The following is a 57,671-nucleotide window of genomic DNA, read 5'->3' as shown; positions in this document are numbered from 1 at the left end:
ACGTGCACCGCTTCACGCACCACGACCAGGTCGACCGGGTGGGTCTCGCGGCCACGGTGGGCGGTGAGTTCATCGCCACCGTGCGCTACGACCGCATCGACGAGCGCGGCATGGCCGCCAGCGCGCCCGCCGACGAGGCCGAGGTCGCCTTCCTCGTGCAGGACGCCCACCAGGGCCGGGGCGTGGCCTCCACACTCCTCGAACACATCGCGGCGGTCGCCAGGGAGCGCGGCATCCGGCGCTTCGCCGCCGAGGTGCTGCCCGCCAACACCAAGATGATCAAGGTGTTCACGGACGCGGGCTACCAGCAGAAGCGCAGCTTCGAAGACGGCGTCGTCCGCCTTGAGTTCGACCTGGAGCCGACCGACCGCTCGCTCGCCGTGCAGCGCGCCCGCGAGCAGCGCGCCGAGGGGCGCTCGGTACAGCGGCTCCTGACGCCGGGTTCGGTCGCGGTGATCGGCGTGGGCCGCACCTCCGGCGGCGTGGGCCGCAGCGTGCTGCGCAACCTCCAGGAGGCGGGCTTCACCGGCCGCCTGTACGCGGTGAACAGCGCGTACGACGAAGGCGCCGAGGTCGACGGGGTGCCCGCGCACCGCTCCGTGGCGGCCATCGAGGAGCCCGTGGACCTCGCGGTGATCGCCGTACCCGCCGACCGGGTGCCCCAGGTCGTCGCCGAGTGCGGTGAGCGCGGGGTGCAGGGCCTTGTGGTGCTCTCCGCCGGGTACGGCGAGAGCGGCGCGGAGGGCCGCGAGCGACAGCGCGAACTGGTGCGCCGGGCGCGGTCGTACGGCATGCGCATCATCGGACCGAACGCCTTCGGTGTCATCAACACATCCCCCCGTACGCGGCTCAACGCCTCGCTCGCTCCCGAGCCTCCCGCGCGCGGGCGCATCGGTCTGTTCACCCAGTCCGGCGCCATCGGCATCGCGCTGCTGTCCGGTCTGCACCGACGGGGCGCGGGCCTGTCCACGTTCGTCGGCTCCGGAAACCGCGCCGACGTCTCCGGGAACGACCTCCTTCAGTACTGGTACGAGGACCCGGACACCGACATCGCCCTGATGTACCTGGAGACCATCGGCAATCCCCGCAAGTTCACCCGCCTCGCGCGCCGGGCCGCGACCGCCAAGCCGCTCGTCGTGGTGCAGGGCGCCCGGCACAGCGGAATCGCGCCCACGGGCCACGCGGTCCAGGCCACGCGCCTGCCGCACGCCACGGTGTCGGCGCTGCTGCGCCAGGCGGGCGTCATCCGTGTGGACACCGTCACCGAGATGGTCGACGCGGGGCTGCTGCTCGCGGGGCAGCCGCTGCCGTCCGGCCCCCGGGTGGGCATCCTCGGCAACTCCGAGTCGCTGGGGCTCCTCACGTACGACGCGTGTGTCGCCGACGGGCTGCGTCCGCTGCCGCCCCGCGACCTCACGACCGGGGCCACGCCGGCCGGCTTCCGGGCCGCGCTCGCCGAGGCGCTGTCCGACGACGGCTGCGACGCGGTGATCGTCAACGCCATCCCCTGGGTGCGCGAGGACGGGGTCGCCGCCGCCCCCGAGACGCTGGCCACGGAGCTGCGGGCCGCCGCGGCGGGGTGCCCGGCGAAGCCGGTGGCCGTCGTCCACGTCGAGCTGGGCGGGCTCGCCGAGGCCCTGTCCGCCGCGACCAGCACCCGGCCCGGCGCCCCCCCGAAGGAGCCCGACCGCGCCGACCCCGTCGCCCCCGCGCGGCCCGTGCCCACGGCCGAAGGGGAGACGCCGCCGAGCGCCGCACCGGGAGCAGCCGAGCCCCCTGCGGAGCAGTACCGCATCCCCGCCTACCCCGCCGCCGAGCGCGCCGTCCGTGCTCTCTCCGAAGCCGTCAAGTACGCGCAGTGGCGCCGCGAGGCCGCCGAGCCCGGCAAGGTGCACGAGTACGACGACATCGACGAGAGCGGGGCCGCCGAGCGCATCACGGAGCTGCTGGCCCAGGAGGACGACCCGCGCGGCGCCACCCTCGCCCAGGCTGACGCCCACGAACTGCTCCGGCGGTACGGCATCCGCGTACGACGTGCCCTCCCCGCCCCCGACCCGGACGCGGCCGCGCACGCCGCGCGCACGCTCGGCTACCCCGTGGCCCTGAAGACCACCGCCCCGCATCTGCGCCACCGTGCCGACCTCGGCGGGGTCCGGCTCGACCTCGCCGACGAGGAGCAACTGCGACGGGCGTATCAAGAGTTGATCAACGCGTTCGGCAAACCCGCCGAGCTGCGGCCCGTCGTCCAGGGCATGGCGCCGCGCGGCGTCGACACCGTCGTGCGCGCCGTCATCGACCCGGCGGCCGGAGCGGTGCTCTCCTTCGGGCTCGCGGGCGCGGCCTCCGAACTGCTCGGTGACACCGCCCACCGCCTCATCCCGGTCACCGACCGGGAGGCCGCCTCGCTGATCAGATCCATCCGGACCGCGCCGCTCCTGTTCGGCTGGCGCGGCTCGGCGCCCGTCGACACCCCGGCTCTCGAAGAGCTGCTCCAGCGGGTCTCCCGGCTCGTCGACGACCACCCCGAAGTGGTCGGCGTCTCCCTGGAGCCCGTGGTCGTCGCCCAGCGCGGCCTCTCCGTGCTCGGCGCCTCCCTCCGGCTCGCGCCCCCGCCCGCCCGCGACGATCTCGGCCCGCGTACGCTCCCGGGATACTGAAGCGCGCGTTCCGGGCACAGGGGCGGCCATGGGGGCACCGTGCGCCCCGCGCCGGGCCGTAGGATGGACGGCATGGCAAAGACCGGTACGACGACCCAGGGGCTGCGCGCGGCGATCGAGCGCAGCGGCTACTACCCGGCCCTCGTGGCCGAGGCGGTGGAGGCCGCGATCGGCGGCGAGGCCATCGGGTCGTACCTGGTCCACCAGGAGACGACGTTCGACGCCAACGAAGTGCGCCGGCACGTCACGGTCCTCGTCCTGACCGGCACGCGGTTCATCGTCAGCCACACCGACGAGCAGGCGGCGGACAGCACGTCCCCGACGCCATACGCGACAACCTCCACGGAGTCGGTCAAGATCGACCGGATCTCCTCGGTCGTCCTCAGCCGTGTCGTCGCCAACCCGGAGAAGTATGTTCCGGGCACGCCGCCCCGCGAGGTCGTCCTGACCATCGGCTGGGGCGCCGTCTCCCGCATCGACCTGGAGCCCGCGGCCTGCGGCGACCCCAACTGCGAGGCGGACCACGGCTACACCGGCAGCTCGACCGCCGACGACCTGAGCCTGCGCGTCAGCGAGGCCGGAGACGGCCCCGACGCCGTCCGGCAGACCCTCGCCTTCGCCCAGGCCCTGTCCGAGGCGACCGCGGAGACCGCTCGCTGATGTCGCTGCCCGCCTGGGACGACGTGGAACCGATCGCCCTCGACACGGCCCCCGTGCCCGCGTACGGCTCCGGCTCCCTCGCCGACCTGCTGCCCACGCTCGTCGCCCACCAGGGCGTGCCGGGATACGAAGCACCGGCCATCGCGGAACTCGCCCCCGCCGACCGGAACTGCGTCTTCCTGATCGACGGCCTGGGCTGGGAACAGCTCAAGGCACATCCGGCCGAAGCCCCCTTCCTGACCTCGCTCCTGCACAGCTCGCGGGGCGGCACCGGGCAGCCCATCACCGCGGGCTTCCCCGCCACCACCGCGACCTCGCTCGCCTCGGTCGGCACGGGCCTGCCGCCAGGCGCCCACGGCCTGCCCGGCTACACCGTGCGCAACCCCGCCACCGGCGAGCTGATGAACCAGCTCCGCTGGAACCCGTGGACCGACCCGCGCAAGTGGCAGCCCTACCCGACGGTCTTCCAGCAGGCCCACGACGCGGGCGTGCACACCGCCCAGGTGTCGTCCCCGACCTTCGAGAACACCCCGCTCACCAAGATCGCCCTGAGCGGCGGCTCCTTCCGGGGCAAGCTCTCCGGAGAGGACCGCATGGACCTCGCCGCCAAGCAACTGGCAGCGGGCGACCGGTCCTTGGTCTACACGTACTACGCGGAAGTGGACGGCAAGGGCCACCGCTTCGGCGTCGACTCCGACGCCTGGCGCGGCCAGCTCATGTACGTCGACCGGCTCGCCCAGCGTCTCGCCGAGCAGCTGCCGCCGCGCAGCGCCCTGTACGTCACCGCCGACCACGGCATGCTCGACATCCCCTTCGACGACGCCTCCCGCATCGACTTCGACGAGGACTGGGAGCTGCGCGCCGGCGTCGCCCACCTCGGCGGCGAGGGCCGCGCCCGCCACGTCTACGCGGTGCCCGGCGCCGTGAACGACGTCCTGACCGTGTGGCGCGAGGTGCTCGGCGAACAGTTCTGGGTCGCCTCCCGCGACGAGGCGATCGCCGCGGGGTGGTTCGGTCCACACATTGATCAACGTGTGTACGAGCGCCTCGGTGACGTCATCGCCGCCGCGCACGACGACGTCGCGATCATCGCCTCGGAGCGCGAGCCCAAGGAGTCCTCGCTGGTCGGCATGCACGGCTCCATGACCCCTGTGGAGCAGCTCGTCCCCCTCCTCGAAGTACGCTCCTAGCCGTACGCCCCTCTGCCGGCGCCCCCGACTCCGCACGCCCCCCGAAAGGTCCGCGACCCCCCATGCCCGAGCTGGTGTTCTTCTCCGGAACGATGGACTGCGGAAAGAGCACGCTGGCTCTGCAGATCGAGCACAACCGCTCCGCCCGCGGACTCCAGGGGATCATCTTCACGCGGGACGACCGGGCGGGCGAGGGCAAGCTCTCCTCGCGGCTGGGCCTCGTCACCGACGCCATCGAGGCCGCGGACGACTTCGACTTCTACGCCCATCTCGTCGACCACCTCTCCCAGGGCGGCCGCGCGGACTACGTGATCGCGGACGAGGCGCAGTTCCTGGCTCCGGAGCAGATCGACCAGCTCGCGCGGGTCGTCGACGACCTCGGCCTCGACGTCTTCGCCTTCGGCATCACCACGGACTTCCGCTCCAAGCTCTTCCCGGGCTCGCAGCGCCTGGTCGAGCTCGCCGACCGCGTCGAGGTGCTCCAGGTCGAGGCCCTGTGCTGGTGCGGCGCCCGCGCCACGCACAACGCCCGCACCATAGGCGGCGAGATGGTCGTCGAGGGCGCCCAGGTCGTCGTCGGCGACGTCAACCAGTCGGCGGACGAGGTGGGGTACGAGGTCCTGTGCCGCCGCCACCACCGGCGCAGGACGACGGCGGCGACCGCACGCGCGGGCGCACTCTCGCCGGACGTCCTGCCGGTGGACGCGGCCACCGCCCGCGCCTGACTCAGGCGCGGGCGTGTGAGCGTACGACGGTGAAGACCGCGCCCTCCGGGTCGGCGACCGTCGCCTCCCGGCCGTGGGAGCCGTCACGGGCCGGTTTGACGAGCTGGCCGCCGAGTTCGACGACCCGGTCCACCGCCTCGTCCACGTCGGCGACCTCGAAGTACGTCATCCAGTGCGGGCCCCGGTCGCGCGGCAGCGCCTCGCCCACGCCGTGCATGGACGCCACCGGACGCCCCTCGACGTGCAGGGTCAGATAGTCGAAGTCGGCCGAGACGACGGCCTCTTCGGTGTAGCCGAACACGGCTTCGTAGAACGTGGCGACGCTCGCGGTCTCCTGCGTCACCAGTTCGTTCCAGGCCGGTGCGCCCGGCTCCCCGATCACCGCGCTGCCCAGGTGCCGCGCGGCCTGCCAGAGCCCGAACACGGCACCCGTGGGGTCCGAAGCGATGGCCATCCGCCCCGCCTTGCCCGCGGTGATCGGGCCCACGCCGACCGTGCCGCCGCAGTGCCGCACCGCCTCGGCCGTCGCGTCCGCGTCGTCCGTCGCCAGATAGGGCGTCCAGGCGATGGGCAGATGCCGGTCGGGCGGCAGTTGGCCGATGCCGGCCACCTCCCGGCCGTCCAGGAGCGCCCGCACATAGGGGCCGAGCTGCTCGGGACCCGGCCGGAACTCCCAGCCGAAGAGCGCTCCGTAGAACTCCTGGGTCGCTGTCAGGCCATGCGCCATCAGGCTCACCCAGCAGGGTGTGCCAGGGGCGTTTCGACCGGCTCCCGTGCCGTCGCGCTGCCCTGCGGACGCCTGTGCCTCGGTCATCGTCACCCTCTCCTCGGCCTTCGTGGTGGCCGCTTCACTTCCGCTCCCGAACGCGCGCACCCTCGCCGCCGCGTATGCGCCCCTGCAGATGCTCGCACCACCTGATCCGCCGCGCGTCCCGGCCGCGCCGCACTGCCGGGCTTCTCGCGGAGGATGCCCGTTTTACGGTGTCTCATCCATCGGGCGCGGTCCGGCGGAGCAGGGTAACCGGACCTTGGCCGAACGGCCACCCCATGCGCAAGGATGGGACCCATGAACGCCATCATCTCCGCATCCGAACTCGCGAGCGACCTGGCGGGCGAGAATCCGCCGGTCGTGCTCGACGTCCGCTGGCAGCACCAGGGCTCGATGCGCACCGCGTACGAAGAGGGGCACATCCCGTCGGCGGTCTTCGTCGACCTGGACGCCGACCTGGCAGGACCCGCGGGGGCCGGTGGCCGGCACCCGCTTCCCGACGTGGACCGCTTCGGTGCCGTGATGCGGGCGGCGGGGGTCTCGCCGGACCGGGACGTCGTGGTGTACGACGGTGGCCAGAACTGGGCGGCCGCGCGCCTGTGGTGGATGCTCCGCTGGACGGGGCACGCGTCGGTACGCGTCCTTGACGGAGGCCTCGCCCTGTGGACCGGCCCGCTGGAGCAGGGCGACGGGGCGGCCCCGGCGCCGGGGTCCTTCGAGCCGGCCCCCAACAGCACGGACTTCCTCGACGCGGACTCGGCCGCCGCCCTGGCCCGCTCGGGTCTGCTCCTGGACGCCCGCGCGGGCGAGCGCTACCGCGGTGAGGTCGAGCCGATCGACCGGGTGGCCGGGCACATCCCGGGCGCGGTGTCGGCCCCGACCACCGAGAACGTCGAGGCGGACGGCCGCTTCAAGCCGGCCGCCGAACTGGCGGACCGCTTCAAGGCGCTGGGCGCCTCCGGCACCTCGGAGGTCGGCGTCTACTGCGGCTCGGGCGTCTCGGGCGCCCACGAGGTGCTTGCCCTGGCGGTGGCGGGGATTCCGGCCGCGCTGTACGTCGGCTCGTGGTCGGAGTGGTCGGCCGACGGCTCCCGTCCCGTCGCGACCGGCCCGGACCCGCAGTAGGCCGCAGGCACACGCGTGAGGGCCCCGCACCAGCGGGTGCGGGGCCCTCACGCCGTACGTATGACCAGTCCTGGTCCGTACGACTACTCCTGCTTCTTGCGGCGCGTGCCGAAGACGATCTCGTCCCAGCTGGGCACCGCGGCGCGGCGTCCGGGGCGCACTCCGTCGGCCTCGGCCTGGCGGTCCGTGGAGCCGACGAGGCGGTCCCGGTGGCTGGCCACCGAGCGCGGCATGAGCACGTCCGCGTACGCCGAACCGGCGCCGGCCGATGCCGCGGGGGCCTCCTCGGCCTCCGGCTCCTGCTCGGACTCCTCCGGGGCGGGCGGCGGCAGTTCCGTGGTGGTCGTAACCGCGGGGCGCTCCGGTACGACCATGTCACCGCGGAAGCTGGGCACCGCCTCCAGGAGGCTGGTCAGCGAGTCGCGCTCCTGCTCTGCGACCGCGGGCCCCGCATCGTCGCCCTCCTCCGCCGGATCGCCGGGGGAGGGGATGCTCTGGCGGTCGAGCTGCCGGTCCAGGGCGCGGTCGAGCGGCCGGTCCAGGGGACGGTCCCGGGGGAGCCGGGCGATGCGCGGCACGAACGGGAAGCTGGGCTCGGGCGCCGCGATGTCGTCCGTCTCGCCGATCAGCGAGCGCGCCTCGTCGTCCACGGCCTGTACGAGCCGCCGGGGCGGGTCGTACGTCCAGCTCGCGGAGTGCGGCTCGGTCGCGACGCGGTAGACGAGCAGGACCTCCCAGGTGCCGTCGTCACGGCGCCAGGAGTCCCACTGGACGGATTCCTTGTCGGCGCCGCGCAGCAGCAGCCGCTCCTGGACCGCCTCGCCGAGCTGGGGCCCCGTGTTCTCACCGGGACGGCGCACGGGGGTCTTTCTGGCCCGCTCCGCCATGAAGGCCCGCTCGGCCAGCACCGGTCCTTCGAAGCGGCGGACACGATCGACGGGGATTCCGGCGAGCTGCGCCACTTCTTCCGCGCTGGCACCGGCACGTATCCGCGCCTGGATGTCGCGCGGGCGGAGGTGGCTCTCCACCTCGATCTCGATCTGTCCGAGTCGGGGCCGGTCGCCGCGGACGGCCGCACGCAGCCGTTCGTCGATCGGAAGCGTGTACTCCGTGCTGTCCGCAGCCTTCAGCACCAGCCGTGTGCCGTCGTTGCTGACGGCCACGACACGCAGTTCGGGCATGGGGACCTCCCGGGTGGTGCCTGCCGACGTCACGTGCGTCGCTGCTTCCGCTAGTCGAGTGTGGCCTGCCCGGGTGCAGCCTGCCACAACCTTGCCGAGTTGCCCGGCGTGTCGGGCGGGGGCCCTGGATCGCCGTTATGGCACGGTTACCATTTTGCAACGCTAAGTGACGACGTTCGTCACCCTGTGCGGCCAGCCCCCCACCCGGCGGTTCTGGAAGGCCCCGGGCACCCTGGCGGGAGACCGGACCCAGGGCTCGCAACAGTACTCCATTCGGGCCACGCGGGTGGACCGCCGCGCCGCCGAACTTCTCATGGGGGAAGGGAGTTGGTGGCCTTTTTCGGTGCGGTGACCGGCGCATGGGTGGCGCACTTCACGGAAACACCAGAAACGGAACTAATCGATTCGCCCATACGTCCCCCTCTCGTGTGGTCAGTCGAAAAGGTCAGAAAGGCAGGCAAGGGTCGGAGATGCGAATAAAGCCGGATTCCGGCAAGGAGTCGGAGGACCAGGAGGAGCCGGAGGAGAAGCGGCGCCTCGATCTCAGCGTGCCGCAGGTGGCGGGGAGCGCCATCGCCGCGGTCGTGGCGGCGAAGCTGGCCTCGAACCTCGGCGTCTACGGGACCATCCTCGGCGCCGGCGTCGTGAGCGGCATCGCGACCTGCGGCGGCACGATCTTCCAGCACTTCTTCAAGCGTACGGGTGAACAGATACGCGTCGTGGCGGTGCAGGCCAAGCCGAAGGCGCACCAGGTTCCCGTGACCACCTCCACATCGGTGCCCGAGACGTTCAGGACCTCCGCCTCCGCCTACCCGGGGGCCGCGTCCCCCACCGGGCCGGTGACCACGACGTGGGGCAGACCAGGACCACGGGACGCCGACGCCGGGTCGGATGCGGCCGGAACGGACGCGACCACAGTGCTGCCGTCCGCGGCGGACGCCGACCCGACGACCGTCCTGCCGTCGGTGGCCGCCGACCTCGACGCCGACAAGACGCAGTTGCTCGGCTCGGTCGACGCCACCCGGCTGCTGCCCCGCGACGACGCCACGCGCGTGCCCCTCCCGTCGGACGAGTTCACCGACGGCACCACGCACCGCGCGCGGATCCGTAGCTGGAAGCGGCCGTTGATCGCGGCGGCTGTCGTCTTCGGTGTCGCCATGGCGGGGATCACCACGTACGAACTGGTCTCCGGGGAGGACTTCAGCGGCGGCAAGGGCACCACGATCAGCAACCTCACGGGGAACGACACCTCTCCGAAGAAGCCGTCCACGCCGTCCGGGGAACCGACAGGGCAGCCCTCGGACAACGGCACTTCGGGGACGGGCGACGGTTCCCAGAAGGGTGACGGCACCGCGACGCAGGACCCGAACGGGACCGGCGGCCAGACTCCGGATCAGGGCACCGGCACGGACACCGACGGCTCCAAGAACGACCCTGACAAGGGCTCCGGCACGGACTCGGACAAGGACAAGGGCACCGACTCCGGGGACGACGGTTCCAAGACGGACCCCACGCCGACGCCGCCCCCGACCCCCACGCCGTCGAGCGGCACCGGGACCGGCAGCGGCAACGACAACGGCACGGGCACCGGCGGCGACGCGCAGCAGGGCGAGACCACCAGCCCGTAGGCGGGCGTCAGTCGCCCAGGACCCGCCGCAGGTAGGCGTTGCCGAACAGGCGGTCGGGGTCGAGGCGGTCGCGCAGGGCCGTGAACTCGCCGAAGCGGGGGTACGCCTTGGCGAAGTACTCCGCGTCGCGCGTGTGCAGCTTGCCCCAGTGCGGCCGCCCCTCGTGCGCGGTGAAGATCCGCTCGGCCGCCGCGAAGTACGCCTGGTAGGGCGTGCCTTTGTACATGTGGACGGCGATGTACGCGCTCTCCCGGCCCGAGGCCGTGGAGAGCGCGATGTCGTCCGCGGGCGCCGTGCGGACCTCCACGGGGAAGCTGATCCGCAGCCGCGAGCGGTCCACCATCGTCTTCAGCTCGCGCAGTGTCTCCACGAGGGCCTCGCGCGGAACGGCGTACTCCATCTCCATGAAGCGCACCCGGCGCGGGCTGGTGAAGACCTTGTAGGGGATGTCCGTGTACGTACGGGCCGAGAGCGCCTTGCTGGAGATCTTGGCGATGCCCGGGATGGTCGCGGGGACGGCCCGGCCAAGGGAGTTGACCGCCTGGAAGAGGCCGTTGGAGAGCAACTCGTCCTCTACGAAGGCGCTGATCCTGCCGGGCGGGGCGGCGGGGCCCAGGCTGCGGTTGTTGCGCTTGGTGGTGCAGTTGCCGGTATGCGGGAACCAGTAGAACTCGAAGTGCTCGTTCTCCGTGAAGAGCGCGTCGAAGTCGGCGGTGACCTTGTCGAAGGTCATCGGTTCCTCGCGGGCGGTCAGGAAGAAGACCGGCTCCACGGCGAAGGTGATCGCGGTGATGACGCCGAGCGCGCCGAGCCCGATGCGGGCGGCGGCGAAGACGTCGGGGTTCTCGTCGGCGGAGCAGGTCAGGACCGTGCCGTCCGCGGTGACCAGCTCAAGGCCCTTGATCTGCGCGGCGACCGAGGCCGAGTCGCGGCCCGTGCCGTGCGTGCCGGTGCTGACGGCTCCGGAGACGGTCTGCTCCATGATGTCGCCCATGTTCGTGAGCGACAGGCCCTCGCGGGCGAGTGCCGTGTTCAGGCGCTTCAGCGGGGTGCCGGCCTCCACGGTGACCGTGCCCGCCGCACGGTCGACGGCACGGATGCCGGTGAGGAGGCCGGGGCGTATGAGGAGGCCGTCGGTCGCGGCGGCCGCCGTGAAGGAGTGGCCCGTGCCGACGGGCTTCGCCTTGAGGCCGTCGGCCTTGGCCTGGCGCAGGGCCTCGGCGAGCTCGTCCACCGAGGCGGGGGTGGTTTCCCTGGCGGGCCGCGAGGTGACGTTGCCGGCCCAGTTACGCCACGTCGCTGTGCTCTTCCCGCTGCCCGTGCCCGTTGCCGTGCCCATGGGTCCCTCCCCGTTGCGGAACCGGCCGCTTCAGCCGGCGATACCCCAGGAACCCGACCACGACCGCGGCGGCTCCGGAGATCCCCGGAACCGCGTACCCGGCCTCCGGTCCCGCGGCGTCGATGACCCAGCCGGCCGCGGAGGAGCCGAGCGCGACGCCGACCGCGAGCCCGGTGCTCACCCAGGTCATGCCCTCGGTCAGTTTCGCGCGTGGTACGTGCTGCTCGACGAGGGCCATCGTCGTGATCATCGTCGGTGCGATGGACAGGCCCGCGACGAACAGCGCCACGGCCAGAAACGGCAGGTTCCCGACCAGTTGAAGCGGGATCATACTCACGGCCATCGCACAGACACCCAGCAGCCACCTCGGGGCCGGTGCCCCCTTGAAGTGCAGCAGCCCGAAGACGGCTCCGGCGAGGCAGGAGCCGAGCGCGTAGACCGCGAGGACCAGGCTCGCCGCCGCCTTGTGACCCTGGTCCTCCGCGTACGCCACGGTGACCACGTCGATCGACCCGAAGATCGCGCCGGTCGCGACGAAGGTGGCGACGAGCACTTGGAGGCCGCCCGAGCGCAACGCCGAGCCCTCGGTGTGGTGTTCGCGCGGATGCGGCACCGGCTCGGTGGCCCGTTGGGCCGTCAGCCAGAAGACGCCCACGGCGAGGAAGGCGCCGGCGAGGAGCGGCCCGGCCTCGGGGAACCACGCCGTGGAGAGCCCGATCGAGATGATCGGCCCGAAGATGAAGCAGACCTCGTCCACCACGGACTCGAAGGAGTACGCGGTGTGCAGCCGCGGGGTGCCGCGGTAGAGGACCGCCCAGCGGGCCCTGATCATCGAGCCGACGCTCGGCACACAGCCGACCAGGGCGGCGAAGAGGAACAGCGTCCAGTCGGGCGTCTCGAACTTCGCGCAGAGCAGCAGTCCCGCGACCGCCGCCAGCGACACCAGCGTCGCGGGCCGGAGCACCCGGCGCTGGCCGTGCCGGTCCACGAGCCGCGAGATCTGCGGCCCGATCGCGGCGGCGGACAGCGCGACGGTCGCCGACAGCGCGCCCGCGAGGCCGTACCGCCCGGTCAGCTGGGACACCATCGTCACGATGCCGATGCCCATCATCGACAGCGGCATACGGCCGAGGAACCCGGCGGTGGAGAACGCCTTGGTGCCGGGGGCGTCGAACAGGGCGCGGTAGGGGCTGGGCACGTGGACTCCGCTGAAGCGCCGGAGCTTCGCGGTGAAGGCGGCTCCGGTAAGGCGTAAAGATGGCCCATACAGCTTACGGCTCCCCGGGCGCGGAACGCACCGTGATTTTCCGGCTGTCAGTGGCGAGTGGCAGGATCGGTTGCATGTCCGATGCGCTCGATCCCACTCCCTACGACGCCCTGCTGCTGCTCTCGTTCGGCGGCCCCGAGGGCCCCGACGACGTCGTCCCGTTCCTGGAGAACGTGACGCGTGGGCGCGGCATCCCCAAGGAGCGGCTCAAGGAGGTGGGGCAGCACTACTTCCTGTTCGGCGGCGTGAGCCCGATCAACGACCAGAACCGCGCCCTGCTCGACGCCCTGCGCAAGGACTTCGCGGAGCACGGCCTGGACCTGCCGGTCTACTGGGGCAATCGCAACTGGGCGCCCTACCTCACCGACACTCTGCGCGAGATGGTCACCGACGGTCACCGCCGCATCCTGACCCTGGCCACCAGCGCGTATGCCTCGTACTCGGGCTGCCGTCAGTACCGCGAGAACCTCGCCGATTCCCTCGCCGCTCTGGAGGCCGAGGGCCTGGAGCTGCCGAGGGTCGACAAGCTCCGGCACTACTTCAACCATCCCGGCTTCGTGCGCCCCATGATCGACGGTGTCCTGAAGTCCCTCTCCGAGCTCCCCGAGGGCGTACGGGACGGCGCGCACCTGGCCTTCACGACGCACTCGATCCCGGACGCCGCGGCCGACACCTCCGGACCGGTCGAGGCCCACGGAGACGGCGGTGCGTACGTCAAGGAGCACCTCGACGTGGCCCGTCTCATCGCCGACGCGGTGCGCGAGGAGACCGGTGTCGCGCACCCCTGGCAGCTCGTCTACCAGTCGCGCAGCGGCGCCCCGCACATCCCGTGGCTGGAGCCCGACATCTGCGACCACCTGGAGGAGCGGCACGGCTCCGGGGCGCCCGCGGTGGTCATGGTCCCCATCGGCTTCGTCTCGGACCACATGGAGGTCCTGTACGACCTCGACACCGAGGCCGAGGCCAAGGCCGCGGAGCTGGGCCTCCCGGTCCGCCGCTCGGCGACGGTCGGCGCCGACCCGCGGTTCGCCGCGGCGATCAGGGAGCTGGTCCTGGAGCGCGCCGCCAGGGAGAGCGGCACGGCCGTCACCCCCTGCGCCCTGGGAGCGCTGGGCCCGAGCCACGACCTGTGTCCGGTGGGCTGCTGCCCGGCCCGCACCCCCAAGCCCGCGGCCGCAGGCGCCGACAGCCCGTACGCGTAACCGCCGAGACCGCGCAGAGCACGAGGAGCACAGCACCATGACGGACCCGCTGAAGGCGCTCAAGGCCGAGCTGCTCGACGTCGCCCTGGAGGCCGCGCACCGCGCCGGGGCCTTCCTGCGCGACGGCCGCCCCGACGACCTGGGCGTGGCGGCCACCAAGTCCAGCGCCGTGGACGTCGTCACCGAGATGGACATCGCCTCCGAGAAGCTCATCACCGACTTCCTCGCCGAGCGCAGGCCGGCCGACGGCGTGCTCGGCGAGGAGGGCGCGAGCTCCGAGGGCACCAGCGGTGTGCAGTGGGTCGTCGACCCGATCGACGGCACGGTCAACTACCTGTACGGACGCCCGGAGTGGTCCGTGTCCATCGCCGCCCGCAAGGACGGCGAGACCCTCGTCGGCGTGGTGCACGCGCCGATGCGCGGCGAGACGTACCGCGCGGTCCTCGGCGAGGGCGCCTTCGTCGGCGACAAGCCCGCCCGCGTCCGCCCGGCGCCCCCGTTCGAGCAGGCCCTGGTGGGTACCGGCTTCGGATATCTCGCCGAGCGCCGTGCCCGGCAGGCCGAGGTCGCCCGGCACCTCGTCCCGAAGGTGCGGGACATACGCCGCGGCGGGTCGGCCGCGATCGACCTCTGCGATGTCGCGGTGGGTCGGCTGGACGCGTACTACGAGCGCGGGCTCAACCCCTGGGACTTCGCGGCCGGGGACCTCGTCGCCCGGGAGGCGGGCGCGCTGACCGGTGGCCGCCCCGGAGAGGCGCTCTCGGGGGAGCTGGCCATCGCGGCCCCGCCCGGTCTCTTCGAGACGCTCCAGGGCCTCCTGGAGGACCTCGGCGCCTGGCACGACTGACGCAGCCCGCGGCAAGCAGTACGCAGCACACGGAAGCTCCCGCAGGCACACGGAAGGGCCCCGGCATCTCGTCCAGACGCCGGGGCCCCTCGTGCCTACGTGCTCAGACCTGCAGAGCGCCTACCTCGACTCCGTGCTCGGCGGCCAGGCGGTGGAGGTCCTCCAGCTCCGCCTGCTCGACCTCGGCGAGGAAGTCGTCTCCCGTCTCACGGGCCTTCGTGAGGTCGGACTCCGTGGCCTTTATGCGCTGCAGAAGACCTGCGGTGAATGCGTCCATGGTTGCGCCCCCTCGGCTGGGTCGTGGGTCGATGGCACGGGGGTGTGCCCTCAAGAAGGGACGATCACGACTTACGCCGCCCTGGAGAAAGCGGTTCGTGGTACGCCACATACGAAGCGTGATCGTGGGTGTAAGGCCGTCCTCCCCTGACTGCCTTCCGCAGAAACCTCGGCGGGCGGAGAAAATCCCGCCTCCCGGGGGCCTCGGACCGCCTTACAGCCGGTTTATGGCCGAAAGGGGCAGGATGGAGGTCTACCCCAAGACAAACCTGCCCGCAGGGGCACAGCGGAAGGACAGCGACGTGCGCGTACTCGTCGTCGAGGACGAGCAGCTGCTCGCCGATGCGGTGGCCACCGGACTGCGCCGGGAGGCCATGGCCGTCGACGTCGTGTACGACGGGGCGGCCGCCCTGGAGCGCATCGGCGTCAACGACTACGACGTGGTGGTGCTCGACCGGGATCTCCCGCTCGTGCATGGCGACGACGTCTGCCGCAAGATCGTCGAGCTCGGCATGCCGACCCGCGTCCTGATGCTCACCGCGTCGGGCGATGTCAGCGACCGCGTCGAGGGCCTGGAGATCGGCGCCGACGACTACCTCCCCAAGCCCTTCGCGTTCAGCGAGCTCACGGCACGCGTGCGTGCCCTCGGACGGCGTACGAGCGTGCCGCTGCCGCCCGTCCTTGAGCGGGCCGGGATCAAGCTCGACCCCAACCGCCGCGAGGTCTTCCGCGACGGCAAGGAGATCCAGCTGGCCCCCAAGGAGTTCGCCGTACTCGAAGTGCTGCTGCGCAGCGAGGGTGCGGTCGTCTCCGCCGAGCAGCTCCTGGAGAAGGCCTGGGACGAGAACACGGACCCGTTCACGAACGTCGTCCGGGTGACCGTCATGACCCTGCGCCGCAAGCTCGGTGAGCCCGCCGTCATCGTGACGGTGCCGGGCTCCGGCTACCGGATCTGACCCCCGGTGGCCGCGACCCCGGCGCCACCGGCGGCGCCTCCGAAGCCGACGTGGGACCCGAGGAAGGTCGAAACGCCCTTCCCCTGGCTGCGTCCCACCATCCGCATACGGCTCACGCTGCTCTACGGCGGCATGTTCCTGATCGCGGGCATCCTGCTGCTGTCGATCATCTATCTGCTCGCCGCGCAGGCGCTGAACGTGGGCAGTGACCTGCCGTTCACCATCGAGGGCGGCTCCAAGGTCAGCAGCGACACGTGCCACAACCTGCCGACGGGCACCCGGGTCCCCGCCGACCAGGTCAACGCCGCGCTGAACGAGTGCGTCAACAGGATGCGCCAGAACGCCCTGGACAACCTCCTCAGCCGCTCACTTCTCGCCCTCCTCGGACTCGCCGTGATCGCCTTCGCCTTCGGGTACGCGATGGCGGGCCGCGTGCTCTCACCGCTGGGCCGCATCACCCGTACCGCCCGCAGGGTGGCCGGCACGGACCTGACGCGGCGTATCGAACTGGACGGCCCGGACGACGAGCTGAAGGAGCTCTCGGACACCTTCGACGAGATGCTGGACCGCCTGGAGCGGGCCTTCACCGCCCAGCAGCGGTTCGTCGGCAACGCCTCGCACGAGCTGCGCACGCCGCTGGCGATCAACCGCACGCTCCTTGAGGTGCACCTCTCCGACCCCGGGGCGCCCCCCGAGCTGCACCAGCTCGGCAAGACGCTCCTGGCCACCAACGAACGCAGCGAGCAGCTCGTGGAGGGCCTGCTGCTGCTCGCCCGCAGCGACAACCAGATCGTGGAGCGCAAGCCCGTCGACCTGGCGGAGGTCGCGGACCGCGCCGTCGACCAGGTGCGGACCGAGGCCGAGGCGAAGGGCGTGGAGATCCGCGGGGAGCGGGGCCCGGCCGTCGTGCAGGGCAACGGCGTCCTCCTGGAGCGGATCGCCCTGAACCTCGTCCAGAACGCTGTCAGGTACAACGTGGCGGACGAGGGCTGGGTGGAGGTCACCACGGAGGCTCAGCACGGTCAGGCGGTCCTGGTGGTGTCGAACACGGGCCCGGTGGTGCCCGCGTACGAGATCGACAACCTCTTCGAGCCTTTCCGGAGGCTGCGGACCGAGCGGACGGGCAGCGACAAGGGTGTCGGGCTCGGCCTGTCGATCGCCCGGTCGGTCGCGCGGGCCCACGGTGGCCGTATCATCGCGGAGCCGCGCGAGGGGGGTGGCCTCGTGATGCGAGTCACGCTACCCATCTGAGATGCTGCCGCGAACGCGCCAGTGTGTTCGCTTTGCGCGGAATTTTCGGGACTCGATCCCGGGAAGTTCATGTGCGATCCATCACAATGGCGATTTTTCGGCCCTCTACTCTCCGTGATCACGAAAGTCGTCGGAAAGCCGGGAAAATGCGGGTTTTCGAGGGTCTTGATCACGGGAAGTACACGGGGTGGCGCCCGTGAGTGCGACATTCGGACCGTGTACGGTCCCCATCGCCATCCAAGCCGTCCGCCTCTTCAGGGGTGCGGTTGGGTGTCGATTGAGTAACAGACCTTGATGTGAGGCAAAATCTCCGCCTCGGGTCGGGCACAAGTCCGGCTCCTCACGCGTTACGTGCGCTGAGACACCGCAGACACCCAGAGGGGGAGAGCGACATGGCAACGGACTACGACACCCCACGCAAGACCGACGATGACGTCAATGAGGACAGCATCGAGGAGCTGAAGGCCCGGCGGAACGACAAGTCGACCTCAGCAGTAGACGTCGACGAGTTCGAGGCCGCCGAGGGCCTCGAACTGCCCGGCGCGGACCTTTCCAACGAGGAGCTCGCCGTCCGGGTGCTCCCGAAGCAGCAGGACGAGTTCACCTGCATGAGCTGCTTCCTGGTGCACCACCGCAGCCAGCTGGCCCGGGAGAAGAACGGCCAGCCGATCTGCCGCGACTGCGACTGAGGCGGGGTCGGCCGTGACTGGCTCGACCCCGTCCAGGAAGCGCCGTTTCCGCAAGCGCGGAGCGGACGAAGCCGGCGCCTCGGGCGACGGCGTGCGTGACGACGAGCGGGGCTCTTCCCTCAACGGAGAAGCCTCGCTCGAACCGGCGAACGCCCTCGAGGTGGCGCCGGACGAGACGGCGGCCGACAAGGCCTCCAGGACCACTCGGACAGCCGGGTCCCGGGGCCGCGTTGCCGCCGTCGCGGGCGGAATCAAAGAAGGCGTGCGCAAGGGCGGGCGCGGCGCCAGGGCCGGCATCGGCTACCTCGCCGACCGGCTCATCGAGAACGCCCCGCGGATCCCGGTCCGCGATCTGGCGACCCTACGCAAGCAGTTCCCGGGCCTCGGCCCCGAGCAGCTCGCGGACAAGCTCGTCTCCGGTGCGGCCAACGCCTCGTCCACGGTGGGCGCGGGTGTGGGCGCCGCGGCGATGATGCCCATGCCGCCCGCCATGCCCGCGGAGCTCGCGGCCGAGATCACCGGCGTCGCCGCCATCGAACTGAAGCTGATCGCCGAGCTGCACGAGGTCTACGGACAGCGGCCCGGCGGCAATCTCAAGCAGCGCAGCACCGCTTATCTGACCTCGTGGACGCAGGAGCGCGGCGTCGACGTGACGAAGCCCACGACCCTCAACGCCGCCCTGGGCGGCCAGATGAAGCGGGAGCTGCGCCAGCAGATCATGAAGCGGATGGTCCGGAACCTTCCGAACCTGATGCCCTTCATGGTCGGCGCCGCCGTCGGCGCGGTGATGAACCGCCGGGACACCAAGAAGCTCGCCGCGAAGATCCGGGTGGATCTGCGGAAGCGGCAGGTGCCGTGGGACGCGTTGCCGGAGCTTCCGCCTCTGGAGGCGCCGGACGATCCGCTGCGGTTGGGCGGCCTTCCCAAGGAGCTGGGGCGCTGACCGCGCCCCTCAGGGGGCGCTCTGCCGTACGGAGTCCAGCGCCTCCGCCAGCGCCTCCGGGTGCCTCGTCGAGATGTACGCGTACGGCGTCGGGTCGTCCGGGTCGGTGATCCTGACGCGCAGCGCCGTGGGGATGTAGGCGCGCAGCAGCATGAAGGCGCGCGGGTCGGCCTTGTAGGAGCGCCAGGCGCGGGTCTCCTCGCCCGCCAGGACCTCCGCCTCGCCCAGGGCGGACACCGGGATCTTCGCGTCGCCCGCGACCAGCGAGCCGCCCACCACGCGGATCCGTACAGAGCCGTACGCGCTCGTGACGACCGCCGCCACCGCCGTGCCGCCGACCAGGCCGCCGAGGAGCGGCAGCGTGCCGAACGGCAGCATGATCAGGGCCATCGCGACACCCACCAGGACCGAGGCGAACCACCACGAACGGGGTGCGGTCAGGCGTTCTTCGTAAGGCTGCATGGAACCAAGCTTGGCACGGGGAGCTGTGAGCGCTGACGCGGAGGTAAGGTCTGCGCCTGTGAGTGGTACATCTGCAGCTCTGACGCCCCCGGCCGACGCGATAGCGCCCGTCCGCCACCCCGACGCGCCCGCCCCCGGCGAGCTGATCGGCGCCCACTACGAACACTGTTTCGGCTGTGGCGAAGGACAGGCGCATGGACTGCACCTCGCGGCGCGTGCCGGGGAGGGTGTGACCGTCACCGCCGAGTTCACCGTGCGGGAGGCGCACCAGGGGGCCCCGGGCCTCGCCCACGGCGGTGTCCTCGCCACCGCGCTCGACGAGACACTGGGCTCGCTGAACTGGCTGCTGCGGGTGATCGCGGTGACCGGCCGCCTGGAGACCGACTTCGTACGGCCCGTGCCGCTGGGCACCGTGCTGTTCCTGGAGGCCGAGGTCACCGCCGTCGCCGGACGGAAGATCTACTCGACCGCCACCGGCCGGATCGGCGGCCCCCAGGGGCCCGTCGCGGTCCGTGCCGACGCCCTCTTCGTCGAGGTGAAGGTCGACCACTTCATCGACAACGGCCGCCCGGAGGAGATCCGGGCCGCCATGAACAACCCGGACCAGATCCGGCGCGCCCGCGCCTTCGAGGTGAACCCGTGACGTCCCGTACCCCCTACGACGACCTGACCGAGCTGGACGTGCTGATCAGGCGCGTCGACCCCGACGTACCGCTGCCGTCGTACGCGCAGCCGGGCGACGCCGGTGCCGATCTGCGGACGACGGAACCGTGCGAGCTGGCGCCCGGCGAGCGGGCCGTGCTGCCCACCGGGGTGTCCATCGCGCTCCCGGCGGGGTACGCGGCCTTCGTACACCCCCGTTCGGGGCTCGCCGCCCGCTGCGGTGTCGCTCTGGTGAATGCCCCGGGGACGGTGGATGCCGGGTACCGTGGAGAGATCAAGGTGATCGTGGTGAATCTCGATCCGCGCGAGGCCGTGCGGTTCGAGCGCTTCGACCGGATTGCCCAACTGGTCGTCCAGCGGGTCGAGAAGGTGCGCTTCCAGGAGGTGGCGGAGCTTCCCGCATCGGCGCGGGCCGAGGGGGGCTTCGGGTCCACCGGTGGCCATGCCGCCGTGGGCGTCGGCTCGGGCGTCGGTTCGGGCGAACAAACGGGTGGGAATCGATACGCATCGGTCGTATCCGACCGGGAAGGACAGTGACGTGTTCGGACGTCGCAAGAAGGACAGTGCCGCCGAGGACGCGGCGGGCGCGGACGAGCAGGTCGTCGACGGCGTGGACAGCAATGAGCCGGCCGACGTCACGCGCTCGCGCGTGAGGCTGGAGCCGGAGCCCCGTCCCGACGGTCCCTGGGACATCTCCGAGGTCCGCGAGCCCGGCGAGGGCCGGGTGGACCTCGGCGGACTCTTCGTGCCGGGGGTCGAGGGCATGGAGCTGCGGGTGGAGGTCGCGGGCGACGCGATCGTCGCGGCCACCGTCGTGCTCCAGGACAGCGCCATCCAGCTGCAGGGCTTCGCCGCCCCCAAGAAGGAGGGCATCTGGGGCGAGGTCCGTGAGGAGATCGCCACCGGCATCACGCAGCAGGGCGGTGTCATCGACGAGGTCGAAGGCTCCCTCGGCTGGGAGCTGCGCGCGCAGGTCCCGGTGCAGCTGCCGGACGGCACGGGGGGCGTGCAGGTCGTGCGCTTCATCGGTGTCGACGGCCCGCGCTGGTTCCTGCGCGGGGTGATCTCCGGGCAGGGCGCGGTGCAGCCGCAGACCGCCGGGCTGCTGGAGCAGATCTTCCGGGACACCGTCGTCGTGCGCGGCGACGGCCCGATGGCGCCGCGCGACCCGATCGTCCTGAAGCTGCCGGACGACGCGCAGATGGTCGCCGAGGGCGCCGTCCAGCAGGAGCAGCAGGAAGGCTCGCGCTTCTCGGGCGGCATGGGGCAGCTTCAGCGCGGCCCCGAGATCACCGAGGTGCGCTGACGCCGTCCGTGTCCTGAGGGCCTGACGGCATCTCAACTGCCTTGTGGCCCGCGGTGGTCCGGTTCGTCCGGGCCATTGCGGGCCACTTTCGCGTACGCCCATACTGTGCCGGTCACTCGGGGGGAGACCGGTGCGGTGAGGGGACGGCGGGTGCCCGCCGCGGTGCGGGGGAGTCGGCATCACGGGTTGGTCCTGGGGGCCGCCGGGCTCGCCGTGCTGCTCGCGGCCACCGTTCTCGCCGCGCTCGCCGCGCTCTCCGAAAGGGCCGTGGAAGGCGGGGTGCAGCGGAGGCTCGCCGCGGACCGGGAGGCCGTCGTCGAGGTCGCCGGGCCCCACCGGGCGCTGGGCGGACGGGAGTTGGACGGGGACGTCCGCGCCGCCATCGGCCGCGCCTACGGCGACGTACCCCATCACACCTGGTCGGCGCTGCGGGCGCCCGCGGCCCGCAACGACGAACTCTCCGTCACCGAGGCCGCGGGCCACCCGCGCCAGGACGCCACCGTCACCGTCGCCGCCGTGGAGGGCGCCGGGCGGCACGCCGCTCTGCGAGCGGGGCGGTGGCCGCACTCCGGTACCGGAGTGGTAGAGGTCGCGCTGACAGAAGTTGCCGCCGCCGAGCTGGCCGTGCGACCCGGGGACGGAATCAGGGTGCGGGGCGCGGACGAGCGGCTCGTGGCGATGAAGGTCGTAGGGCTGTACGCCGCCGAGGAGCGCGCGCCGGCCGTGTGGGCCTCGCTGAGCAGCACGTTCGGGACGCCCGACTCGATCGCTCTCGTACCGCGCGAGACGTTCGCGGACACCCCCGCGCTCGCCCGCGACGGGGCGCGGCTGTGGCTCGGCGTGCCCGACGCGGGCGGGCTGCGGCTGGGGGACATCGGGGCGCTCCGGGAGCGTGTGAAGCGGTTCGCGGGCAGCGATGCCTCGCTCTCGGTCCTGCGGGGTGGCGGCTCGGGGGATGGCATCGCCGTGTCGGCGGGGCTGCGTCGCGCGCTGGGACGGCTTGCCACGCCGATCGCCGTGGCCCGCGCCGGGCTCTACGTCCCCGCGACGCTCCTCGCCGCGCTCGCCGTGGCGGCCCTCGTGCTCACCGCGCGGCAGCTCGCGGAGCACCGGCGTCCGGAGCTGGCGTTGCTGGCCGCGCGCGGGGCGGGTACCCGGCGGCTCGTCCTGTCGACGGCCGGGCAGTGGGCCTGTGTCGCCGTGCCCGCGGGGGTGGCCGCGCCGTTCCTCGCGGGCCCGCTGCTGCGCGGGCTCGCGGCGGCCGGGCTCGTCGAGGGCGAGGTGCCCGGCTCGGCGGCGACGGGCGCGGCGTGGACCGCCGCTCTGGCCGCCGTCGCCACGCACGGCGCCGCGGTGCTGCTGCCCACCGCACGGACCGTGCGGGACCGGCGGGCGGTGGCCCGGCTCCGGTCGCGGGTCGCGCGGTTCGCGGGCGCCCAGCGCCTCGGCGCGGATCTGGCGCTGGCGGCGGTCGCCGTCCTCGGCTGGCTGCAGCTGCGGCAGTACCGCTCGCCCGTGACCGGCGGCAATGGCGTCGACCCGGTGCTGGTCCTCGCGCCCGTCGCGATGACCGTGGCGGCCGCGCTGCTCGCCCTGCGGTTCCTGCCGCTGCTCGCCCGCGTGATCGACCCGCTCGCCCGTCGCGGCAGGGGACTCGTCCTGCCGCTCGGCGGCTGGCAGATCGGGCGGCGCGCGGCACGGCACGCCGGGCCCGCCCTGGTGGTGACCCTCGCTCTCGCGGTCGCCGCGCTCAGCAGTACGGCGCTGGCCGTCCTCGACCGCGGCGACCGCGACCAGGCCGCGTTCCAGGTCGGCGCCGACCTGCGCGTCGTACCGGGTGACGGCGTGGCGCCGGCGGAGCGGCGCGCCGCGTACGAGGCGCTGCCGGGCGCCGAGGCCGTCACGCCCGTGATCACCTCGGAGGGGTTCGTCGGGCAGGACGCGGTGGCCGTCACCGCCGTCAACACGGAGCGGGGACCGCTGCCTTCCCTGCGAGGCGATCTCGCGGACTCGCCTGTACGTGAGCTGATGGCGCCGCTCGACGAGGGCATTCCGGAGCATGGGCTTCCGGTGCGGGGCGCGGGCGCGACGGCCGGTTCGCGGGCGCGGGAACTGCCGCTCCGGGTGCGGATGTCCGCCGGCGGGCGCGGTGAGGTCGTACCGGTGCGGCTCACCGTCTACTTCGAGGACGGGGACGGGCTCACGCGTTCCAGTTCCGTGGTGATCAGGGAAGGGCGTACGCGGACCGTGCCGCTGAAGGTGCCGGTGCGCGGAAGGGACGTACGCGTCCTGCAGATCGACCTGAGCATGGTCGGCGAGCGGGTCCGGCGGACGTACCGGCTGACCGTCGACCAGGTGCCGGGGCTCGCGCGGCAGGCGCGGTGGCGTGATCTGCGGGCCGACGCGCCGGATCGGCGTGCGGCCGGATGCCCTGGGGCCGCGCGGGAACGGCAGCTGGGGGTGGCTTCGGGGGAGGCGCCCGGGCCCGTGCTGTGCCGCGACCGGCCCGGCCGGGGCACGCTCATCGACGCGGTGCTGCGCGGCCCCGACGGGCGGCTGAAGCACCCCACGTGGGGCGTGCGGCTCGGCACGGACCGGGCAAAGGGGCGGCCGGCGGCGCCCGCCCTCGCCGATGACGCGCTGCTCCGCTCCGGGGCGGTCAGCGTCGGGGACACCGTGACGGTCCGGCGGAGCACGGGCGGGAGCGCGCGGGTCGAGATCGTGGGGCGGATCGCGGCGGTGCCGGGCGTGCCGCGCGACCGGCCGCGGCTGCTCGCCGACTCCCGTGCGATGGCCGCCCAGTGGGCCTTGGGCGGGGAACTGCCCGAGGCGGAGGGCATGTGGTGGGTGGGCGTGCGGGGGACGGACGCGGGCGGCGCGCCGGCCGCGGTGCGCGAGGATCCGCGGCTGGGGAAGGCCGTGGACGTGCCGCACGTCCGGGCGGAGTTGGCGGCCGATCCGCTGCGGCGGGGGGCGCGGGGCGCGCTCACGCTGTGCCTGGTGCTCGCACCCGCCTTCGCCGTGATCGCGTTCGCCCTGCATACGGCGGTTTCGGCGCGGGCCAGGGAGGGGGAGTTCGCGCTGCTGCGGGCGCTCGGGGTGCGGCGGGGGCAGCTGGCGGCGTACCTGTGGACGGAGCAGTTGGCGCTGGCCGCGGTGGCGGCGGTACTGGGTACGGCCCTGGGGGCAGCGCTCGCTTCGGTGATCATGCCGGTGGTGACGGTGGACGCCTTGGGGCAGCCGGTCTTTCCGTCGCTGGTCACCCAGGTGCCGTGGGTGCGGGTGGGGGTGACGGCCGGGGCGACCGCGGGGGTGATCTGTGGGGTGGTGACGGGGGCCGCGCGCGTCTTGGGGCGGGTGGATCTGGCGCGGGTGCTTCGGGTGGGGGAGGGCGGGTGAGGGGGCCCGGTGGCGCGCCCACGAGGGGTGGCTCCGTGACGCGTGCGTGGTCGCGGGTGGGGCTTGCTCTGTTGGTCGGTGTGGTGGTTGCGGTCGCCAGTGCCGGGCCCGGGGTGCTGGAGCGGCTCGGCGGGGAGGCATTCCGGGCTCGGCTGGAGCAGGCGCAGCAAGCCGCGCCCGGGGTCGTGCACAGTGCGCGTTTCGACCCCGAGGAGGTGCGGCTCGGGGCGGAGAGCGATCTCCGGGGTGATCTCGACCGGTACGCGCGGGTCATCGGGAATGCCACGCCCCGGTCGCTGCGGGGCGCGGTCGTGCACGACTCGACCCGGGTCCGGCTCCCCACCGTGCGGGCGGCGGGCGCCGCGTTGTCGCTGGTGTACGCCTCCGACGCGCCGGGGCGGGAGTCGTACGTCGCCGGGCGGGCGCCTCGTGAGCGGGGAGAGGTCCTCGAGCTCGCCGTGTCCGCCCGTACGCGCGACGCGCTGAAGCTGCGGGTCGGTCAGCGGGTGCGGCTGGAGGCCGGGGCGTTGCAGAACGTGAACGCCATGGGGCGCGTGGCCGGGGTCTTCCGCGCCGAGGGTGAGCGGCGGCTCTGGACCGAGCAGCCCTTGCTGGTACGCCCGTTGCCCGGTGCGGCCGGAAGCGGCCCGGATGCCGGTGCGCTGATCGCGCCTCGCGGTGTCGAGATCCTGCAGAACCAGGCCGAAGCCGAGCTGACCGTCCACTGGAACATGCGCCTGGAGCCGGGCGGCGCGGCGGCCACCCGCTTCGTGGGAGAGCCGCGGGACTTTCGGCGCGCCATGGCCCGCTATCCGCTCGCCGCGCGGGAGGCCTACTGCCGATTCGGCGTGTACGGCGGGAAATTGTGCGTCATCGGGGTCCATCCCGCCACGGAACTGGGGACCGCCACCGAACTCCCCGACACTTTCGAGGAGTTCCAGCGGCGGTGGCGGCAGGCCACGGTCGTGATCTCCTTCGCCTCGGCCTCGCTGCTCGGGGTCGGGATCGCCGCTGTCGTCGTGACGTCGTTGCTGGTGGTGCGCCGACGGCTCGACGCGGACCGGCTGCTGCGGGCGCGGGGCGCATCGGCGTCGGGGGTCGCCCTGGGGCGCGCCGTGTGGAGCGCGCCTGCCGTGGTGCTCGGGTTCGGTGGCGGCTGCGCGGTCGCCGGGGCGGTGCCGGGGAGTTCACCCGCGTACAGCCATGGGCTGGTTGTCGCGGTGCTCTGCTGGCTGCTGCTGCCCGCTCTCACGTGGGGTGCGGTGCGGGACCGGACGGTGCTGCGCGGCCGGGCGCCGCGGCGGGCCGGGCGGCGGCTGGTCGCCGAGGCGGTCGTGCTGCTGCTCGCGGCGGCCGGTGTGTTCGCGCTGCGGGCGCGGGGCACGGAGGGGGCCGCGGGCCCCGATCCGCTGCTCGCCGCCGTGCCCGTGCTGCTCGGGCTCGCCGCGGTCGCCGTGCTGGTGCGGTGCTACCCCTGGCCGGTGCGGCTGGTGGCGCGCTGGTCGGCCCGGGGGCGCGGGATCGTGGTGCTCGTCGCGCTCTCCCGTGCCGCAAAGGAGGCTCCCGCGCGCGGGCTCGCGCTGCTCGTCCTCGTGGTGACGCTCTCCGGTGCCGTCTTCGGAGGTCTTGTCTCCGGGACGCTGGCGGAGGGGCGGCGCTCCGCGGCGGCCTGGCAGGTGGGTGCAGACGCCTCCTTCCTGGGGGCGGGGCGCGACCCGGGCATGGCCGAGCGGCTGGCACGCGCGCGTGGGGTGCGGGAAACGGTGGCGGTGCGGCAGCTGCGGGTCGATCCCGTGAGCGGTACGGACGGGGGGCGGTACGGGATCTCCAGTCTGATCGGGGTGGACGCGGTGAAGCTACGCCAAGCGGCGAGGGGCTCGGCCGCCGCCCGGGCGCTGGACGGGGCCGGGCTCACGCGCGGCGGCGGGGGCAAGGACATCCGGGTGCTCGCCTCCGAGGGGCACACCGGGGACGACCTGCTCACCTTCACGCGGCACGGCCAGGAGGTGCGGCTGCGGGTCGTGGGGCCGCTGCCCGAAGACGTGGGGCGCGACCCGGCGCTGGGGCCCGTACGCGGCGCCACCGAGGCACGGCAGCGGCTGCTCCTCGCCGACAACAGGGACCTCAAGACCTTCGCCGTCTCGGAGTACGAGGAGTCGGCGCTGCTGCTGTACGGCGAGCGCCTGGACGCCGAGGCGCTGCGTTCCCTCGTGCCGCGCGCCGCCCCCGGGGCCGCCACCGGCGAACTCCGCATCCGTGCCGAGGAGCAGGCCGAGGCCGAGGACGACGGGCTGATCGGCGCGGTGTCCACGGCGTACACCGCCTGCACCGCCCTCGCCGTGCTCCTCGCGCTGACCACCCTCGTCCTCGAACTGCTGCTGTCCGCTCCCGCGCGCGGGCGCACCGCCGCCTACCTGCGCACCCTCGGCCTCGGCGGGCGCGCCACATCCGCGCTGCATCTGCTGCAACTGCTGCCCATGGTGCTCGCGGCCGTCGCGGGCGGTGTCGTGCTCGGCCTCGCGCTGCCCTCGCTGCTCGGTCCCGCCCTTGACCTGCGGGAGTTCACCGGCGGCCCCGCCGCGCCCGACCGGCGCGTCGACGCGCTGTTCACCGCGGTCCTGGGGGCGGGACTCTGTCTTCTGGTCGTCGCCGCGGTGGCCGTGGAGACCTGGCTCGGGCGCCGCCGGGGGCTCGGGGCCGTCCTGCGACTGGGGAGAACCGATGACTGAAGCGTCCCGTCGGACAGCCGTGAGCGAACTGGCCGGTCTGGAGGCGCGGGCCCGCGCCGGGCACCGGCCCGCGGACGACGAGGGCCTCGTCGTCTGCGACAACCTCGTCCGCGTCTACCGCACCGAAGAGGTCGAGGTGCAGGCGCTCCAGGGCCTCGACCTGGTCGTGGCCGAGGGCGAGTGCGTGGCCCTGGTCGGCGCCTCGGGGTCGGGCAAGTCGACGCTCCTGTCGATCCTGTCGGGGCTCGACCTGCCCACCGCGGGCCGCGCGAAGGTCGCGGGACACGACCTGCTCGCCATGGGGCGCCGCGAGCGCCTCGGCTACCGCAGGAGCACCGTCGGCTTCGTCTGGCAGCAGACCGGACGCAACCTCCTGCCGTACCTGACCGCACTGGAGAACGTGGCGCTGCCGATGAAGTACGCGCGCGTGCCGCGTCGTACGCGCCAGGAGAAGGCCGCCGAACTGCTCGGCGTGCTCGGCGTCGCGCACTGCCGCGACCGGCGGCCCGCCGAGCTCTCCGGCGGTGAACAGCAGCGCGTCGCCGTCGCGGTCGCCACGGCCAACTCCCCGCGCGTGCTGCTCGCCGACGAGCCCACCGGCGAGCTGGACACGGCCGGCGGCGAGGACGTCTTCGCGGCCCTGCGCCGCGCCAACGAGGAACTCGGCGCGACCGTCCTGATCGTCACGCACGACCCGCTCGTCTCCGAACAGGTCCGCCGCACCGTACGCATCCGTGACGGACGTACATCTACGGAGACGCTCCGTGAACGGGGCGGGGAGGGCGAGGAGTTCACGGTTCTGGACCGGGCGGGGCGGTTGCAGCTGCCGGGGGAGTACGTGGAGCGGTACGGGCTGCGGGGGCGGGTGCGGCTGACTGCGGAGCCGGATCATGTGGGGGTGTGGCCGGACGGGGCGGGAGGTGGGGGCGAGTAGAAGTTCGCCCGCCACACCTTGACGGAGGGCAGGTCCGTACCTATGGTCACGGGCCAACGCGCGCGTTCAGAACAGACCTGCCGCGACTTCACCCACACCGGGTACGGCCTCTCCGCGATCTCTCACGTCGCCGAGACCAGCCGCGCCCCGGCTGACCGGAGCCGTCCGTCCGGGCCTTGCCGGGCCGGGCGCCCGGTGACGATACTCGCGAGGTGCCAGAAGCCATGGTCGTCGTAGAGGATCTGCACCGGACGTACGGCACCGGGGCGGCCGCCGTGCACGCCCTGCGCGGCGTCTCCCTCACCGTCCCGCGCGGCGAACTCGTCGCCCTCAAGGGGCGCTCCGGCTCCGGCAAGACGACCCTGCTCAACCTCGTCGGCGGGCTCGACACCCCCGACCGGGGGAAGATCACCGTGGACGGTGTGGAGCTCGTCGGCCTCGGCGAGAGCGGCCTCTTGGAGCTGCGCCGCGACCGCCTGGGCTTCGTCTTCCAGTCCTTCGGACTCATCCCCATCCTCACCGCCGCCGAGAACGTCGGCGTCCCGCTGCGGCTGACGAGGACCGACCCCCGCGCGCGGGAGGAGCGGGTCGCCCTGCTGCTCGCCCTCGTCGGCCTCGCGGACCACGCCCGGCAGCGGCCCGGCGAACTCTCCGGAGGGCAGCAGCAGCGCGTGGCGATCGCCCGCGCCCTCGCCAACCGGCCCGCCCTGCTGATCGCCGACGAACCCACCGGACAACTCGACGCGGAGACCGGGCTCGCCGTGATGGAGCTGCTGCGCGCGGTCGTCCGCAGCGAGGGCGTCACCGCGCTGGTGGCCACGCACGACGCGGCGCTCCTCGCTCTCGCCGACCGGGTCCTGGAGCTGAGCGACGGGGAGATCCGCCCGCATCAGGGTTATGTCAAGGAGATCGGCGCCGCACCCCCTCGCCCGTAATGCCGGAATTGTTGGCCGTAGGGTCGACGCTGCGTACACAGTTGTCCGCTGCGTACACAGTCGTTTCAGGAAGACAATGGGGCCATGGCACGCGGCAAGCTTCGGATCTACCTCGGTGCGGCACCGGGCGTCGGCAAGACGTACGCGATGCTCTCCGAGGCGCACCGGCGCGTCGAGCGCGGCACCGACTGCGTGGTCGGCTTCGTGGAGCACCACGACCGGCCGCGCACCGAGGTGATGCTGCACGGCCTCGAACAGGTGCCCCGCAAAGACCTGGAGTACCGCGGCACGGCCTTCACCGAGATGGACGTCGACGCCGTCCTGGAGCGCGCCCCCGCCGTCGCCCTGGTCGACGAGCTGGCCCACACCAACGTCCCCGGCTCCCGCAACACCAAGCGCTGGCAGGACGTCGAGGAACTCCTCGCGGCCGGCATCGACGTCGTCTCGACCGTGAACATCCAGCACCTGGAGTCCCTCGGCGACGTCGTCGAGTCGATCACCGGCGTACGCCAGCGCGAGACCGTGCCGGACGAGGTGGTGCGCCGCGCCGACCAGATCGAGCTGGTCGACATGTCGCCCCAGGCGCTGCGCCGCCGCATGGCGCACGGCAACATCTACAAGCCCGACCGCATCGACGCCTCCCTCTCCAACTACTTCCGCCCCGGCAACCTCACCGCCCTGCGCGAACTGGCCCTGCTCTGGGTCGCCGACCGCGTCGACGAGTACCTCCAGCAGTACCGGGGCGAGCACAACATCCGCTCCACCTGGCAGGCACGCGAGCGCATCGTCGTCGGACTCACCGGCGGCCCCGAAGGACGCACGCTGATCAGGCGCGCGTCGCGCATGGCCGCCAAGGGCTCCGGCAGCGAGATCCTCGCCGTCTACATCGCCCGCAGCGACGGCCTGACCGCCGCCTCCCCCAAGGAACTCGCCGTCCAGCGCACCCTGGTCGAAGACCTCGGCGGCACCTTCCACCACGTCATAGGCGACGACATACCGGCCGCCCTGCTCGACTTCGCGCGCGGCGTCAACGCCACCCAGATCGTCCTCGGCTCGTCGCGCCGCAAGACCTGGCAGTACGTCTTCGGGCCCGGCGTCGGCGCGACCGTCGCCCGCGAGTCGGGGCCCGACCTGGACGTGCACATCGTCACCCACGGCGAGGTCGCCAAGGGGCGCGGCCTGCCCGTTGCCCGCGGCGCGCGCCTGGGCCGCTCCCGGATCATCTGGGGCTGGCTGGTGGGCGTCGCGGGACCCGTCCTCCTGACCCTGCTGCTCACCCATGTCGACGCCGACCTCGGCCTCGCCAACGACATGCTGCTGTTCCTGACGCTGACGGTGGCCTCCGCGCTGCTCGGCGGTCTCCTGCCGGCCCTCGCGTCGGCGGCCGTCGGTTCGCTGCTCCTCAACTACTACTTCACGCCACCGCTGCACCTGTGGACGGTCTCCAACAACAAGAACATCGTCGCGATCGCCGTCTTCGTGGGCGTCGCGGTGTCCGTCGCCTCGGTGGTGGACCTCGCCGCCCGCCGCACCCACCAGGCCGCCCGGCTGCGCGCCGAGTCGGAGATACTCTCCTTCCTCGCGGGCAGCGTGCTGCGCGGCGAGACGAGCCTCGAAGCACTCCTGGAGCGGGTCCGCGAGACCTTCGCCATGGAGTCCGTGGCGCTCCTGGAGCGCGCGGGCGACAACGAGCCCTGGACCTGCGCGGGCAGCGTCGGCGACGGCCGCCCGCCGGGCCGCCCCGAGGACGCCGACGTGGACGTGCCGGTCGGCGACCACATGGCCCTCGCCCTGTCCGGCCGCGTCCTGCCCGCCGCCGACCGCCGCGTCCTCGCCGCGTTCGCCGCGCAGGCCGCCGTCGTCCTGGACCGCCAGCGCCTGAAGTCCGAGGCCGACCAGGCCCGCACCCTCGCCGAGGGCAACCGCATCCGCACCGCGCTGCTCGCCGCCGTCAGCCATGACCTCCGTACGCCTCTGGCGGGCATCAAGGCGGCCGTGTCCTCGCTGCGCTCCGACGACGTGGAGTGGTCCGAGGAGGACGAGGCCGAGCTCCTCGCGGGCATCGAGGACGGCGCCGACCGCCTGGAACACCTCGTGGGCAACCTCCTCGACATGTCGCGGCTGCAGACCGGCACCGTCACCCCGCTGATCCGCGAGATCGACCTGGACGAGGTCGTCCCCATGGCGCTCGGCGGCGTCCCCGACGGCAGCGCGGAGCTGGACATCCCCGAGACGCTGCCGATGGTCGCCGTCGACAAGGGCCTGCTGGAGCGGGCGGTCGCGAACATCGTCGAGAACGCCGTGAAGTACGCCCCTGAAGGCGAGCCCGTCAAGGTCTCCGCCAGCGCACTGGGCGAGCGCGTCGAGGTCCGCGTCGTGGACCGCGGACCCGGCGTCCCCGATACCGCCAAGGACCGCATCTTCGCGCCCTTCCAGCGCTACGGTGACGCTCCGCGCGGCGCGGGCGTGGGCCTCGGCCTCGCCGTCGCCCGGGGCTTCGCCGAGGCCATGGGCGGCACCCTCGCCGCCGAGGACACCCCCGGCGGCGGCCTCACCATGGTCCTCACCCTGCGGGCGGTGGCCGGGCGCCCGCCGGACCGCGACGGCCTCCCGGGCCTTCCCGGTCCCCCCGATGTCTCCGCCCAGGTCACCCAGTGACCCCGAACCAGAAGTCAGAAAGGCAGGCCGGCATGACCCGGGTGCTCGTGGTCGACGACGAGCCGCAGATCGTACGCGCCCTCGTGATCAACCTGAAGGCGCGCAAGTACGAGGTGGACGCGGCCCCCGACGGCGCCACGGCGCTCCAGCTGGCCGCCGCCCGCCACCCCGACGTGATCGTGCTCGACCTCGGTCTGCCCGACATGGACGGCGTGGAGGTCATCAGGGGCCTGCGCGGCTGGACGCGCGTACCGATCCTCGTCCTGTCCGCACGGCACAGCTCGGACGAGAAGGTCGAGGCCCTGGACGCGGGCGCCGACGACTACGTGACCAAGCCCTTCGGCATGGACGAGCTCCTGGCCCGGCTGCGCGCGGCCGTCCGCAGGGCCGAGCCCGTCGGCGCGGGCGAGGACGACGTCATGGTCGACACCGAGGACTTCTCCGTCGACCTCGCCGCGAAGAAGGTCAACCGCGACGGCCGCGACGTACGTCTCACCCCCACCGAGTGGCACCTCCTGGAGGTCCTCGTACGCAACACCGGCCGCCTGGTCAGCCAGAAACAGCTGCTCCAGGAGGTGTGGGGGCCCTCCTACGGCACGGAGACCAACTACCTGCGCGTCTACATGGCGCAGCTGCGCCGCAAGCTCGAGGCGGATCCGGCGCACCCGCGGCACTTCATCACGGAGCCGGGGATGGGGTACCGCTTCGAGCGTTGAACTCGTCGGTGAGCGGGCATAAGCACAGATGAGCGCACCCCTTTCCGCAGTGTCGGCACCCCCCGGTACGCTTTCTGTATGAGTGCTGTTCCTGGTTCCGAAAAGCCGGCAGGCCGTTTCCGGCGCATGCTCGACCGGCTGTCCTCCTCCCAGGAGGATCTGGAGTCGGAGGAGCTGCGTGAAGACGCCGAGACCGCGGGCTGCGTCCGCATCGGCGACTGTCAGGACCGCCAGATAGTCACCGTTACTGGTACCTTGCGCACGGTCACCCTGCGACCACGCGCCGGGGTCCCCGCGCTGGAGGCCGAGCTGTTCGACGGCTCCGCGGCGCTGGACGTGGTGTGGCTGGGCAGGCGCTCCATCGTGGGGATAGAACCGGGGCGCAGGCTGATCGCGTCGGGCCGGATCTCGATGAGCCGGGGCCGCCGGGTGCTCTTCAACCCCAAATACGAACTCAGACCCCTCGGAGGGGAGTAGCCGGTGACGTCCCTCGACAAGCCGACGGACCAAGGGAACACGGATCAGGACGCCGATTCCAGGGCCGTGACCGAGGCAGCGCTCTTCGAAGCCTTCGGCGGCGTGCGGGGCATGGTGGAGACGGTCGTTCCCGGCCTGCTCTTCGTGACCATCTTCACGATCAACAAGGACCTGCACATGTCGGCCATCGCGGCCCTCGCGGTGTCCCTGGCACTCGTGGTGGTCCGCCTGGTCATGAAGGACACCGTCAAGCACGCCTTCAGCGGCGTCTTCGGGGTCGCCTTCGGCGTGGTCTTCGCGATGATGACCGGCAACGCCAAGGACTTCTACCTGCCGGGCATGCTCTACACCCTGGGCCTCGCCCTGGCCTACATCATCACGACCCTCGCGGGCGTCCCCCTGATCGGCCTGATCCTCGGCCCGGTCTTCAAGGAGAACCTCTCCTGGCGCACCCGCAACCCCGGCCGCAAGAAGGCGTACGCGAAGGCCAGCTGGGCCTGGGGCCTCATTCTGCTCGCCAAGTGCGCGATCCTCTTCCCGCTGTACTGGTGGGCGGACACCACGCAGTTCGGCTGGGTCCTGGTCGCCCTGAAGATCCCGCCGTTCCTGCTCGCCGTCTACCTCACCTGGCTCTTCCTGGCGAAGGCCCCGCCGCCCATCGACGTGTTCGCGGAGATGGAGGCCGCCGAGAAGGCGGAGGAGGAGCGCAAGGCCGCGGCGCAGGCCCAGCGAGGCGCCCCGTAAGGGGGCGCGGGGCTGTGACATGTGCGGGCGGGGGGCACCCGGTGACTTACCGGGCGCCCCCCATCCGCGTACCGCGAAAACCGTCAGCTCACGGGGTCTTCGCGCCGCACCGACAGCAGATCCTCCAGCTGCTCCTCGCGCGCCTGAGCCGCTACGAAGAGAAGCTCGTCGCCCGCCTCCAGGGAGTCGTCCGGCGTCGGCGCCAGCACACGCGTGCCGCGGATGATCGTCACCAGCGAGGTGTCCTCGGGCCACTGCACGTCGCCGACCAGCGTGCCCGCGAGGGCGGACTCGGGCGGCAGCGTCAGCTCGACGAGGTTCGCGTCGCCGTGGCTGAAGCGCAGCAGCCGCACGAGGTCGCCGACGCTCACCGCCTCCTCGACGAGCGCGGACATCAGACGCGGCGTGGAGACGGCGACGTCGACGCCCCAGGACTCGTTGAACAGCCACTCGTTCTTGGGGTTGTTCACACGGGCGACGACCCGCGGAACGCCGTACTCCGTCTTGGCGAGCAGGGAGACGACGAGGTTGACCTTGTCGTCGCCGGTCGCGGCGATCACGACGTTGCAGCGCTGGAGCGCGGCCTCGTCGAGGGAGGTGATCTCGCAGGCGTCGGCGAGCAGCCACTCGGCCTGCGGGACCCGCTCGACCGAGATGGCGGTCGGCGCCTTGTCGATGAGAAGGATCTCGTGACCGTTCTCCAGGAGCTCTCCGGCGATGGAGCGGCCCACCGCGCCGGCTCCGGCAATGGCGACCCTCATCAGTGACCGCCCTCCTCGGGGCCTTCGGCGAACGCCGCTTCGACCTTGTCGACCTGATCGGTGCGCATCATCACGTGCACCAGGTCGCCCTCCTGCAGAACCGTCTGCGAGGTCGGCAGGACCGCCTCGCCCAGCCGGGTGAGGAAGGCGACACGTACGCCCGTCTCCTCCTGGAGCTGACTGATCTTGTGCCCGATCCAGGCATCGGACGCGTGCACCTCGGCGAGCTGTACGCCGCCGGTGGGGTCGCGCCACAGCGGCTCGGCCCCCGAGGGGAGCAGGCGGCGCAGCATCTGGTCGGCGGTCCAGCGGACCGTGGCGACCGTGGGGATGCCGAGGCGCTGGTAGACCTCGGCGCGGCGCGGGTCGTAGATGCGGGCCGCGACGTTCTCGATGCCGAACATCTCGCGGGCGACCCGCGCGGCGATGATGTTCGAGTTGTCGCCGCTGCTGACGGCGGCGAAGGCGCCCGCCTCCTCGATGCCGGCCTCGCGCAGGGTGTCCTGGTCGAAGCCGACGCCGGTGACGCGGCGGCCGCCGAATCCGGAGCCCAGACGGCGGAAGGCCGTGGGGTCCTGGTCGACCACGGCGACCGTGTGCCCCTGTTGTTCCAGGGTCTGCGCGAGAGCGGAACCGACTCTCCCGCAGCCCATGATGACGATGTGCACGACCGTCCTTCCGGCTGTGTCAATACTCTGTGCTCAGGCTGAACAGGCTGAACGGTAAAAGCGTCTCAGACCGGAGCCCAAGCTACACACGCGCGGTCCGCGCGGGGCACCCCCGTGCACCTGCCGGAAGGGTCGGCCCCGGCTTCAGTCGACGCTGCGCAGCAGGCCCTCGACGTTCTGCAGCCGGTGGCCGAGCTCGACGAGCTGCAGGCGGGTCGCCTCCTGCTCCGACCTGGCGCGTTCGACCGCCGCGCGGTACTCGTGCATGGCCTCGGCGTACTGCCGGTCGCGCTCGCGGTTGCGCTGGCTCTGGAAGTAGGCGACGGCGACGATCGCGCCGGCGAGTATCAGGAAAAATGCGACCGGGATGATCACATCGTCCATTAGGGCGTCCCCTTTGCTGAGTGCTGTTCGTCGTCGCCCGTCTGACCCTCGCGGACGGCCGCGGTGATCGTATCCACGTTCACCCGCACGTCGAACGGCGCGAGTTCGAAGTACTTGAGCGCCTTGCCGTCGTCGGAGAGCTCCAGGCGGCCGACGACGAGGCCCGCCTTCTCCATGCGTTCGAGGTGCATGTAGAGCAGGGGGCGGGACACCCCGAGCCGTCGGGCCAGTTCGCTGACGTACAGCTGGCCGGACGAGAGCTCGGTGATGATCCGGATGCGCTGGGCGTGGCCGACCGCCGCGAGAAAAGCCAGCAGCTCCTCGCTGTCCATGGGCCGCCTTCGCGCTGGTGCCGATACCTGTCAGGCAAGGCTTACGCATGACGGGAACGGCTGTCAAACCCCGCCCGGACCCACCCGTTCCTCCTTCCCTTACGGTTGACGGCTCGAACCTTCACCTGTCAGTCTGCACTTACACATGAAGGACGAAGGGGCGGACGGACATGGCTAGGGGCGGGAAAAGCAGAAGCGGGCGATCGGTCACGGTGCGCGCGGCACGATGGAGCGCGCTGCACCCATGGCGGGCGGTCATCGGCTGGCTGGTCTTCGTGGCGCTGTGCCTGGGGGGCGGAATCGCCGTCGGCATGAACAGCGCCACCAGCGCGGACTTCCGCGTCGGCGAGGCGGGCCGGGCGGAGGCGCTGGCGACCGAGGGCGGTGTCCAGCCGCGGTCCACGGAACAGGTGCTGATCCGGGCCGCGTCGGGCCCGCTGGACAGGGCGGCGGCCGACGCCGCGGTCAAGGACATCACCGCCCGGATGAAGGCCCTGCCCGAGGTCGCCTCGGTCGCGGCCCCGGTGCGTTCCGCCGATGGACGCGTCGTGCGGGTCCCGGTGGAGCTGAACGGCTCCGAGCAGGACGACCAGAAGAGGGTCCCCGCGCTCCGGGCCCAGACGGAGGAGGCCGCCAAGGCCCACCCCGGCCTGGTGATCGAGGAGACCGGCGACGCCTCCGTGAGCAAGGGCGTCGACGACCAGCGCAACAAGGACCTGCAGTTCTCCGAGGCGATCACACTGCCGATCACCCTGATCACACTGGCCGTGGTCTTCGGCTCGGTCGTCATGGTCGGCGTACCACTGCTGCTCGCGATCACCTCGATCATGGCGACCATGGGCCTGGCGATGCTGGCCTCGCACCTGCTGCCCGACACCGGCGTCGGGATGAGCATGATCCTGCTCATCGGCATGGCCGTCGGCGTCGACTACACGCTCTTCTACCTCAAGCGCGAGCGCGAGGAACGGGCGCGGGCGGGCGGCCGCCTCAGCTCCGAGGCGCTCGTCGAGGCCGCCGCCGCGACGGCCGGGCGCGCGATCGTCGTCTCCGGGCTCGCCGTGATCGTCTCCACCACCGCGCTCTACCTCGCCGGTGACGTCATCTTCGACTCGCTCGCCACCGGCACCATCCTGGTCGTCGCCGTCGCCGTGGTCAGCTCGGTGACGGTGCTGCCGGCGCTGCTGGTCAAGCTCGGGCGGCGTACGGAACGCCGGGAAGCCAAGCGCCTCGCGAAGGGCAAGCCGGTACGGACGTACGCCCATGGCGACGTACCGACGTACGCCCCCGGGGAGGTACGGACGTACGCCCACGGCGAGAAGAAGCCCGGCCGCGTCTGGAACGCCCTGCTCGCACCCGCCCGCAAGCGCCCCGCGCTCACCCTGTGCCTGTCGGTCCTGGTCATGCTGGGACTCGCGCTGCCCGCGCTGAACATGAACCTCAAGAATCCGGCGCGGGACAGCTTCTCGCGCGACATCCCCGCGATGCAGGGGTACGACAGGCTGCTCGACGCCTTCCCGGAGCAGCGCGTCCGCCACCTCGTCGTGGTGCGCGCCGGGGCCTCGCAGGCCGCCGATGTACGGGAGGCGCTGACGGCACTGGACCGGGAGGCGCAGGCGGACCCGCTCTTCTCCGACCGCCGCTCCGGTGCTCCGCTCCTGCGCTCCTCCGAGGACCTCAGGACCACGACCCTGGAGCTGAACGCCCCGCACCCGACGTACTCGAAGAGGGCGGAGGACTCACTCGCCCACCTGCGCGACGACCATCTGCCCGCGACCGTCGGCAAGCTGCCCGGCGTCGAGACGGCCGTCACCGGCGAAGTGCCGCGAGGCGTCGACTACGTACAGCACCAGAACCAGAAGCTGCCGCTCGTCCTCGGCTTCCTGCTCCTGATGACCTTCGCCATGACGATCTACGCCTTCCGCTCCGTCGTCCTCGGACTGCTCGGCGTCGTCCTCAATCTGCTGTCCGTCGGCTCCGCGCTCGGACTGCTCGTCCTCGTCTTCCAGGGCGAGTGGGCCGAGGAGCTGTTGTCCTTCGTCTCGCTCGGCGGGATCTCCTCGCGCGTACCGCTCTTTCTCTTCGTGATCCTCTTCGGGCTCTCGATGGACTACCAGGTCTTCGTGGTCAGCCGGATCCGCGAGGCCGCCCTGAACGGCGTACCCACCCGGCAGGCGGTCCTCGACGGCATCGCGTCCTCCGCCAAGATCGTCACCAGCGCGGCGATCGTCATGGTCACCGTCTTCGCGAGCTTCGTCATGCTGCACATCCTGGAGATGAAGCAGATGGGCTTCGTCCTCGCGGCGGCCGTCGTGCTCGACGCGTTCGTGATCCGCGTCATGATCCTGCCGGCGGCGCTGCTCCTGCTGGGCCGCGCCACCTGGTGGCCGTCGAAGTCGATCCGCCGCGCGGAGGCGCGGGCCGCGGACTCCTACCAGGGCTCTTTCGACCGGGATTCCGAGCAGCGCAGGGTCGCACGGCACGGATAACCGGGGCGGATCCGGAGCAGATGGGGGGTGTGGGTGGGCGGGCGTCCTGCCGAACGCTTACGATCCTCTGCGTGTCCAAACTGACCGACGTGCCCAAACGGATCCTCATCGGGCGCGCACTGCGCAGTGACCGGCTCGGAGAAACGCTCCTGCCGAAGCGCATCGCACTCCCCGTCTTCGCGTCCGACCCGCTCTCCTCCGTGGCATACGCGCCGGGAGAGGTCCTTCTCGTCCTCTCCATCGCGGGTGTGTCGGCGTACCACTTCAGCCCGTGGATCGCCGTCGCGGTCGTGGTGCTGATGTTCACCGTGGTCGCGTCGTACAGACAGAACGTGCACGCCTATCCGAGCGGTGGTGGCGACTACGAGGTCGCCACCACCAACCTCGGCCCCAAGGCGGGGCTCACCGTCGCGAGCGCCCTGCTCGTCGACTACGTCCTGACCGTCGCCGTCTCGATCTCCTCGGGCATCGAGAACCTCGGCTCGGCGGTCCCCTTCGTGGTCGAGCACAAGGTCCTGTGCGCGGTCGCCGTCATCGTCCTCCTCACGCTGATGAACCTGCGCGGCGTGAAGGAGTCCGGGAAGCTCTTCGCGATTCCGACGTACGTCTTCGTGGCCGGCGTCTTCCTCATGATCGCGTGGGGTGCCTTCCGGGGCATCGTCCTGGACGACACCATGAAGGCGCCCACCGCCGACTACGTGATCAAGCCCGAGCACCAGGGCCTCGCCGGTTTCGCGCTCGTCTTCCTGCTCCTGCGGGCCTTCTCCTCCGGCTGTGCCGCGCTCACCGGCGTCGAGGCGATCAGCAACGGCGTCCCGGCGTTCCGCAAGCCGAAGTCCAAGAACGCCGCGACGACGCTGGCGCTCATGGGCGGCCTGGCCGTCACCATGTTCTGCGGCATCATCGCGCTCGCCATGGTGACCAAGGTCCGCATGGCGGAGTTCCCCGCCAAGGACCTCTTCCACAACGGCGTCTCGGTCGGCTCGGACTACGTCCAGAACCCGGTGATCTCCCAGGTCGCCGAGGCCGTCTTCGGCCACGGCAGCTTCCTCTTCATGATCCTGGCCGCGGCCACCGCGCTGGTCCTCTTCCTCGCCGCCAACACCGCGTACAACGGCTTCCCGCTGCTCGGCTCGATCCTCGCCCAGGACCGCTATCTGCCGCGCCAGCTGCACACCCGCGGCGACCGCCTCGCGTTCTCCAACGGCATCGTGCTGCTCGCGGGCGCGGCCGCCCTGCTGGTCGTCGTCTACGGCGCGGACTCGACCCGGCTGATCCAGCTCTACATCGTCGGCGTCTTCGTCTCCTTCACGCTCAGCCAGATCGGCATGGTCCGGCACTGGAACCGCCACCTGGCCGGCGAGAAGGACCCGAACAAGCGCCGCCGCATGATCCGCTCCCGCGCGATCAACACCTTCGGCGCCTTCTTCACGGGCCTCGTGCTGGTCGTCGTACTCGTCACCAAGTTCACGCACGGCGCCTGGGTCGCGCTGCTCGGCATGTGCATCTTCTACGCGACGATGACGGCGATCCGCCGCCACTACGACCGCGTGGCCGAGGAGATCGCCGCCCCGGACGCCCCGACCGACGACAACATGCGCCCCTCCCGCGTCCACTCGATCGTCCTCGTCTCCAAGATCCACCGCCCGACGCTGCGCGCCCTGTCGTACGCGAAGCTGATGCGTTCGCACACCCTCGAAGCGCTCAGCATCAACGTCGACCCGGCCGAGACCAAGGCGCTCAAGGACGAATGGGAGCGGCGCGGCATCACCGTGCCGCTGAAGGTCCTCGACTCGCCCTACCGCGAGATCACCCGGCCGATCATCGAGTACGTGAAGAACCTGCGCCGGGAGAGCCCGCGCGACGTGGTCAGCGTGATCATCCCCGAGTACGTGGTCGGCCACTGGTACGAGCACCTGCTGCACAACCAGAGCGCGCTGCGCCTCAAGGGCCGTCTGCTCTTCACCCCGGGCGTGATGGTGACGTCCGTCCCCTACCAGCTGGACTCCTCCGAGGCCGCGAAGAAGCGGGCCCGCAAGCGCCAGGAGTGGAACGCGCCGGGTGCGGTGCGGCGGGGGCCGGTGGAGAAGCCGAGGCGTACGAGGGAGAAGGAGCCGAAGGAGAAGGAGCCGAAGGAGAAGGAGCCGAGCAAGAAGGCCTGACGGCCTGACGCCGCCTCCCGGCCTGTCTGTGGTGAACGGCCGGACAACACCCACGTAGACTGGTGGGCTGTTGTCCGGCTGTTCCCCTTTTTACGTTGTGGAGTCACCCCGCCATGCAGGCAGAACCGAAGAATCCGCAGGCGGGGAACGCGCAGGCGGACACGTCGACGTCACCGTCGGACACGTCGCTGGTCGGCCACGAGTACGAGGTCGAGGTCGGCCCCGTCGCGCACGGCGGCCACTGCATCGCCCGTACCGCCGAGGGCCAGGTGCTCTTCGTACGGCACACGCTGCCCGGCGAGAAGGTCATCGCACGTGTGACCGAGGGCGAGGAGGGCGCGCGCTTCCTCCGAGCGGACGCGGTGACGATCCTCGACCCGTCCAAGGACCGCGTCGAGGCCCCCTGCCCCTACGCGGGCCCCGGCCGCTGCGGCGGCTGCGACTGGCAGCACGCCAAGCCGGGCGCGCAGCGCCGCCTCAAGGGCGAGGTCATCACCGAACAGCTCAAGCGCCTCGCGGGCCTGACCCCCGAGGAGGCGGGCTGGGACGGCACGGTCATGCCGGCCGAGGGCGACAAGGTGCCGCCGGGCGAGGTCCCTTCGTGGCGTACGCGCGTGCAGTACGCGGTGGACGAGGACGGCAACGCGGGCCTGCGCCGCCACCGCTCGCACGAGGTCGAGCCGATCGAACACTGCATGATCGCCGCCGACGGCGTCTCGGAACTCGGCATCGAACAGCGCGACTGGTCCGGCATGGCGTCGGTCGAGGCGATCGCGGCGACCGGCTCCCAGGACCGCCAGGTGATCCTCGCCCCGAAGCCGGGCGCGCGCCTGCCCATCGTGGAACTGGACAAGCCGGTATCCGTGATGCGCGTCGAGGAGCATGACGGCGGCATCCACCGCGTCCACGGCCGCCCCTTCGTCCGCGAGCGGGCCGACGGCCGTACGTACCGCGTCGGCAGCGGCGGCTTCTGGCAGGTCCACCCGAAGGCGGCGGAGACGCTGATGCTCGCCGTCATGCAGGGCCTCACTCCCCGCAAGGGCGACACGGCCCTCGACCTCTACTGCGGCGTAGGCCTCTTCGCGGGCGCACTGGCCGACCGCGTCGGCGAGAAGGGCGCGGTCCTCGGCATCGAGTCCGGCAAGCGAGCGGTGGAGGACGCCCGCCACAACCTCGCGGCGTTCGACCGCGTCCGCATCGAACAGGGCAAGGTCGAATCGGTCCTCCCGCGCACGGGCATCACCGAAGCGGACCTCATCGTCCTGGACCCCCCGCGCGCAGGCGCGGGCAAGCAGACGGTCCGCCACCTGGCGAGCCTGGGCGCGCGCCGCATCGCTTACGTGGCTTGCGATCCGGCGGCGCTGGCTCGGGACTTGGCGTACTTCCGGGACGGGGGGTATCGGGTGCGGTCGTTGCGGGCGTTTGATCTTTTTCCGATGACGCAGCATGTGGAGTGCGTCGCGATCCTTGAGCCCGCCGGGAAGGGCCGCTGACCTGCGGTTTCGTTTGATGTGCATTATGTGCAGTGTGGGCGTTACGGGTGATATCTTGACGCACGAGCGACGCATGTCTGGCACCTTTTCCGATGGGCGTCAGGCTGCTGTTCGAGCAGGTGACGGCGGGTCGGATATGGCCTGCAGGAGGTTGGTCCTTGCCGTCTCCTGGTGAAAAGGCGTGGGTTGTGGGCGGTGTTGGGGCTCAGTATGAGCGGCGTCTGTACGGGCTCCAATGGCCGAGGTAGGGCTTGAGGTTGTCGGCGTTGGACTTGTGCGGCGTGGGGAGTTTCGGTGCTGAGGCTGTCTCGGCGAGGTGCTGGAGGTGGGTGGTCGGCGAACGCGAGCCATGCCCTCGACCTTGGTCCTTTCCCGGCCGAGCGGCAGTGATGTACGTGGTCTCGTACGACGGTGACGTACTCGGTCAGACGCTTGGCCTGGTGCCACGTCTGTTCTTCGAGGCATCTGACGCGATAGGCGTGGTCGTAGGCGGCGCGGGCTTCCTGCACGGCTGCAAGACCGCCCCGGTCGCCCCCGACATGAGCGTGGAAGTGGACGACGTGGACGCGGCCTATGCGGTCATGCGGGACAGCGGCGCGGAGATCGTGCCGGCGCGGACACAATCGTGCGTGACGTATTGCGGTACTCCGGGCATCATCGACACCACTGGCTGCGAGCGGTTGAGGGCCTGGATCTGAGACTTCTCGTTCACCCAGAAGATCCAGAGCCCGCTCGGGCGGGTCCAGATAGAGGCCGACGACATCGTGGACCTTGTCGACGAAGTACGGGTCCGTCGACAGCTCGAACGCCTTCGACCTGTGCGGCTGCAGACCGAACGCCCGCCAGACCCGCGGCACCGTCCACTGCGACAGACCCGTGTGCCTCGCCATCTACCGCGTCGACCAGTGCGACGCGCTCTGCGCAACCGACTCCAGCGTCCTGGTGACCAGCGCGGCCACCTGCTCGTCGGTCGCCGTCCGGGGATCGCCCGAGCGAGGCATGTCTCCCAGGTCGGGCGATCCGACACTCGACGAACCTTGCACGCCATCGGCCCACCACATGCGGCGTCGAGCCGCGCCGAGCAGCGACGTCCTTGTCGGAAGCCCCCTCCGCGCAGGCCAGGGTGATCCGAACAGAATTCCTGACCCAGAAGGTGCCCCACCGCAACTTGCTTTCGGCTGCACCGTTCTCAGAACCCGAGACATGCGCCCGTGAGGTGTCCTCGGGCGTCGTCACTCCGGCAGAAACCGCTTCTACCTGCAGTTATTGGCACGTCAGACTCGCTCACTGGATCAGTTCAATGTGCGGATGATCTGGGGACGCCGGGCAGACATGGAGTTGCAAGTCGTGGCCCCGGGCGAGGTCGAGCATGGTGAAGTTCGCTGGAGGGGTGCCGGGAAGTAGCGGTGTGGGGTTCGCCTGGTCCTCTTCGGGTTCCCAGCTTTCGGTGGCGTCGTCCCATTCGGTGGTGGCGATCGTCAGCAGTGGGACCGCCCCCGTGCCGCATGTGGAGCAGACTCGGGGCATGGGGTCGGTGAGGCCCCAGCGGGTCCAACCCCCGGTCTTCCAGCCAGGGGAGATGGATAGCATGTCCATGTAAAGCTCCTCCGGGGCGGCCTCGTAGGAGCTGTCCAGTGCTGGTCCGACCGTCTGCCACCTGCTCCAGTCGCCCAGTTGCTCCTGCAGCTCCTTGCTCAGCTCCAGATAGCTGGGGTACTCCGTGACCTGCTCCGGTGTGAGCAGGCACGGCTCGGGCAGATAAGTGGGGAACTGAATCGCGGGCGGCTCGGGCGGTGCGTCGAGCACGTCCGTCACAGTCGCGGCGGACCGCCAGAACAGTGCGGTTTTGGGGTGCGCCGGGTGATCGAAGGGGCACCAGAGGACCTGGAGCAGGTTGGCCTCTGATTGCGCGGGCGGGCACAGCAGGGGGATGTCACGGACGTACAGCTGGGCCACGGGCAGCATGGCGATCGGACCCTCGGGCCATGGGCGGCCAGCCATGATCTGCTCCTCGGCCGCCAGTTCTTCGGGCGTGGCCCAGGGCCCCTGGGGGTCGTGGAGCCGTCGATTTGCCGATTCAGCTCGGCTGCGACGCCACAACCGTACGTCCTCCGGCGAGAGGACCGCGTTCACCCTGTCCCATTCGTGCGGTCCTTCGCAGTGCGGCCACGGCTCGTCGGCGGGCCAGAGCAGCGGCCCGCCGACGGAGCTGTCGTGCGGCGTGGGTGACCCGGGGCGGGGATGCAGCCGGGTCGCTGTGCGTGCCAGGGGGGCCAGTGCAGGGAAGAGTGCGGTGACGTCGAACGGCCGCAGCGGGGTGGTGTGACTCATACTGGCTCCCGAAGGCACGAACTGATTAAGGTCAGTTTCCGAGGTTGAGCAGCCCAGTGTTTCCCTGGGTGTTGGGGACGTAGACGTTGGGGAAAAGCTGCTCCGTCGTCCCGTTCGCTCGTTCGATATTAGCGTTCATCGTGACTCCCACCGGAATCGTGCTGGTGGCGTCCCGGTAAACGGGCGTCACCTGATAGAGGATCGCGTCATTGGCCCCGAAGCTCTGCTCCGCTACCTTCTTTTGAGCCTCGGCCTCGTAGGTCCGCATGCTGGGTGTACCGGTGTTCATCCCCACCTGCCAGCAGGGAACGAGGTTGTTCTGGCCACCGTCCCGAACCCGGCCCTTTCCTCCGAGGATGTTCGCGACCAGGTGACACCGGGCTTGCGCGGTTCCGGGCGAGTTCGCTGCGGCGAACAGCTCCGCGTCCTTCCAGCCGGTGATGCTGCCCGTGGCACCACTGCCCTTGCCAAGCTGCTTCCCCAGACAGGCCTGTGCGATGGTCGGCCGAGTACCGGCCGGGCCGGGCGGGTTGGTGCTCTTGTTGGTGTGGGGGACCGGTTCGGTGGTGTTCTTGATCCACCCGTCGCCGGAGGGAAGCGCACCTGTCGGCGGGCTTGCCAAGCAGGGGGCCTGCGGGACAGGGGCCGGCGTCGTGAACTCCACCTTGAACTGCTCGGCGTCGATCACCCGCTTGTTCTGAAAGCCCTCGATGAGTTTGCTGTCGGCGAACTGCTTGTCGGCGGCGGGGACATGGGCACGCATACAGGGCGCGCCGGGATCAAGATCCCGACTATCGCCAAGGATGTAGGTGTCCCAGCCACCACTGCTGGCGTTGGGGATCACCTCGACGCACTGAGCGCCGTCGATTCCTCCCTCCTTGGCCTCCGCGAAGGGGAACTCACCACAGGTGTCGGTATCGATGAGGTCTGTATTGACCTGGAAGGGCGCCGTACCCGCGCTTCCGCAAGTGCGCCCCGTACGACCGGCTGTGCCGCTCTTCGCCCTGGTCAGTGGCTTGGCCTGCCCCCAGCCGTCGGCGAGGTTCTGCTGGGCCCATTGATAGGCGGCCATCGCACCACCTGGGTCCGAGCCCTGCGCGCTCATTGGCACGACGGCCATGACCGTGGGTATGACACAACCCGGCGACGGTGTGCCCGTGGCCTCCCGGACGGCGTCGTCGCAGCGGATCTCGCGGGGGTTGTCCCAGGAGGCATTCGGGTCGACGGCCGTGGCGCCCGGGGAGGTCACATACACCTTGTACGAGGTAGTGAACTCCTCTTTGGTGTTCGGGGCGGGGGTCGAGGAATAGGAGACGTTGCCGCTGAGGGACTGGCCGACGGTCAGGGCGCCGCCATACCACGGTGCGGTTTTCGTGGCCTTGCAGCCCGTGCCGCAGCCCGATCGGAGCTTCACGGTCAGAGTGGTCACGGCCCCCGTCGCACGGGTCATCTTGACAGTGACGTGTTCGTCCCACGTCGTGCCTTTCTCTGGCAAGGTCGCGTTCGTCGAGACCTCCAGGGCGCCGTTGCCCAGCTCCTTGCCCTTGTCGTCTTTCAGGGTGTAGCGGACGGTCAGGCCGGTGGCGCAGTAACTGAAGCGTTTGTACGTGTAGTTGCCCGGGTTGGTGATCTCGCAGCTCGCTGTGTTGCCGCCGCTGGCCGCCGGCGCGGCCGCGGCCGTCCGCTGTGCGCTGGCGGCCGTCCGGCGGGCGTTTACCGGGGCGGCTAGTGTGGTGATGCAGGCCGTGACGGCCCCGTCGCGGCGTTCCCGGGAGCCTGCCCGGGTGGGTTCGCAGTGCTCCCCGGGCGTCAACGGGAGAGGGCTGGTTTTCATCGGGTCGGGAACGTGGGGCAGGGAATCCGCGTCGATGCGGCCCACGTGGTGCCACGGCTGGTCCGGCGTCTCGTGCGCCGGGGCCATGGCCGTCGTGGTGGTGCCGAGCGCCATGACGGCCAGCAGAGAGAGATACGCGCGCCTGGAGCGTGGTATTCGAGACGATGGTCTCATTGTGCGAGGTCCTTTCGTGTGTGACGTGTTGGCCGGTGATTCCGACCCGTTGCCGGTCGGCGGAACGGCGGCAGTCCGCCGGTGACCGAGGGCGCCAGTTCCTTGCCGTCCTCGGTGACCTCGTGCATCACCGGGGCCAGCGTTGTCACGTTTACGGCTTGGCTGGCGAGTTGAGCTTCTTTAAGGCGTACTCCCATAGCTGGGGTGGTGTCAGAACAGGCTGACGGCCGGCTATTCGGTGACGGACATTTAGAGGCTCGGCCGCCCGCTGTCGCGGAGGCTGACGGCCAACTGACGCGTAGATCGCTGTGGTCCTGTGCGAGCGAACCGCCCAATTGGGGGCGCGGCTGTTTGTGCCGTCGGGTTGGGTTGAGGCTGTGGTCCGCGCACACCGGGCGGTTTCCGTGATGGTCGTGTCAGTTGCCGTGGCCAGAACAGGGTTTTGAGGATGCGAGGCGACGCCCCCGGCTAACTCTGTGTTCGGCCGTTTTCGTCCGCGAGCAGTCACTGCTCACTGCCGCGAGTTGTTTCGTGAAGAACGCCATGCAGAGCGTGGACGTACCGTCCGGGCTGCTGGCGTGGAAGCCACGGCCACCATCGGCCACACCAAGCTGACGTCCACGACCGGTCGACAGCTACTGAGTCTTTCCGACCACGCAACAGCAAAGACGGGTCGGCTTCGGGCCAGGGTGAGTTCACCGAAGATGGTGGATGAGTGATCTCTGCGGTAGGCCGTGATACCGACCGGCAGGCTGACGGCGGGAGCCGACGTTCATGACCCCCACCGCTGCATCTCGGGTGCTGTCAGCCGATGGACGAGAGAGCTCTACCGATAGGAGAGGCAACGTCTCCTGCGAAGTCTGTGACCTTGTCCAGAGCCTTGGGGACCTTCTTCACGAGCCCGATCCCCCGGGACCCTCCTCTGGTCACGATGCCCAACGCAGTGCTGCCTGCACCCTGGATGAATTCAGCGCTACCGAAGCCGTGCTCGATACCGGAGCAGATGGCACCGATACCAGCGGCGCCGAGGGAGACTCCGCCGAGGAAAAGGGCGACAGGTGCTGTGGCGGGGGCCGCTGGAGGGAAGAGGAGGCTGATGCCTCCGAGCCCGGTTGCCAGCAGTCCGGTAGCGGCACTGGTGTTGTTGAAAACATCGGCCCACCACCCGGCGTCACTCCACCACTCTTCTCCACCTCCGGAGATGACGCTCCGGTTGACCTGGTCGTGGGTGGGGGAATCGGCTGGGTTGCGCTTGTCCTTCTTGTTCTGCTTGGCGTTCTCCGCTGCCTTGCGTGCGGCTTCCACGATTTCTGCGGCTCGCTTGTGCACGGCGATCCGCCGGGCATCGCTGGCAGCGGCTGCCGCTGTGGCCTTGTCCCTGTTTGCTGCGAGTTCCGACTGCCGCGCTGCAGCCGCGGATGCCTGGGCCCGGTAGGAGGAGTTGAGGGCGCTGCGGGCAGAGTCCATGGCCGTGTTCGCCGAGAAGTTCGCCGCTCGGGACGCGCCGCGGGCAGTAGTCGCTGCGGCCTTGGCCTTGTTCGCAGATGCTTGAGCATCGGCTGCCGACTTGTCCGCGGCGTCTGCGTTCTTCTTGGCTTCTTTGGCTGAGTCGGCGGCATTGTTCGCCGAGTCAATGGCCTTGTTCGCCCAGTCGGCCGCGTCGTTTGCGGCATCCCTGGCGTCCGCCGCCGCCTTGGAGGCCAACGCCGCGTCCTTCTGCGCCTGATGGGCGATCTTCGCGGAGGCTGCGATAGTTGCACGGATGGCAGCCGAGTGACCGGCGGAGTCGAAGTCAAGTTGCGCCGCCTGGTATTGCACGACGTCGACGAACCGCCGCCGCATCCAGGTAGGGCCTGCCATGGCTACATCCGCGTATGCCTTGCCGTACGGTCCGCCAGAAGCGGCGATAGTCGCTGTAGTCACCGCGTCGTCCTCGCGTACCGCTTCCGCGAGGTCGTGGTCGAAGAACTTCTGCAGAGCTTCCGGGGTACCAACCTTCAGGGCGTTGTTCGCCGCGACCGTGACAGCCTTGCCTGGCTTGCCATCGAGGATGCGGAAGATCAGAATGCGGTTCTCGTCCTCCCTGGCCTTGATAACGCCAGAGGTGCCGAAGTCGCCCACAACTGTGGAACTGCCGCTCTCAAGCGCCTTGACTGCCGCATCCGCCACGGCGGGGTCGGACACCTGAGTGATGTAGAGGATGGTCTCCCGGTCGTCCTGCCCTGCAGCGATGACCCTGTCCGCATCGATCCAGGCGTGGACATCGTCGTCTGATCCTGACAGAGCGAACTGAGCGGCCTGCCGCGTCCAAGGCCCCCTGGAGTCCATTAGGCCGATGGCCGCCTTCCGTCCGAGGGCGGCGGCCTGCACCAGGTCGTTGTTGGCCAGCGCCGCTTCGGCGCCAGCGATCAGATCCTTGACGGCTTTGCTGGTCTGTTCCGCCTGGGTGCGGTTGTTCTGGAGATCCGCAAGCTCCTCCTCCTCGATCCGAGCAAGCTCCGCCGCCTCCTCCAGCCCTTGCTTACGGTCTTCCTCCAAGCTCGCCATCTCGGCCTCTCGGGCCTTCTGCTCCACCTTCAGAGCCTTCTCGACGATCTTGGTAGCGACATTCGCCGCCTTGACGGCCTCAGCAGCGTGCGCGGTGGACTTGTTCGCGTAGTCGATGGCCTTGCCCGCATGCTTAACAGCTTCCTCGGCCGCATCCGCCGCTTTGTCTGCGTGCGTCGCGGCGGAATAGGCGGCGTCGCGGGCCTCACGGGCGGCGTCCGCAGCCGCATTGGCCAAGGTCTGGGCTGCGGATGCCGCGTTGGTGGCCTGGTTGGCCGCCTTCGATGCAATCTCCGCCTGCCGCCTGGCTTCCGCTGCTTCCTTCTGGGCCTTACCGGCTGAGGTCGCAGCCTGGGCGGAGGCTTTGGCGGCAGCCGCTGCATTACGGGCCGCAGAAGCGGCAGCGCTGCCGGCGTTGGCGGCCTGGGCGGAGGCGATCGCGGCCTGGTCGGCCGCCTTGGCTGCTGATCGTGCCTGCGAGGCTGCGTTACGTGCAACGACGGCGGCATTTTTCGCGGCGTTGGTCTTGGACGCGTCCTTGGAGGCGGCGATCGCGGCGTTGTAGGCACGAGAGGCGGCAGAACCGGCGGAGGCGGCAGCCTGGGAGGCGGCGGTGGCGGCCCAGGATGCGCGACGCGACGCGTCCACAGCGGCCTGAGAAGCCCTGATTGCGGTCCGGGCCGCGTCCGCCGCACCTCTGGATGCCTTGGCTGCCTTACGTGCCGCCGCTGCGGACTTCGCTACGTCCTCCTCAGCCTTCTTGGCTTCGGCCGCAGCCTTCTCAGCTGCTTCCTTCGCCTTTTGCGCGGCTGTCTGGGCCCGCTCCGACGCCTCAATCGCCAGTTCAGTCTTCGCCTTAGCTCGCTTTCCTTCCCGCTCCACCACCTTGACGAGTTCATCGATGGTCGCTGACTCCTGGTCACGGGCCCGGGCGATGTGCTGCCCTGTATCGAGGAACCACAGCACATCCTCGTCCGTCCCGCTCAGCGCTCGGTTCGCATACTTCGTCACCTCCGGACCGGCGGAGGCGAGCAACTTGGTGATCTCGACGCGCATGTCCTCGAAGTCAGCGCTGAACTGCTTGTCGGTGAGGAACGCCTCCAGGGCCTTTCGGTTCCCCTCCGTCATGGCGGCCGATCCTGCCTGCTGTACCGCCTTACCGCCGTTGCTGACGACACTTGCGGTGGCCACCTGGAGGTCTTCGATGATGACGGGCTTGAAGCCGTCCTTGACGAAGGACGCAATGGCGGCGTCGCCACTGTCGAGGGCCGCTGTGGCTTCTCTGCGCATCCCCTTGCCGGCGTTGGCGAGGTAGGTCAGCACGGCGACACGGCTGTCTTCCGCGGTGGTCTGGGGCAGTTGCTCGGTGAGAAAGGCCTGTATGTCGGCGTCGGTGCCGACAAGAGCGTCAGCTGCAGCCGCCCGGGTTGCCCGGCCGCCCGTGATCCACGCCTTCACTGCCTTCGCCCGGTCCGAGTCCGGAAGCGCGAGGGGATCCGGTACGCCTCCTTCGACAGCGCGTGCCACAGACACAAGAGCCCCAGGCGAGGCTGCCACGGCGGTGGCGGCTGCAAGGACGCCAAGCAATCGGCGCCTGCTCCAAAACGTTGTCTTCATATACGTGTTGTCCTCGTCATCCCTGCCACACGGCAGGTCGGTGATCATTAACACAGCGGGCCGTTTACAGGGCAGAGGCACTTGCAGGCTGGCGGGTATCTGCAGAACGGCTGGCCGATGCCCCTGGAAAGCGCAGCTGCGCTACGCCGGAGAAGGCAGTGACGGCAGCGGAAGGGTCACCTCTGCGGCGCTGGGCGCAAGTTGGGCGGATCCGGTCGGCTCGTGGCTCACGCCGGGGTAGCTGCAGCCCCCTGACCGAAGCGCCCCTTCCTGCCGTTCTGCGGCGGCGCTCCGGCTGAACCCGTCGATGCTGTCTCCTCGACGCATAAGCGTCGTCCCGAAGAAGGGATCCTCACACAGGATTTCCGAAACAGTAAAGCATGCGCACCGAAATTGTCTGAAAGTACTCGGCTCTTCTTAGCGGCCGCAGATACTTACGCAAGGTTGCTGAGTAATCCCGGCAGCGCGCTGTCGCGCGGATCGTCACGCTTCCGTTACCTGGATGCGTGCTGCCTGCAGCGATGGTTCCGGGTTTTGCATTTTCATTACTTCCCTGTCATGTGATGCGGGTCATCTGGACCTCTCCATCTGGCGCCTTTGGCCCGGGTATGTCCCCATAAGGGGCCTATTGCTGTGTTGGACATGTGAACACGCTGTGGATTTGAATGGTCGCGTCACGTACTTGTGGCGAGGTCGGCACCTGCCTGTTGCTGCCGTCCCGCACATCACAGATAACAACCTCCGATAAGGGTTGTTTGCTCGCTGTTTCCTGTGAGTGACTCGCCCAGAGGGAGAGGCGAAGCGCCAGGTGTACCAACCATGGAGGCGATACTTTCGCATGCCATGCGGCTCCTCATTTACGGGCGTTACAGCGAGCACGGTGACATCTGACCTATGTAGGGGGAACGCATGAAAATCGTTATTCGCGCCCTTGTGGCGGGGTGTGCCGCTGCGGCCGCGGCTGTGGCCTGGTTCACATCCGGCCCGGACGAGTCGGCCAGCACGGCTGTCCCTGTTGTTGATGGAGCGCCCGGGTACGCGGTGGAGGACTTCAACTACCCGCAGGCGGAAAAGATTCAGCAGGAGAAGGGCATCCTGCTCAAGCGCGGTGACGGGCACATCGTGCTGGCCGCATGCGGCAGTCAGGACGGCCTGCTGGAGGTATGGGCCCGCAACACGGACAAGGTCTGCTTCCAAGTGACGGGCAAGAGCGGCTACTTGAGCCTAGAGATCCCTGCCGTCTACGGCATCAAGGGCAACGACTACAACACGGACGTGACCACGACCCTGGACGGCCGGGAGAAGAACTTCGACATCGCGAAGAACACCTTCACCCCGGTAGGCGAGAGCGCCGACCCCGAGGGCCGCGATCACATGCTCGTCGAGATCGTCACCTCGAAGTAGCTCCTGCACCCCGCCGTCACGGGCGCCTTCGGCGCCTGTGTTCTCACCTTCTTGAGGAACTGTCATGCAAGCCCATTCCAAGGGCAGACTGCGTACCGCTGCTGCTCTGGCAGCCTGTGCGCTGACCGCGCCGGTACTGCTGTCGGCTACACCCGCACACGCGCTCACCGGACCTGCCGATGCCAACGAGGCCCACGGCTTCACCGCCCGCCTGGACATCGGTGACGGGAAGCGGGCCTGCTCGGCCGCTCTCGTCGATGAGCAGTGGCTGCTCACCGCTGCGAGTTGTTTCGCAGAGAACCCCGCACAGAGCTTGGACGTCAGGGCTGGCAAGCCGGCGTTGAAGACCACGGCGACCATCGGCCGCACGGAGCTGACGTCTACGGCCGGAGAGATGCGCGAGGTCGTCGAGGTCGTCCCCCGTGGCGACCGCGACGTGGTCCTCGCCCGCCTGGCGGCTCCGGTGACAAGTACCGCGCCCATCGCTGTGGCCACCAGCGCACCGAGTTCTGGTGAGCAGTTCACCGCCACCGGTTACGGGCGCACCAAGAACGAGTGGGCCCCTGTGGCCCTGCACTCCGGCTCCTTCGCCGCGGGCTCCCGCAGCGGCAACGATCTGCCGATCACCGGCAGTAACGGGGCGGCCGTTTGCAAGGGTGATACCGGCGGCCCGCTTTTCCGGGAGACGAGCGGAAATCCTGAGCTCGTCGGCATCAACAGCCGCTCGTTCCAGGGGGGCTGCTTCGGCACCGAGGCGGCACAGACCAGCACCGACGCAATCAGCGCGCGCGTGGACGACCTGGGGGGCTGGATCGACTCCACCACCCAGGCCGCCGCTACCACCGACTTCAACGGCGACGGTGTGCGCGACGTTGCCATCGCCGACCCGCAGGCAACCGTCGCTTCGCAAGCCAAGGCGGGCCTGGTACGTGTCGTCTACGGGGGCAACAAGGGCACTGCCGAGGTCACACAGGCGGCCACCGGGGTGACCGGGGTCGCGGAGAACGGCGACCAGTTCGGTGACGCACTGGCCACCGTGGACTACAACCTGGATGGCTACACCGACCTCGTGGTGGGCACCCCCGGCGAGGACATCGCCAACACGGCTGACGCCGGCCTGGTGCAGATCGTCTACGGCTCCGCCAACGGATTGGGCAAGGGCACCCCCAGCGGACTTGACTTCGAGCAGGGCAAGGGCGACGGCGCTGTCGGCGCCGCTGCCTCCGAGGCCGGTGACCGAATGGGCGACGCCGTGGCCGCGGGGACCACCACACTCGGGGAGCCGTACCTGCTCATCGGCGTGCCCGGCGAGGACGTGAGTGGTGTCGTCGACAGCGGGAGCGCCTTCTACCTGCGTGGCAAGACCAACGTCTCCGTTCACCAGGACTCCAAGGACGTTCCGGGCGTGGGCGAAAAGGGCGACCGCTGGGGCACCAGCGTGGCCGGTTCCCCTGAGCACCTGGCCATTGGGGCTCCGAACGAGGCCATCGGGGACAAGGCCGACTCCGGAGCCGTCACGGTCTTCCGTCACGCGCTGAGCCCGGACAAGATCCCGACTGCGCTGGCCGGTGTCGACCAGAACAGCACCGCGCCTGACATCAACGGTGCTGCGGAAGCAGGCGACCTCTTCGGCGCGTCCATCTCCATGACGTCCTACCGGCCCAGGGCCAGCGCCTCGACTCTGCCGACTGACACCTTCCTGGCGATCGGCTCGCCGGGAGAGAAGACTGCTGATGCTGCTGGTGCCGGACGGGTCGTCGCCCTACGCGTCGCCGCCGATGGTGCGCTGAAGCAGCTCGCCGACATCCAGCAGGGGTCCGCGGACGTCACCGGGGCACCGGAAGCCGGTGACAAGTTCGGTGCACAGGTCTCTGCCGTCAACACGGCCCCGGGCGCAGTGTCCAGCACCACGAGCGTGCTGGTGGCCGTCGGCATCCCTGGCGAGGACATCGGAACCGCCGCGGACGCAGGCTCGGTGGAGGTCTTCTCTCTGCTCGGCGCCCCCGGTGCCCACGACGTCGTGGTCGAGCCCGGCAAGGTAGGCCTCCCTGGGGTTTCCAGCGCCAAGCAAAAGTTGGGCACCAGTATCCACGCCGCCGGTACGCACCTGTACCTGGGCCTGCCCAGCGGACCCGCGCCGCACGGATCCGTGCACACCGTGCCATGGAACAACATCACCGACGCCGCCAGCGGCGCCGTCTCCACTTACGAACCGGGCAAGGACGGCCTGCCTGCAGCAGGCGCTGCCTTCGGCACCGTCATCCGCTAGCCCCGTTCCGCAAGTACGGCGTCGATGGTGAATCGATGCCCAGCAGTCTGGTCCCGGGGGCGCCTGTCCGGAAAGGCCCCGGGACCAGAGGGCGGAAGGCCATCCGGCTGCCCCGCCCGCCTGCCGCCGTGAGGCAAGGCACGCCTACAACGAACTTGCTTCAGCGGCCCGTGAGTGTCGCGCCAAGCAACGCCTGCCGGTCCTCTCCTTGTGCGGCCCTGACTCTTTCACGCAAGGCAGACAGCGCACCCCCTTGACCAGGGCGGCTGCGCGGGGGAACACGCTATGAAGATCGCATTTCTGATCAATAACGCTTACGGCATTGGCGGCACGATCCGCACCACCGTGAACCTGTCCCGCGCCCTGGCGGCACAGCACGAGGTCGAGGTCGTGAGCGTGCACCAGGTGAAGGACGAACCTGAGCTCCCGTTCGATGGACAGGTAAGGCTGACTCCACTGATCGACATGCGCCAGGACAGTCCCGCCTACGACGGTGGGCATCCGCTGACTCGCCAGCCGTGCACCATGTTTCCCGACACCGGTGCCGCCGCGAACTCCGCACGCCTGCCCTACTCGGCGCTCCAGGACAAACGCATCGGCCAGTGGTTGCAAGAGACCGACGCCGATGTGGTGATCGCTACCCGCCCCGACCTCAACGGCTACCTCGCCCGCGACGGCCAAAGCCGCTACCTGCGCATCGGGCAGGAACACCTGAGCCTGGACGCCCACAACCCCACCTTGCGCGGACACCAGAACGAGGCAGTCGCCCAACTGGACGCTTTGGTGACCGTGTCCGAAGCCGACGCCGCGCAGTACCGCCGAGCCCTGCCGAACGTGCCGGCCCGCATCATGAGCATCCCCAACAGCGTGCCCGAACCCGCGGTCGAAGCCTCCGACCACCGCTCCGACATCATCATCGCCGCAGGTCGACTCGCCGCCGTCAAACGATACGACCGACTGATCGACGCCTTCGCCAAAACCGCCCCCGCGCACCCCACCTGGTCGCTGCGCCTCTACGGACGAGGACCGGAGCGAGCGAATTTGCGGCGCCAGATCGACGAACTCGGCCTGTACGACCGCATATCCCTCATGGGGCCGGTCTCACCGATCGAAACCGAATGGGCTAAGGGTGCCATTGCCGCAGTCTCCTCCGACATGGAGTCCTTCGGCATGACCATCGTCGAGGCCATGCACTGCGGCGTCCCCGTGGTCTCCACCGACTGCCCCCACGGGCCCGCCGAGATCATTGGCGAAACCAACGGTGTTCTGGTGCCGCTGGGAACCGGAGTCGATGGGTACGCCACGGCCCTTGACCGCCTCATGGCCGACGCTCCGCTCCGTGCCCGCCTAGGGGTCGCCGCGCGTCAGCGGGCGAAAGCCTACGAACCGGCCGTCATCGCCCAGCGCTACGAAGCTCTGTTCCAGGAACTGTCCGCCCCACGCAAACGCCGTTGGGCGAAGTCTGTCCCCGGCAGACCTTTGTTGGCCCGGTTGCGATCCGCGCTTCCGGCAAGAGCCGCCAAACAGGTCGAGACGTTCCCCGTACCGGTGCCGGCCCTGGAAACGAGGCCCGGTCCACGACCCGTCGCATCTGCCCGGGCCTGCGCTGACGGCAGTATCAGCATCCGCCTCGACGATTCGACCCTGCCCTCTGGGCGCCTCGACTTCCTGGCCCGCCTGCGCCGCGATCCAGAGGGACGAGAGATCCGAATCCCCGTACTCGCCTCAAGCACCAGCTCCGACCGAAGCGACATCCGCATCACGCTCGCTCCGGCCGAGCACACGTTGTCGGAAGGCCGATGGGACTGCTACGTGGTGGGTAATGAGACCGGGGAGGAGGCGCGCCTCATCTGTGCGCTGGCAGAACAGGCGCGCAGTGTCGGCCGAAGGCCCGTTATCGCCGACGGCCATGTGACGGCCTGGCTTCCCTATGCCACCACCGACGGATTTCTGGCGCTGCGCACCTGGCGGCGCGATGCCCACGCCGAAGTGGAAAGCATCGCGACCGGCGACGACCACGCCACAGTGACCGCACGCCTGCTCACGGCCGACATGCCCGCCTCTCTCCATGCCGCCACAGTGGTTGCTGCATCACGCCAGGGGGAGACACACGACTTCACTGTCCCGGTCACCGAACTGGTCGGAAGCCCAGGGCTTTTCACTTTCACTCTGCCGTACTCCCGGGCGCTTGCGCTGCGAAGCAGCACCCATGACGTGTGGGACGTTCGCCTGCGCGTGAGTAACACCAGCCCGTGCATCTCGATCGGCCGGATGGGGGGCGACATCGTCGACCGTAAAAAGACCGACGTGCTCCCAGCCATTGTCCTGCAGCACGAGGAGCGGGGTGCGACACGTACCAAGCCCTTCTTCACCGTCACCAACGATGTGGCCCTGAGCTTGCGGGACACGAACGATGGTCCATCGACTCGGCTGTCATGACGCATTCTTCCTCCTTCGTCGCGCCGCGCTCTTCGCTAGTGCCTCCTTATCGCTCGATCCAAGGAAGTGAAATGGAATTTCACAGGAGAATAGCGCAATCTGTGATATGCGTGATGATTTTGTCGGCGTCGTTCTGGGGGACGTCTTCATCTGCCTCTGCTGCACCCCTGCCCGAAGTGAGAAATCCCGCTCTGAAGGAGAAAGCTTTCTTCGGCTTGGATGAAGGTTCCGGTTCGCGGCATGTGTCAGGGGGAGTTCCAGAAGAGTTTGCCGCGTCGTTGTCCGGTGGCGCTCGGCTCGGCGTCGGCGGCAAGGTGGGAACGGCGCTGCATTTGGACGGGTCCTCGGGGTATGCGGCGACGCCGGGGCCGGTGGTGGACACGACGAAGTCGTTTTCGGTGTCGGCCTGGGTCAAGCTGGATGACAAGAATGAGAATTATACGGTTCTGTCTCAGGCGGGTGATCATGCCAGCGGGTTTCAGTTGTATTACTCGAAGCACTACGACAAGTGGGTGTTCAACCGGCATGCGAGCGACACCGACGGGACAGACATCGTTCGCTCCATGAGTAACAGCGTCGCAAAAGTCGACGCTTGGACACAACTCGTCGGCTCATACGATGCCAGCGACCAGAAGCTATCTCTCTTTGTGAATGGAAAGCAACAGCAATCGGAGAAATTCGCCACGCCATGGCGGGCGAACGGCGCTCTGCAAATTGGTCGGCTGCTCTACAGGGGTGCCTGGCAGGAGCACACGCACGGCCTCGTCGACGAGGTGCGAGCCGTGCAATCCCCGGTAACCGAGGCTGATGTCACCAAGCTGGCCGACGGGGACGTGTCGTCCCACCTGCAGGAACTGGCCTCGTTCCTTCTCGATGAGAACCCAGGCAGCACGAAAGTCAGTGGAGGGAAGGGTGCAGGGCCGGTCGCGACACTGGCTGGCCGCGGTGCTCGGCTCGGCGTCGGCGGCAAGGTGGGAACGGCGCTGCATTTGGACGGGTCCTCGGGGTATGCGGCGACGCCGGGGCCGGTGGTGGACACGAC

43 protein-coding genes and 1 pseudogene (1 of these 44 cut by a window edge) are annotated in these 57,671 nt (G+C 70.4%); 31 read left to right on the top strand and 13 right to left on the bottom strand.

All coding sequences use genetic code 11. The features are described from left to right. From ACWDVB_RS02020 to ACWDVB_RS02005, 4 genes are all read left to right on the top strand, one after another. A protein-coding gene (locus ACWDVB_RS02020; RefSeq protein ID WP_451515446.1) for a bifunctional acetate--CoA ligase family protein/GNAT family N-acetyltransferase crosses the window boundary here: on the top strand, nucleotides 1–2,657 show its 3' portion. 220 nt of this gene lie to the left of the window's left edge; the window shows 2,657 of its 2,877 coding nt (coding positions 221–2,877); its start codon lies off the left edge, out of view; the stop codon is at nucleotides 2,655–2,657. A 72-nt stretch (nucleotides 2,658–2,729) separates the two neighbouring features. Continuing rightward, on the top strand, nucleotides 2,730–3,317 hold the full coding sequence (locus ACWDVB_RS02015; RefSeq protein ID WP_451515447.1) for a DUF5998 family protein: 588 nt from the start codon (nucleotides 2,730–2,732) through the stop codon (nucleotides 3,315–3,317). Then, the gene (locus ACWDVB_RS02010; protein WP_451515448.1) at nucleotides 3,317–4,507 is read left to right on the top strand and encodes an alkaline phosphatase family protein; all 1,191 of its coding nucleotides are present in this window, start codon (nucleotides 3,317–3,319) and stop codon (nucleotides 4,505–4,507) included. The genes ACWDVB_RS02015 and ACWDVB_RS02010 overlap by 1 nt, the downstream gene beginning before the upstream one ends. Before the next feature lie 62 nt (nucleotides 4,508–4,569). Then, nucleotides 4,570–5,232, top strand: a complete 663-nt coding sequence (locus ACWDVB_RS02005; RefSeq protein WP_451515449.1) for a thymidine kinase — start codon at nucleotides 4,570–4,572, stop codon at nucleotides 5,230–5,232. Nucleotide 5,233: 1 nt separating this feature from the next. Here the strand turns inward: ACWDVB_RS02005 and ACWDVB_RS02000 are convergent, their stop codons facing one another. After that, complete coding sequence (locus ACWDVB_RS02000; protein WP_451515450.1) at nucleotides 5,234–6,046, bottom strand: VOC family protein; 813 nt, start codon at nucleotides 6,044–6,046, stop codon at nucleotides 5,234–5,236. Nucleotides 6,047–6,298: 252 nt separating this feature from the next. Between ACWDVB_RS02000 and ACWDVB_RS01995 the strand changes: the two genes are divergently transcribed. After that, nucleotides 6,299–7,126, top strand: a complete 828-nt coding sequence (locus ACWDVB_RS01995) for a sulfurtransferase (protein WP_451515451.1) — start codon at nucleotides 6,299–6,301, stop codon at nucleotides 7,124–7,126. 83 nt (nucleotides 7,127–7,209) lie between these two features. Here the strand turns inward: ACWDVB_RS01995 and sepH are convergent, their stop codons facing one another. Beyond that, nucleotides 7,210–8,307, bottom strand: a complete 1,098-nt coding sequence (sepH, locus tag ACWDVB_RS01990) for a septation protein SepH (RefSeq protein ID WP_451515452.1) — start codon at nucleotides 8,305–8,307, stop codon at nucleotides 7,210–7,212. 470 nt (nucleotides 8,308–8,777) lie between these two features. On the opposite strand from sepH, the gene ACWDVB_RS01985 reads away from it, so the two are divergent. Next, on the top strand, nucleotides 8,778–9,935 hold the full coding sequence (locus tag ACWDVB_RS01985) for a hypothetical protein (RefSeq protein ID WP_451515453.1): 1,158 nt from the start codon (nucleotides 8,778–8,780) through the stop codon (nucleotides 9,933–9,935). Nucleotides 9,936–9,942: 7 nt separating this feature from the next. Here the strand turns inward: ACWDVB_RS01985 and ACWDVB_RS01980 are convergent, their stop codons facing one another. Continuing rightward, on the bottom strand, nucleotides 9,943–11,274 hold the full coding sequence (locus ACWDVB_RS01980; protein WP_451515454.1) for a D-arabinono-1,4-lactone oxidase: 1,332 nt from the start codon (nucleotides 11,272–11,274) through the stop codon (nucleotides 9,943–9,945). Continuing rightward, nucleotides 11,222–12,472, bottom strand: a complete 1,251-nt coding sequence (locus tag ACWDVB_RS01975) for an MFS transporter (protein WP_451515455.1) — start codon at nucleotides 12,470–12,472, stop codon at nucleotides 11,222–11,224. Before ACWDVB_RS01975 ends, ACWDVB_RS01980 begins: the two co-directional genes overlap by 53 nt. 143 nt (nucleotides 12,473–12,615) lie before the next feature. Between ACWDVB_RS01975 and ACWDVB_RS01970 the strand changes: the two genes are divergently transcribed. Further along, complete coding sequence (locus ACWDVB_RS01970) at nucleotides 12,616–13,743, top strand: ferrochelatase (RefSeq protein WP_451515456.1); 1,128 nt, start codon at nucleotides 12,616–12,618, stop codon at nucleotides 13,741–13,743. A gap of 37 nt (nucleotides 13,744–13,780) precedes the next feature. Beyond that, the gene (locus tag ACWDVB_RS01965) at nucleotides 13,781–14,590 is read left to right on the top strand and encodes an inositol monophosphatase family protein (RefSeq protein WP_451515457.1); all 810 of its coding nucleotides are present in this window, start codon (nucleotides 13,781–13,783) and stop codon (nucleotides 14,588–14,590) included. 103 nt (nucleotides 14,591–14,693) lie between these two features. Here the strand turns inward: ACWDVB_RS01965 and ACWDVB_RS01960 are convergent, their stop codons facing one another. After that, complete coding sequence (locus ACWDVB_RS01960) at nucleotides 14,694–14,867, bottom strand: hypothetical protein (RefSeq protein ID WP_451515458.1); 174 nt, start codon at nucleotides 14,865–14,867, stop codon at nucleotides 14,694–14,696. Nucleotides 14,868–15,168: 301 nt separating this feature from the next. Between ACWDVB_RS01960 and ACWDVB_RS01955 the strand changes: the two genes are divergently transcribed. The 4 genes from ACWDVB_RS01955 to ACWDVB_RS01940 all read left to right on the top strand — a co-directional run bounded on the left by ACWDVB_RS01955 (nucleotide 15,169) and on the right by ACWDVB_RS01940 (nucleotide 18,705). After that, the gene (locus ACWDVB_RS01955; RefSeq protein WP_055544891.1) at nucleotides 15,169–15,822 is read left to right on the top strand and encodes a response regulator transcription factor; all 654 of its coding nucleotides are present in this window, start codon (nucleotides 15,169–15,171) and stop codon (nucleotides 15,820–15,822) included. A 6-nt stretch (nucleotides 15,823–15,828) separates the two neighbouring features. Beyond that, complete coding sequence (locus ACWDVB_RS01950; protein WP_451515459.1) at nucleotides 15,829–17,073, top strand: sensor histidine kinase; 1,245 nt, start codon at nucleotides 15,829–15,831, stop codon at nucleotides 17,071–17,073. 392 nt (nucleotides 17,074–17,465) lie between these two features. Then, entirely contained in the window at nucleotides 17,466–17,762 is a 297-nt protein-coding gene (locus ACWDVB_RS01945; protein ID WP_055544889.1) for a DUF4193 domain-containing protein, read from the top strand. A gap of 13 nt (nucleotides 17,763–17,775) precedes the next feature. Continuing rightward, nucleotides 17,776–18,705, top strand: a complete 930-nt coding sequence (locus ACWDVB_RS01940; RefSeq protein ID WP_451515460.1) for a hypothetical protein — start codon at nucleotides 17,776–17,778, stop codon at nucleotides 18,703–18,705. Between the two features lie 9 nt (nucleotides 18,706–18,714). On the opposite strand, the gene ACWDVB_RS01935 is transcribed toward ACWDVB_RS01940, so the two are convergent. Further along, nucleotides 18,715–19,167: a DUF3093 domain-containing protein gene (locus ACWDVB_RS01935; protein ID WP_451515461.1), complete on the bottom strand. Its 453-nt coding sequence runs from the start codon at nucleotides 19,165–19,167 to the stop codon at nucleotides 18,715–18,717. 58 nt (nucleotides 19,168–19,225) lie between these two features. Here ACWDVB_RS01935 and ACWDVB_RS01930 point away from each other — a divergent pair, with 58 nt between their 5' ends. From ACWDVB_RS01930 to ACWDVB_RS01880, 11 genes are all read left to right on the top strand, one after another. Further along, nucleotides 19,226–19,810 carry a PaaI family thioesterase gene (locus ACWDVB_RS01930; protein WP_451515462.1) on the top strand — a complete coding sequence of 195 codons (585 nt, stop codon included), beginning with the start codon at nucleotides 19,226–19,228 and terminating at the stop codon, nucleotides 19,808–19,810. Beyond that, the gene (gene dut / locus ACWDVB_RS01925; protein ID WP_451515463.1) at nucleotides 19,807–20,367 is read left to right on the top strand and encodes a dUTP diphosphatase; all 561 of its coding nucleotides are present in this window, start codon (nucleotides 19,807–19,809) and stop codon (nucleotides 20,365–20,367) included. The genes ACWDVB_RS01930 and dut overlap by 4 nt, the downstream gene beginning before the upstream one ends. A 1-nt stretch (nucleotide 20,368) precedes the next feature. Beyond that, the gene (locus ACWDVB_RS01920; protein ID WP_451515464.1) at nucleotides 20,369–21,136 is read left to right on the top strand and encodes a DUF3710 domain-containing protein; all 768 of its coding nucleotides are present in this window, start codon (nucleotides 20,369–20,371) and stop codon (nucleotides 21,134–21,136) included. 135 nt (nucleotides 21,137–21,271) lie between these two features. Beyond that, complete coding sequence (locus tag ACWDVB_RS01915) at nucleotides 21,272–24,535, top strand: FtsX-like permease family protein (RefSeq protein ID WP_451515465.1); 3,264 nt, start codon at nucleotides 21,272–21,274, stop codon at nucleotides 24,533–24,535. A 35-nt stretch (nucleotides 24,536–24,570) separates the two neighbouring features. Next, the gene (locus ACWDVB_RS01910; protein ID WP_451515466.1) at nucleotides 24,571–27,264 is read left to right on the top strand and encodes a hypothetical protein; all 2,694 of its coding nucleotides are present in this window, start codon (nucleotides 24,571–24,573) and stop codon (nucleotides 27,262–27,264) included. After that, nucleotides 27,257–28,198, top strand: a complete 942-nt coding sequence (locus tag ACWDVB_RS01905) for an ABC transporter ATP-binding protein (RefSeq protein ID WP_451515467.1) — start codon at nucleotides 27,257–27,259, stop codon at nucleotides 28,196–28,198. Before ACWDVB_RS01910 ends, ACWDVB_RS01905 begins: the two co-directional genes overlap by 8 nt. Nucleotides 28,199–28,422: 224 nt before the next feature. Next, nucleotides 28,423–29,133: an ABC transporter ATP-binding protein gene (locus ACWDVB_RS01900; protein ID WP_451515468.1), complete on the top strand. Its 711-nt coding sequence runs from the start codon at nucleotides 28,423–28,425 to the stop codon at nucleotides 29,131–29,133. An 84-nt stretch (nucleotides 29,134–29,217) separates the two neighbouring features. Then, on the top strand, nucleotides 29,218–31,791 hold the full coding sequence (locus ACWDVB_RS01895) for an ATP-binding protein (protein ID WP_451515469.1): 2,574 nt from the start codon (nucleotides 29,218–29,220) through the stop codon (nucleotides 31,789–31,791). A gap of 32 nt (nucleotides 31,792–31,823) precedes the next feature. Beyond that, a complete protein-coding gene (locus ACWDVB_RS01890) occupies nucleotides 31,824–32,507 on the top strand; it encodes a response regulator (RefSeq protein ID WP_451515470.1) in 684 nt (227 codons plus the stop codon). A 78-nt stretch (nucleotides 32,508–32,585) separates the two neighbouring features. Beyond that, on the top strand, nucleotides 32,586–32,984 hold the full coding sequence (locus ACWDVB_RS01885; protein ID WP_451515471.1) for an OB-fold nucleic acid binding domain-containing protein: 399 nt from the start codon (nucleotides 32,586–32,588) through the stop codon (nucleotides 32,982–32,984). 3 nt (nucleotides 32,985–32,987) lie between these two features. Continuing rightward, nucleotides 32,988–33,728, top strand: coding sequence for a DUF3159 domain-containing protein (locus ACWDVB_RS01880; protein ID WP_451515472.1), 741 nt, complete (start codon nucleotides 32,988–32,990; stop codon nucleotides 33,726–33,728). 83 nt (nucleotides 33,729–33,811) lie between these two features. On the opposite strand, the gene ACWDVB_RS01875 is transcribed toward ACWDVB_RS01880, so the two are convergent. The 4 genes from ACWDVB_RS01875 to ACWDVB_RS01860 all read right to left on the bottom strand — a co-directional run bounded on the left by ACWDVB_RS01875 (nucleotide 33,812) and on the right by ACWDVB_RS01860 (nucleotide 35,873). Continuing rightward, nucleotides 33,812–34,489, bottom strand: coding sequence for a potassium channel family protein (locus ACWDVB_RS01875; RefSeq protein ID WP_451515473.1), 678 nt, complete (start codon nucleotides 34,487–34,489; stop codon nucleotides 33,812–33,814). Continuing rightward, nucleotides 34,489–35,157 (bottom strand): potassium channel family protein, encoded by a 669-nt coding sequence (locus tag ACWDVB_RS01870; protein WP_451515474.1) that lies wholly within the window; start codon nucleotides 35,155–35,157, stop codon nucleotides 34,489–34,491. The genes ACWDVB_RS01875 and ACWDVB_RS01870 overlap by 1 nt, the downstream gene beginning before the upstream one ends. Nucleotides 35,158–35,301: 144 nt before the next feature. Further along, nucleotides 35,302–35,541, bottom strand: coding sequence for a hypothetical protein (locus tag ACWDVB_RS01865; RefSeq protein WP_451515475.1), 240 nt, complete (start codon nucleotides 35,539–35,541; stop codon nucleotides 35,302–35,304). Then, complete coding sequence (locus ACWDVB_RS01860; protein WP_451515476.1) at nucleotides 35,541–35,873, bottom strand: ArsR/SmtB family transcription factor; 333 nt, start codon at nucleotides 35,871–35,873, stop codon at nucleotides 35,541–35,543. Before ACWDVB_RS01860 ends, ACWDVB_RS01865 begins: the two co-directional genes overlap by 1 nt. Before the next feature lie 170 nt (nucleotides 35,874–36,043). Between ACWDVB_RS01860 and ACWDVB_RS01855 the strand changes: the two genes are divergently transcribed. The 4 genes and pseudogenes from ACWDVB_RS01855 to ACWDVB_RS01840 all read left to right on the top strand — a co-directional run. Beyond that, complete coding sequence (locus ACWDVB_RS01855; protein WP_451515477.1) at nucleotides 36,044–38,359, top strand: MMPL family transporter; 2,316 nt, start codon at nucleotides 36,044–36,046, stop codon at nucleotides 38,357–38,359. Between the two features lie 71 nt (nucleotides 38,360–38,430). Next, nucleotides 38,431–40,521: an APC family permease gene (locus tag ACWDVB_RS01850; protein ID WP_451515478.1), complete on the top strand. Its 2,091-nt coding sequence runs from the start codon at nucleotides 38,431–38,433 to the stop codon at nucleotides 40,519–40,521. 113 nt (nucleotides 40,522–40,634) lie between these two features. After that, a complete protein-coding gene (locus ACWDVB_RS01845) occupies nucleotides 40,635–42,014 on the top strand; it encodes a class I SAM-dependent RNA methyltransferase (RefSeq protein WP_451515479.1) in 1,380 nt (459 codons plus the stop codon). Between the two features lie 515 nt (nucleotides 42,015–42,529). Further along, nucleotides 42,530–42,622, top strand: a pseudogene (locus ACWDVB_RS01840) (VOC family protein); the annotation flags it as partial. Between the two features lie 676 nt (nucleotides 42,623–43,298). On the opposite strand, the gene ACWDVB_RS01835 reads toward ACWDVB_RS01840, so the two are convergent. From ACWDVB_RS01835 to ACWDVB_RS01825, 3 genes are all read right to left on the bottom strand, one after another. Further along, the gene (locus ACWDVB_RS01835; protein ID WP_451515480.1) at nucleotides 43,299–44,345 is read right to left on the bottom strand and encodes a hypothetical protein; all 1,047 of its coding nucleotides are present in this window, start codon (nucleotides 44,343–44,345) and stop codon (nucleotides 43,299–43,301) included. Nucleotides 44,346–44,376: 31 nt separating this feature from the next. Further along, nucleotides 44,377–46,293, bottom strand: coding sequence for a DNA/RNA non-specific endonuclease (locus ACWDVB_RS01830; protein ID WP_451515481.1), 1,917 nt, complete (start codon nucleotides 46,291–46,293; stop codon nucleotides 44,377–44,379). Between the two features lie 864 nt (nucleotides 46,294–47,157). Then, complete coding sequence (locus ACWDVB_RS01825) at nucleotides 47,158–50,565, bottom strand: ALF repeat-containing protein (protein WP_451515482.1); 3,408 nt, start codon at nucleotides 50,563–50,565, stop codon at nucleotides 47,158–47,160. A gap of 861 nt (nucleotides 50,566–51,426) precedes the next feature. Here ACWDVB_RS01825 and ACWDVB_RS01820 point away from each other — a divergent pair. From ACWDVB_RS01820 to ACWDVB_RS01805, 4 genes are all read left to right on the top strand, one after another. Beyond that, the gene (locus ACWDVB_RS01820) at nucleotides 51,427–51,921 is read left to right on the top strand and encodes a hypothetical protein (protein ID WP_451515483.1); all 495 of its coding nucleotides are present in this window, start codon (nucleotides 51,427–51,429) and stop codon (nucleotides 51,919–51,921) included. Between the two features lie 64 nt (nucleotides 51,922–51,985). Continuing rightward, nucleotides 51,986–54,190: a trypsin-like serine protease gene (locus tag ACWDVB_RS01815; protein WP_451515484.1), complete on the top strand. Its 2,205-nt coding sequence runs from the start codon at nucleotides 51,986–51,988 to the stop codon at nucleotides 54,188–54,190. Between the two features lie 285 nt (nucleotides 54,191–54,475). Then, a complete protein-coding gene (locus ACWDVB_RS01810) occupies nucleotides 54,476–56,629 on the top strand; it encodes a glycosyltransferase (RefSeq protein ID WP_451515485.1) in 2,154 nt (717 codons plus the stop codon). A gap of 71 nt (nucleotides 56,630–56,700) precedes the next feature. Then, nucleotides 56,701–57,671 (top strand): LamG domain-containing protein (locus tag ACWDVB_RS01805; RefSeq protein WP_451611934.1); only part of this gene is annotated, 971 nt, incomplete at its 3' end.

It is taken from the genome of Streptomyces sp. NPDC003379, from assembly GCF_053589195.1.
This window is presented reverse-complemented; position numbering and strand designations above follow the sequence as displayed.

Coding starts and splice junctions, on each gene's coding strand:
- ACWDVB_RS02015 (WP_451515447.1), top strand. CDS start 2,730: ATGGCAAAGACCGGTACGACGACCCAGGGGCTGCGCGCGGCGATCGAG.
- ACWDVB_RS02010 (WP_451515448.1), top strand. CDS start 3,317: ATGTCGCTGCCCGCCTGGGACGACGTGGAACCGATCGCCCTCGACACG.
- ACWDVB_RS02005 (WP_451515449.1), top strand. CDS start 4,570: ATGCCCGAGCTGGTGTTCTTCTCCGGAACGATGGACTGCGGAAAGAGC.
- ACWDVB_RS02000 (WP_451515450.1), bottom strand. CDS start 6,046: ATGACCGAGGCACAGGCGTCCGCAGGGCAGCGCGACGGCACGGGAGCC.
- ACWDVB_RS01995 (WP_451515451.1), top strand. CDS start 6,299: ATGAACGCCATCATCTCCGCATCCGAACTCGCGAGCGACCTGGCGGGC.
- sepH (WP_451515452.1), bottom strand. CDS start 8,307: ATGCCCGAACTGCGTGTCGTGGCCGTCAGCAACGACGGCACACGGCTG.
- ACWDVB_RS01985 (WP_451515453.1), top strand. CDS start 8,778: ATGCGAATAAAGCCGGATTCCGGCAAGGAGTCGGAGGACCAGGAGGAG.
- ACWDVB_RS01980 (WP_451515454.1), bottom strand. CDS start 11,274: ATGGGCACGGCAACGGGCACGGGCAGCGGGAAGAGCACAGCGACGTGG.
- ACWDVB_RS01970 (WP_451515456.1), top strand. CDS start 12,616: ATGTCCGATGCGCTCGATCCCACTCCCTACGACGCCCTGCTGCTGCTC.
- ACWDVB_RS01965 (WP_451515457.1), top strand. CDS start 13,781: ATGACGGACCCGCTGAAGGCGCTCAAGGCCGAGCTGCTCGACGTCGCC.
- ACWDVB_RS01960 (WP_451515458.1), bottom strand. CDS start 14,867: ATGGACGCATTCACCGCAGGTCTTCTGCAGCGCATAAAGGCCACGGAG.
- ACWDVB_RS01945 (WP_055544889.1), top strand. CDS start 17,466: ATGGCAACGGACTACGACACCCCACGCAAGACCGACGATGACGTCAAT.
- ACWDVB_RS01935 (WP_451515461.1), bottom strand. CDS start 19,167: ATGCAGCCTTACGAAGAACGCCTGACCGCACCCCGTTCGTGGTGGTTC.
- ACWDVB_RS01905 (WP_451515467.1), top strand. CDS start 27,257: ATGACTGAAGCGTCCCGTCGGACAGCCGTGAGCGAACTGGCCGGTCTG.
- ACWDVB_RS01900 (WP_451515468.1), top strand. CDS start 28,423: ATGGTCGTCGTAGAGGATCTGCACCGGACGTACGGCACCGGGGCGGCC.
- ACWDVB_RS01895 (WP_451515469.1), top strand. CDS start 29,218: ATGGCACGCGGCAAGCTTCGGATCTACCTCGGTGCGGCACCGGGCGTC.
- ACWDVB_RS01890 (WP_451515470.1), top strand. CDS start 31,824: ATGACCCGGGTGCTCGTGGTCGACGACGAGCCGCAGATCGTACGCGCC.
- ACWDVB_RS01885 (WP_451515471.1), top strand. CDS start 32,586: ATGAGTGCTGTTCCTGGTTCCGAAAAGCCGGCAGGCCGTTTCCGGCGC.
- ACWDVB_RS01875 (WP_451515473.1), bottom strand. CDS start 34,489: ATGAGGGTCGCCATTGCCGGAGCCGGCGCGGTGGGCCGCTCCATCGCC.
- ACWDVB_RS01865 (WP_451515475.1), bottom strand. CDS start 35,541: ATGGACGATGTGATCATCCCGGTCGCATTTTTCCTGATACTCGCCGGC.
- ACWDVB_RS01860 (WP_451515476.1), bottom strand. CDS start 35,873: ATGGACAGCGAGGAGCTGCTGGCTTTTCTCGCGGCGGTCGGCCACGCC.
- ACWDVB_RS01855 (WP_451515477.1), top strand. CDS start 36,044: ATGGCTAGGGGCGGGAAAAGCAGAAGCGGGCGATCGGTCACGGTGCGC.
- ACWDVB_RS01845 (WP_451515479.1), top strand. CDS start 40,635: ATGCAGGCAGAACCGAAGAATCCGCAGGCGGGGAACGCGCAGGCGGAC.
- ACWDVB_RS01835 (WP_451515480.1), bottom strand. CDS start 44,345: ATGAGTCACACCACCCCGCTGCGGCCGTTCGACGTCACCGCACTCTTC.
- ACWDVB_RS01830 (WP_451515481.1), bottom strand. CDS start 46,293: ATGGCGCTCGGCACCACCACGACGGCCATGGCCCCGGCGCACGAGACG.
- ACWDVB_RS01825 (WP_451515482.1), bottom strand. CDS start 50,565: ATGATCACCGACCTGCCGTGTGGCAGGGATGACGAGGACAACACGTAT.
- ACWDVB_RS01820 (WP_451515483.1), top strand. CDS start 51,427: ATGAAAATCGTTATTCGCGCCCTTGTGGCGGGGTGTGCCGCTGCGGCC.
- ACWDVB_RS01815 (WP_451515484.1), top strand. CDS start 51,986: ATGCAAGCCCATTCCAAGGGCAGACTGCGTACCGCTGCTGCTCTGGCA.
- ACWDVB_RS01810 (WP_451515485.1), top strand. CDS start 54,476: ATGAAGATCGCATTTCTGATCAATAACGCTTACGGCATTGGCGGCACG.